Raw genomic sequence first — 55,903 nt, 5'->3', positions numbered from 1 at the left:
CGGGCGTTCAGGCCAGCTTCTGGACCGCATGCTGTCGGCCATCGGGCTCGACCGCAGCAGCGCCTATATTTCCAACGTCATCCCGTGGCGCCCGCCGGGCAACAGGGCGCCGACCCCGCAGGAAACCGAGATCTGCCGCCCCTTCATCGAACGGCACATCGAACTGGTCAAACCGAAAGTTCTCGTACATCTGGGTGGCGCTTCGGCCAAGACCCTTCTGAACACCACGGAAGGGATCCTGCGATTGCGCGGAAACTGGCGCATCTACAGCGGGGCCGCAGGACTGGAAATTCCGGCCATGCCGACATTGCATCCGGCCTATCTGCTGCGCACGCCGGCGCACAAGCGGCTGGCCTGGCGCGATTTTCTGGAAGTCAAGATGAAGCTGCGCGCGCTTTCATAGGCGCACGCCACCCATGCTTTGCCGCAGATTCAGCCCTGCGCAGGCGTGACCTTGACCGCCCTTGCCCGCTCCAGACCCAGCCGGCGCTCGCGGAAGATGATAAACAGCCCGGCGGCGACCACGATTGCGCCGCCGACCAGCATGTAGATGCCCGGCAGATCACCGAACATCACGTAACCGATGATGATAGCGAGGATGATCGAGGTGTATTCGAAGGGCGCGACCACCGAAATCTCGGCATGGCGATAGGCCGCGGTCATGAAGATCTGAGCCACGCCGCCGCAAATGCCACTCGCAATCAGCAGCATGGCCTGATGAGGCGTGATCGCTTCCCAGCCGAACGGCAGGGTGCCAAGCGAGATGATGCTTGCCATCAGCGAGAACCACAGCACGATGGTGGCGGTGCGCTCGCTGCCGACAAGATTACGCACAAGGATCGCCGCCAAAGCGGAGGTCGCCGCTCCCGCCAGCGCCGCGACCACTCCCATCACCTGCTGATCTTCCATCGCCCCGCCGGAGCGCAGCATGGTCAGTTCGGGCCACGAAATGATGATTACACCGACGAGCCCGATGGCGACGGCTCCCCATCTGTACATGCGGATCGGTTCGCCCAGAAACAGGGAACTGAACACGACGACCATCAAGGGCTGCGCATAATTCAGGGTGATCGCATCCGCCAGCGGCAGCCGTGCCAGTGCAAAGAAAATCAGTCCCATCGAACAAACGCCGACAAAGCCACGCGCCATATGCCCAAGGGGCCGTTCCGTTGCGAAAGCGGTTCTCAGCCTTCCCTTCAGGCCGAGGAAAAGAAGGATCGGAAACATCGCGAAGAAGGACCGGAAGAACACCACCTGCCCGGCCGGCAAGGCACCGGCTGCCTTGATGAACGAGGACATGCCAACGAAAATCACCACCGAAATGATTTTCAGACTAATGGCGGTCAGGGGCCGGCTGTTTTCAGGCGTGAGATTACTCAATTTGGTCCCGCATTCTTCGTCTGTGGACACTCCCCACCTGACGCAGGCTTCCCGACGCAGGCCCTCATCATGTAAAGAACACCAACCGGATTGTCTTGAGCCAAAAGGTGAAGGCGGGCTGCCACGACTGCATCGGGCGGGGAAGGAAAGAGAGCATATGCGTACAGATACAGGTCAGGTTTTCAGGCTCGAGGATTACCGGCCAAGCGACTACCTGATCCCCCGGACGCATCTGACCTTCCGGCTTGACCCGACCCGGACGATCGTGATTGCGCATCTGACCGTCGAAAGGCGCGTCGGCGTTGATCCATCCGCTCCGCTGATCCTTGATGGCGACGACCTCAATCTTAAGCGCCTCGAACTGGACGGCATCGCACACACGGCCCATGAAGCGACGCCCGAGCGCCTCGTGCTGAAGGATCTGCCCGAAACGGCACAGTTCCGGCTGACGATAGAAACCGAGCTGGAGCCTGACCGCAACAAGGCCCTGATGGGGCTCTATCGCTCCAATGGCGTTTACTGCACCCAGTGCGAACCGGAAGGCTTCCGCCGCATCAGCTATTTTCTGGACCGGCCGGATATCCTGTCGGTCTATCATGTTCGCATCGAAGCACCGCGCGCTGAGGCCCCGCTTCTGCTCTCGAACGGAAATCCCGTCGACAGCGGTGAACTCGACAATGGCCGGCATTTCGCCGAATGGCACGATCCCCACCCCAAGCCGTCCTACCTGTTCGCGCTGGTGGCAGGCGATCTCGGCTGCCTGCGCGACAGCTTCACCACCATGGGCGGCAGGAAGGTCGACCTCGGCATTTATGTCGAGCACGGCAAGGAGAGGCTTTCCGCCTATGCCATGGATGCCCTGAAACGGTCGATGAAATGGGACGAAGATGTCTTCGGGCGCGAATACGACCTTGATGTTTTCAACATCGTCGCCGTTTCCGATTTCAACATGGGCGCGATGGAGAACAAGGGCCTCAACATCTTCAACGACAAATATGTGCTGGCCGACGAAGCAACCGCGACCGACACCGATTTCGCCAATATCGAGGCGATCATCGCGCATGAATATTTCCACAATTGGACAGGCAACAGAATCACTTGCCGCGACTGGTTCCAGCTCTGCCTGAAGGAAGGCCTCACCGTTTTCCGCGACCATGAGTTCTCCGCCGACCAGCGCTCGCGCGGCGTGAAGCGCATCGCCGAGGTACGTACGCTGAAGGCGTTGCAGTTTCCCGAGGATCAGGGACCGCTGGCCCATCCGGTGCGGCCGCGCCGCTATCGCGAGATCAACAATTTCTACACGGCGACCGTCTACGAAAAGGGCTCCGAGGTGGTGCGCATGCTCGCCACCATTCTGGGCCGGGAAACGTTCCGGGCCGGCATGGACCTCTATTTCGAGCGCCATGATGGCGAGGCCTGCACGATCGAGGATTTCCTCAAAGTGTTCGAGGATGTCTCGGGCCAGGACCTTTCCCAGTTTGCCCTCTGGTACAACCAGTCGGGCACCCCCAACCTGACCATCAAACCGAGCTACGAGGCAGGCACGCTGACACTCGAAATCGAGCAGTCGGTGCCGCCCACTCCGTCCGAAAGCCGCAAGCGGCTCATGCACATTCCGCTGGCCTTCGGCCTCATAGGCAGCGACGGCAGGGAATTGCGGTGGAGCTCGGCGGAAGGCGGCACGGTGGACGGCGGCGTCATTCATGTGCGCAAGCGCAGCCAAAAGCTTCAGTTCCACGGCGTTGCCGAACGGCCGGTCCTGTCGCTCAACCGCGGCTTTTCAGCGCCCGTCACGCTCGCGGTCGAGCAGAAGCCGGAGGATCTGATCTTCCTCGCCCGCCATGACAGCGATCCCTTCGGGCGCTGGCAGGCGTTCAACACGCTGCTTACCGAGGCACTCATCGCGGCCTACAGATGCGTTCTCGGCGGCAAGGCAACGGTTTTCGAAGACAGCATCGCCCGGCTGGCCGGCTCCATAGCGGCCGATGACGATCTGGAACCAGCCTATCGCGCCCTTGCCATCACATTGCCGTCGGAAGCCGACGTTGCCCGCGATATCGGCAAGGATATCGATCCAGATGCCGTGCTTGTGGCCCGCAAGGCGCTGGTGGGCTCCATAGCAGGCGCCAACCGCGGCGGCTTCCATGCGCTTTACCAGCAGCTCCATGATACCGGACCTTTCAGTCCCGATGCCGCGGCTGCAGGACGGCGCGCCTTGCGCAACGTCCTGCTGGGTTACCTCGCCCGCAGCGATGACGGGGCCGACATCGCCGCAAGTCACTTCACGCACGCGACCAACATGACCGACCTGATCGCCGGCATGGGCACGCTTGCGCATGAGCATCCGGGATCGCCGCAGGCCCGGGCCGCCCTCGCCGATTTCGAGCGGCGCCATGCCGATATGCCTCTCGCCATGGACAAATGGTTCCAGATCCAGGCCACCGTGCCCGGCGAGCACGCGCTGGAGACGGTGCGCACCCTGATGCGGCATCCCTCCTTCTCCATCGACAACCCGAATCGGGTGCGGTCGCTGATGGGAAGCTTCTCCGCAGGCAACCAAAGCGGGTTTCACCGGGCGGATGGAGCGGCCTATCTGTTCTTCGCAGAGGCGCTGATGGATATCGACAAGCGCAACCCGCAACTCTCCGCCCGCCTTGCCACGGCGTTCCGGTCCTGGCGTTCGCTTGAGCCGATACGTCAGGAAAAAGCGCGGCAGGCACTGGTTTCCATGGTGAAAATGCCCGGCATATCAGTTGATCTCGGGGACATTGCCGAACGCTCTCTGGCGTAGTCATTCACCTGTCGCAACGATCTTTTTACGCCGTGCCTCTGGACAAGGCGAATCAGCTTTGATTCCTTAGGGACGATTCGGATGTTCGGTGTAGCCGGATCTTCAAACGGGACATAGTTGGGGAGTGCCATTTCATGGCGAAGGCGGACGCGTTCAGCGCGCCCGGTGGGATGTCTGTTGATCGGAAGGGCAAAGGCCTCGCCGGCAATGCACAGCTCATCGCCCAGCCGGCTTATCAGAAGCTGGTTGCTGCGGAGCCGTTCCTGCGCCGTCTCATTCCCGTGCTCATCGTCATTTTCCTGATTGTGGTGGCCGGCCTGCATTTCATTTCGCTGATGAACTGGCGCGACGACGTCGAGAACAGCGCCCGATCCGCACTCGCGCTCGCCTCCGGCCAGCTCATTACAGCTGATTTCAACAGCATGAGTCCGCAGGAACGGCTTGAGCAGGTCAGCCGCACCGCTTCGCTCTCCGAGGGCCATGTGCTGGCCTTCACGAATGAGAAGTTCACCGTTTCGGCCGTAACGCCGCGCTCCACGCGCTGGTATGGCCGCGCACTGGACGAGATTGTAAGCGACGGCCAGCCGCTTTTCCTGTTCGGCGAGCGGGCCGGTGTCATCCCCGTCAAAATCGACGGCACCGACTGGTTCGCGGCTGTGGCCATCGACACCACTGAAAAGCGGGCTGCGGCCGCGCTGATTCCGCAGGATGCGGTTTTCGCACAATGGCGCCGGACCGTGTCACTGAACGTTTCCCTGTTCGTGCTGACGGCAAGCGTGCTGATCGTCATCCTCTACGCCTATTTCAGCCAGGCGGCCCGGGCGCAGGCTGCCGACCGCGTCTATCTGGAAGGGCAGCAGCGCATAGACATGGCGCTGGTGCGCGGCCGCTGCGGCCTGTGGGACTGGGACATGGTGCGCGGCAAGATGTACTGGTCGCCCTCCATGTACGACATGCTGGGTTACGAGCCCTGCGACGCCATGCTTTCCTTCGGCGAGGTCGACCGCATCATCCATCCAGACGACGGCAATCTGTTCGAGATCGCCAATCGTGTCATGGCCCGCGAGATCGATCAGATCGACCGGGTGTTCCGCATGCGCCACGCCAATGGCCAGTGGGTGTGGATGCGGGTACGCGCGCAGGTCGTCGACCCGGATGCGTCCGAAATCCAGCTCATCGGTATCTCGATGGACGTGAGCGAGCAGCGCCATCTCGCCCTGCGCTCGGAAGCGGCCGACCTGCGGTTGCGCACCGCGATCGAGAACATCACCGAATCCTTCGTGCTATGGGACCCAGCCGACCGGCTGGTGATGTGCAACTCAAAATTCCAGCAGGACAACGGCCTCTCCGACCATGACGTGGTGCCGGGTGCGCATCGCGTGGCACTGGAGGAACGGATGCAGGCCTTCGCCTCCGAGCGCAGGCTTGCCAATGTCAACGGCCCACGCGGCGGCACCACCTATGAGCGCCAGCTTGCGGATGGCCGCTGGCTGCAGGTCAACGAACTGAAGACGCGCGACGGCGGCACAGTGGCGGTCGGCTCCGACATCACTCAGATTCGCCAGCATCAGGACAAGCTGCTCGACAGCGAACGCCGGCTGATGGCAACGATCCACGACCTCAGCCTCGCGCGCCGCGCCGAAGAGGAAAAGGCACGCGAACTGGCCGAGCTGAACCGCAAATACATCAAGGAAAAGGACCGCGCCGAGGCTGCGAACCAGGCCAAGTCCGAATTCCTCGCCAACATGTCGCATGAGCTGCGAACCCCGCTCAACGCCATCATCGGCTTCTCTGAACTGATGGCGCAGAAGCTGTTCGGCCCGCTGGGATCCGACCGCTATGAGGAATATGCGACCGACATCAATTCCAGCGGCAAATATCTGCTCGGGGTGATTAACGACATTCTCGACATGTCGAAGATCGAGGCCGGCCAGTTCTCGATGGACCGCGAGGAGATCGACCTGTGCCCGCTCATCCGCGAGACTGTGCGGGTGGTGTCCCTGCAGGCAGCGGAAAAGAAGATCACGGTCGAAACCAAGATCGCCGAAACCCTCAAGCTCTACGCCGACCGCCGCGCCATCAAGCAGATCGCGCTCAACCTGTTGTCGAACGCGGTCAAGTTCACCGGCGAAGGCGGACGCATTTCCGTTCGCGCACGCCATGCGTCGGGTGCGCTGATCCTGTCGATCGAGGACAATGGCTGCGGTATTCCCAGGCATGCGCTGAAGAAGCTGGGCCGCCCCTTCGAGCAGGTGCAGAATCAGTTCTCAAAGAACCACACCGGATCCGGCCTCGGCCTCGCTATCTCGCGCTCGCTGGCGGAACTGCATGGCGGCGCGCTCAAGATCCGCTCCACCGAAGGCACGGGCACCATCGTTTCCGTGAGGATCCCGGCCACGTCAAAGAAGAAGCCCGCCGGTCAACCCTTGAAAGCTGCGGCCTGACTACCCGGCCTTGCCGCCGATGATCCGATCGAAATCGTCTCGTACCGTTTCCGACATATCCCTGAGCTGGGCCTCCATGACGGAGAAATCCGGCATCGCGGTAACCGCCATTAGCAGATCGGCAAGCCCGGGCGGAACATCTTCCTTGTCGAAATGTCCGGTCAGGCACAGACGGATGATCTGCGTCAGTGACAGATAGAAGGCGAAAGCCTGCATCAGATTTTCGCGCATGCCGGCATCGGCATAGTCGGGTGCCAGATTAGCGAGAACATCGACCGTTGCTGTTGTTCCGGGCTTTCCGGTGAATTTTCCGGTCAGAACCGCCACCTGCGCGATGAATTCCAGGTCGATCAGTCCTCCCGGGATGAGCTTGATATCCCACAGATCGTGCGGCGGCTTTTCCTCGTCGATCATGCGGCGCATCTTCAAAGCCTCGTCGCGCACTTTCGCCGCGTCGCGGGGCTGGGCAAGGATGTCGGCGACCTCCGCCGCTATGTCGGCACAAAGCTGGCCGTCGCCGGCCACCGGACGTGCCCGGGTCAGCGCCATCTGCTCCCAGACCCAGGCTTCCTGCCGCTGATATTTGCGGAACGCATCCATATGGGTCGCCACCGGCCCCTTGTTGCCGGAAGGGCGCAGGCGCAGGTCGAGCTCGTAAAGAACCCCCTCGGCAGTCGGGGCCGAGACCGCCGCGATCAGTCGCTGCGTAAGTCGGGTGTAATAGTGGGCGGGCGCGAGCGGCTTGTCGCCGTCCGATTCCTCCGCCTCCGGATCGTGATCGTAGAGAAGGATCAGGTCCACGTCCGAACCGGCGGTGAGCTCCTGACTGCCGAGCTTGCCCATGCCGAGCAATGCCACCCGGCCCTGTGCAATGCGGCCATGACGCCTCTCGAATTCCGCCGAGACGGCATCGAGCGCCGCACCAAGGGTGAGATCGGCAAGGTCCGAGAAAGCCCGCCCCGCCTTGCGCGCATTGATGGAGCCGGCGAGAAGCCGCACGCCGATGAGGAATTTCTGTTCGGCCGCAAAGATGCGCAGCCGGTCGAGCAGTTCCTCGTAAGGCCGGTCGCCGTCCAGAAAGGCGGTGAGCCGTGCGGCCAGATAGGCCCGGTCGGGCAATTCGCTGAGCAGTGCCGGATCGAGCAGCCCGTCAAACACATGCGGGCGCCGGGTGATGATGGCAGCCAGACGCGGAGCTGCCCCCATGATCGTCGCCATGAGGCGCAGCAGCGCCGGATTGGATTGCAGCAGCGAAAAGAGCTGCAACCCGGCCGGCAGGCCGGACAGGAACTCATCGAAGCGCATCAGCGCCTCGTCGGCGCGCCGCGTTTTGCCGAAGGCTTCCAGCAAGGCCGGTGTCAGCTCCGTCAGCCGCTCGCGCGCCTCGGCGGAGCGCGTGACGCGATAGCGGCCGAAATGCCAGGCGCGGATGACGCGGCAGATGTCGCTGGGGCGCTGGAAGCCCAGCGTGTGCAGCGTCTGCAAGGTGTCGGGGTCGTCGACATCGCCGGTGAAGACGAGATTGCCGACACCGGACGAAAGCTCGGGCGCCGCCTCGAAGAGCGCGGCGTAGTGGCCCTCGACCTCTATCAGAGAAGCGCGAAACGCCTGCGAGAACGCATCGGCGCTGCCGAAGCTCATCATGTGGGCAATTCGCTCCAGCCCCTCGTCATCCTCCGGCAGCATATGGGTCTGCTCGTCGGCGACCATCTGGATTGCATGCTCGACACGCCGCAGGAACCAGTACTGGCGGGTGAGCGCATCGCGCGCGTCCTCCGTGATCCAGCCATTGCCTGCGAGCTGAGCGAGCATGGGCACGGTCTCGCGGCCCCGCAGCTCGGGAAAGCGCCCGCCCGCTATGAGCTGCTGGGTCTGGACGAAGAACTCGATCTCGCGGATGCCGCCGCGCCCGAGCTTGACATTGTGGCCTTTCACGGCGATTTCGCCGTGCCCCTTATGGGCATGGATCTGGCGCTTTATGGAGTGAACGTCAGCGATCGCAGCGTAGTCCATATATTTGCGCCAGACATAGGGGCGCAACTCTTTCAGGAAGGCTTCGCCGGCGGCAATGTCGCCGGCCACCGGCCGCGCCTTGATCATGGCCGCACGCTCCCAGTTCTGGCCGCGCCCTTCATAGTAATTGAGGGCCGCGCCCACCGGAATGGCGAGCGGGGTGGAGCCGGGATCGGGGCGCAGCCTCAGGTCGGTGCGGAACACATAGCCGTGCTCGGTGCGGTCCTGCATGATGCGCACCAGACGCCGCGCAAGCCGCGAGAAAACATCCGTCGCCTCCATCGGGTCGCCGACCACCGCCTTGTGATCGAAGAACAGAATGAGGTCGATATCGGAGGAAAAGTTGAGCTCGTGCGCGCCGAGCTTGCCCATGCCGAGCACGATAAGGCCGCTGTCGCGCGCGGGCTCCTTCGGGTCCGGCAGCTTCACCTTTCCCTGCCGGTCGAGATCGGCCAGCAGGAAAGCGCATGCGGCGCGAACACAGCCTTCGGCCAGCACGCTGAGGCGAAAGACGGTCGTCCGGGTGTCGGCCTCCCCGGCAAGGTCGGCCAGAGCGATCAGGAAATGTGCCTCGGTCTTGAGGAGGCGAAGCCGTTTCATGAGTTCGGCTTCCGAAATCCCCTCGCCTTGCCACGAAGCATCTATGTCGGCGGCGATCGCCTCCAGCCGTTCAGCAACCGTCTGCTCGAAAAGAGCGTCGAGCATGCGGGGTCTGCGCCGCGCCAGATCACGCAGGAAAGGCGACAGATCGAAAACCGCAGCCAGAAAGCGGCGGGCATCGCTGTCATGGGCCAGGAATTCCGCAAGGCGGGGCAGATCGCTTTCCGCGGCACTGGCGGCGATATCGCCGAGCACGGCTCCGGCATGGCTTTCATCGAGCGGCCTGAGTTGCAGCGAGGGGTTCAGCAGCAGCACGGATGCGGCGCGGTCGGCCACGGATGTGGAAGCCATAGGGGGTCAGGACCTGTCCTTGTCGGGAAACACCATGACCACGGATAATCCGGGATCAGCAGGCAAAAGATCAAGCCTGCCGCCATGAAATTTCATCACAGCGCCCGCGAGACTGAGGCCAAGCCCTGATCCCGGCTGCGAGCGGCTTTTTTCCAGCCGCACGAAACGCTCCGTCGCGCGCACGCGATCCTCGGCGTCCGGGATGCCGTGGCCGTTGTCCGTCACCGAAAGCCGGATCTCGCCATCGGCGCGTTCGAGCCTGACGCTCACACGCGGGCCTGTATCGGCATCCGCCGAATACTTGATGGCGTTGTCGACGATGTTGGACAGCGCCTGAGCGATCAGTTCGCGGTTGCCGCTGATGGTCGTCGCCTCCATCGGTCCGGCTTCCAGCGCAACGCCGCTGTCCTCGGCAAGAGGCTCGTAAAGCTCGACGACATCGCGGACGGCTTCCGCGAGGTCCACACCGGTCATGCTCTCGGCCGAATAGCCTGCCTCCAGCCGGGAGATCATCAGGATTGCGTTGAACGTCTTGATGAGCTGATCCGATTCGGCAATCGTGGCTTCAAGTGCCGCGCGGTAGTCGGCGGGCTTCTGCTTGCCGGCCAGAGTTGCCTCGGCCCGGTTGCGAATTCGCGTCAGCGGCGTCTTCAGGTCGTGGGCGATGTTGTCGGAAACCTGCTTCAGCCCCTCGTTGAGGGTGTCGATACGCGTCAGCATGGCGTTGAGATTTTCCGACAGTCGGTCGAACTCGTCGCCGGCCCCGGTCGTCGGCAAGCGACCGCTGAGATCGCCCCCCATGATGCGGCGGCTGGCGGCAGAAATGCCGTCGATGCGCTTGAGGGCGGCGCGGCCCACGAAGAACCAGATGACAATGCCGCCGATGCCCATCATGCCCAGCGCCAGCATCAGCGAATGGTTGACCACCTCGCGGAAGCGCTGCGGCTCGCCCAGATCGCGGCCAACCAGCAGGATCATCTGGTTTGGAAGGCGCAGCACCAGCGCCAGCGCATCATGCCCGCGCACCTGCGCGCGCTGCGTCTCGTTCTGGCCGTTTTCGGCCCGTTGACGTTCCGCCTCGGTCTCGCCGTACCGGCGATAATAGAAGGATCTCGTCGTCCAGCCCTCCGTTTCCAGAACGCCGGGTTCGAGGCTTTCAACGTTGCCTGTGAGAATCTGGCCATTGGCGTCGGCCAGAAGGTAAAGATTGGCGCCCGGCTGGCGGGCCCGCTGCTCGACCACCCGCACCAATGTCGGCAGGCCGCCGCGCTGATAGGCACGGCCAAGGCTCAGAACTTCTTCATTGATGGTTTCCTGCGTCTGCGTGGTCAGCATGCGCACCGACAGCGAGGTCATGTAGAAAACCAGCAGGATGGCGCAGAGGGCAAAAAGAAGCAGGAAAAGCGCTGAAAGCCGCGCCGCCGTTGTTTTCATGATGGCTGGCATCGGCAGCGCCATGGCCCTCAGCCGTGCTTCAGCATGTAGCCGGCACCACGCACGGTGTGCAGGATCGGCTTGTCGAATCCCTTCTCGATTTTGCCACGCAAGCGGGAAACATGCACGTCGATGACGTTGGTCTGCGGATCGAAATGATAATCCCAGACATTCTCCAGCAGCATGGTGCGCGTGACCACCTGCCCGGCATGGCGCATCAGATATTCCAGCAGCCGGAATTCGCGCGGCTGGAGGGTGATTTCCTGCCCTGCCCGCCTGACGGAATGGGACAGGCGATCAAGCTCGAGATCGCCGACGCGGTAAACGGTTTCGCTCTCGCGGCTGCCGGCGCGCCGGTTCAGAACCTCGACGCGAGCCAGCAATTCGGTAAAGGCATAGGGCTTGGTGAGATAGTCGTCTCCGCCGGCGCGAAGGCCGGTCACCCGGTCATCTACTTCGCCCAGCGCCGACAGGATAAGTACAGGCGTCGTATTCCCCCGCGAACGCAGGCCAGCAATGACGGACAGGCCGTCGCGCCGCGGCAGCATGCGGTCGACCACCATCACGTCATAGTCGCCGGCATCGGCCAGCGCAAAGCCGGTTTCACCGTCGCCGGCGACATGGGCGGTGTGGCCGGCTTCCGAAAAAGCCTTCTCAAGATAGTCCGCCGCTTCGCGGTCGTCTTCAATGACGAGAATCTTCATCGCATCACTATAGGTGATTCCGGCATTCATGGTGGAGGGTTGCCCGTTCCGGGGTTAGCTCGGAAGAATTGCCGGCCGCTGCACCATTGTGCAGCGGCCGGGAGCGGGGTCAGCCCTGATTGATGGGCAGCGCCACGAAGCGGTTGGCGGAGTCGCGGCTGATCTGCACCAGCACGGATTTGCGGCCCGCCTTGGCGGCCGTGTCCATGGCGTCGGTAACGTCCTTGACGCTGGTGACGTCTTCGGAATTCACCGCCGTGATGACATCACCGGTACGGATACCGCGATCGGCAGCATCGCTGTCGGGATCGACATCGGTAACGACAAGGCCCTTCCCGTCATCCGCGGTCGTCACGGTGAGACCAAGATCGGCCAGTGTATCGGAGGAAGAGGCCGATGGCGCGGAATTGTCAGCCGATGCCTGCTTGTCCGCGCCCGGAAGCGCCCCAAGCTCGACCTTCACTGTTTCCGCCTTGCCATTACGCCACACGTTCATGTCAACGGTGGTCCCCGGCGCATAGCCGGCAATCACCCGGGCCAGATCGCGGGAGGACGATACATCCTTGCCGTTCACCTGCGTGATGACATCACCGGAGACAATGCCGGCCTTCTTCGCGGGGCTGTCGTCCTGCGCATTCGCGACGATTGCACCCTTGTCGGACTGCAGCCCGAGCGATTCGGCGATTTCCTTGGTGACCGGCTGGATTTCTACGCCGAGCCAGCCACGGGAAACCGACCCGTCCTTGATCAGGCCTTCGACAACCTGCTTCGCGGTGGAGGCAGGGATTGCGAAGGCGATGCCGACATTGCCGCCCGAGGGCGAGAAGATGGCGGTATTGATGCCGACAACCTGACCACTGAGGTTGAAAGCGGGACCGCCGGAATTGCCGCGGTTCACGGCAGCGTCGATCTGGATGAAGTCATCATAGGGACCGGCGCCGATGTCACGGCCACGCGCTGAGACAATGCCGGCCGTCACCGTGCCGCCAAGGCCGAACGGATTGCCGACAGCGACCACCCAGTCACCGACGCGCACGTTGGAGTCGTCGGCAAAGTCGACATAGGTGAATTTGGTATCGCTATCGACCTTGAGCACGGCCAGATCGGTGCGCTCATCCTTGCCGACCAGCTTGGCGTCGAGTTCCTTGCCGTCATTGGTGACGATGGTGAACTCCGTTCCGTTGTCGACAACATGGTTGTTGGTGACAAGATACCCGTCCTCGGAGATGAAGAAGCCGGAGCCCTGCGCCACAGGACGCGGCTTGGCCGGACCGCGGCGTTCTGCGCGCGGATGGGAATCACGATCACCGAAACCGCGGAATTCGCGGAAGAAGCGACGCATGGGATGATCGGGGGGCAAGTTGCCGAAGCCTTCTTCGGGGAAGCCGAAGCTCTGGCCGCGATCGGAGGTCTGCTCGACCTTGGCCTTGACGCGGACGCTGACGACTGCCGGCGTCACATTGGACACGACGTCGGCGAAACTGGGAACCTGAGGCGCTTCGACGCGAACGGCCTCGGCGAGCACAGGGGCGGTGCCGGCAGTTACGGCGGTAAAGCCAACGGCGCCGGCAATGGCGAGGGAAGCAGCGGCAGCAGCAAGGCTCCTGCTCCTGCGGGAAACCACATGTGAGATGCTGGTCATCAATCTCGATCCTTCTTGCACTGGATGCTTATGAAGCATCATTGCAGGCAGAGATAGGACACGGGACCTTACGGCGCCATTTCCGCTTGATGAAACTTTGTTAATGTTGCGAAGGAGGATCGCGGCGCAGCACTTCTTCAAGCGCAGCGCGTTCATCGTCACTGAGGCCTGCCTCTGCCACCGGACGCCTGCGCCGCGAGGCAAGCAGCACGAACGCGCCACCCGCAACGAGAAGGGCAAAGGGTGCGATCCACAAAAGCATGGTCTGCGTATTGAAGCGCGGCCTGAGCAGCACGAACTCGCCATAGCGGGAAACGACGAAATCGACCACCTGCTTATCCGAGTCACCGGCTTCAAGCCTCTCGCGCACAAGCACGCGCAGATCGCGGGCCAGATCGGCATCCGAATCGTCGATAGACTGGTTCTGGCAGACCAGACAGCGCAGGCCGGCGGAGATATCGCGCGCCCGCTGCTCAAGCGCGGGGTCAGCGAGAATCTCGTCTGGCGTCACCGCCCGCGCCGCCGGCGAAAGCAGTACGGCAGCACAGACTATGGCAAAGGCCGTGCGACGCATCATGTCAGGCCGCTCCCGCAACAGGGGCCGCTGCACTCTTCCTGCCGCGACGCGCGGGCGCGCCGACACGCAGGCGTCTGTCCAGCAACGACATCGTGCCGCCAGCCATCATGACGAGGCCACCGCCCCAGATCAGGATGACGAAAGGCTTCCACCAGATACGCACGACCATGCCGTTGCTGGTGTCCTCGCCAATGGAAATGTAGAGCTGGCTGAAACCCAGCGTGGCGATGCCGGCCTCCGTCGTGTTCATCCGGCGCACCGGATAAAAGCGCCGCGACGACCAGATTTCGCGGCGCACTTCACCAGCAGGGCCAAGCAATGAGAAATGCGCCCGCTCATCATTGTAGTTGGGGCCGCGAACCTCGACCACATTGTCGAAACGCACCCTTTTGCCGGACAGCTCCGTAATCTCGCCCGGCTTCATGGTGAGCACGCTTTCGGTGCCGAAGCAGATGGCGCCGACCAGCCCGAGCACCGTCAGGCCGAGCCCGAGATGGGCGAGAGCGGTTCCGAAAACGGAACGCGGCAGACCGATGAACCGTCTCACCGCAACGGAAGGGCTTACATTGCCGATACCGGCCTTGATGGCCAGATCCGTCAGCGCTCCCAGCACCAGCCAGACCGCCAGCCCCACGCCGAAGGCGGCAATGGCGGAAGAACCGTCGATCAGGAACGCGGTGACCAGTGCTGCGATCAGGGCAGCGCCAAAGGCGAACATCAGCCTCTGTGCTGCGGCCATCACATCGCCGCGCTTCCACGCCAGCAGCGGACCGAACGGCACCAGAAGAAGCAGCGGCACCATCAGGGGAATGAAGGTGAGATTGAAGAAAGGCGGCCCGACGGAGATCTTGTCGCCGGAAATGGCTTCGACCAGTAACGGATAAAGCGTGCCGATGAACACCGTTGCCGTCGCGGTGGTCAGGAACAGATTGTTCAGCACGAGCGCGCCTTCGCGGGAGATCGGCTGGAACAGCCCGCCCTGCGTCAGCGACGGAGCCCGCCATGCGAACAGCGCCAGCGAGCCGCCGATGAACAGCATCAATATGCACAGGATGAACACCCCGCGCGAGGGATCGGTAGCGAATGCGTGAACGGAAGTCAGCACGCCCGAACGGACAAGGAAGGTGCCGAGCAGCGACAGCGAAAAGGTAAGGATCGCCAGCAGCAGCGTCCAGATCTTGAGTGCCGAACGCTTTTCCATGACGATGGCTGAATGCAGCAGCGCTGTTCCGGCCAGCCATGGCATGAAGGAGGCGTTCTCGACCGGGTCCCAGAACCAGAAGCCGCCCCAGCCCAGTTCGTAATAGGCCCAGTAGGAGCCCATCGCGATGCCGCCTGTCAGGAACACCCACGCAACCAGTGTCCAAGGGCGCACCCAGCGCGCCCAGGCTGCGTCGATGCGCCCCTCGATCAATGCTGCAACCGAAAAGGCAAAGCAGATCGAGAATCCGACATAGCCGAGATAGAGAAGCGGCGGGTGAATGGCGAGGCCGATATCCTGAAGGATCGGGTTGAGATCCCGCCCCTCTATCGGCGCTGGAGACATGCGGGTGAAGGGGTTCGACGTAATGAGAATGAACAGGAAGAAAGCAACCCCGACAGCTCCCTGCACGGCCAGAACGGTGGCCTTGAGGGATGCGGGCAGATTGTTGCCGAACAGGGCAACAAGCGCGCCGAAGAAAGTCAGGATCAGCACCCACAGGAGCATTGAGCCTTCATGATTTCCCCACACGCCGGTGATCTTGTAAAGCATCGGCTTCGCCGAATGAGAGTTCTCCCATACCGTTTGCAGGGAAAAATCCGACTGGGCATAGGCGACCGTCAGGACGACGAAGGACAACGCCGTGAAGGCGAAACCCGCAAGCGTCACGGGTATGGCCGCCGCCATCATGCGCTCGTCGCCGGCGCGCGCGCCGATCAGCGGAACAGTCATCTGCACAAGGCCCAGCGCCAGTGCCAGAATAAGCGCGAAGTGACCGATCTCAACCATGACGCCGCCTACTCATTGTGTTGCCACAAGCCCTTTTCCTTCAGGCTGTCGGCAACTTCCTTGGGCATGTAGTTTTCGTCATGCTTGGCCAGAACGGTGTCTGCGACAAACCCGCCATCGGCCCCGAAGGCGCCCTCGGTGATGACGCCCTGCTCCTCGCGGAACAGGTCGGGGAGAATGCCCTTGTATGTGACCTTAACCGTCTCGGCGATGTCGGTGACGGCAAAGGTCACGGACGCATCCTCGCCACGAACAATGGAGCCCTTCTCCACGATGCCGCCAAGGCGGATACGCTGACCGGGCTGCAATCCGGCGGCGGCAAGATCGCCCGGCGTGTAGAAATAGGATGCCTTCTGCCCAAGCGCCACGAAGGTCAGCGCCGTGGCAGCGCCGAGAAAAGCCAATCCTCCGATAATGACAGCTAGCCGTTTCTGCTTGCGGGTCATAAACCTTATTCCGTCATTTTCAGGCCATTTGCCGAGGCGAAGGCGACAAGCATGCGTGCCTCTTCGCTTTGAGGTCCGAAAGCCGCGGACGCACGGGCCAGCGCGTCTCTGGCTTTTTCTTCGTCACCGAGCACCAGATGCGAGCGGATGAGCTGCTTCCAGCCCTCGGCATCCTTGGGATTCTCACGCAGGCGTTCGTCCAGCCGCTCCACCATTCCGGCGATCATATCAGCACGGTCGCCAGCCGACATCCCCGCGGCGGCCTCGACCTCGTCCTGACCGGGGCCTCGCGCAACCGGCGCCTGCCCTGCCTGCACAAGGGCCTGCTCGGCCGCATTGCGCCAGGGCGAACCTTCCGGCAGGTCATCTCGCATCCGGGTCCAGCCTGCGACCGCCTCATCCATATGTCCATCCTGTGCGGAGGCCATCGCCACGAAGAAGCGTGCTTTCGGATTGGCGGCATCGTGCTTCAGCGCCATGGCGAAAGCGGCGCGCGCGTCGTCGGCTATCCTGCCACCTGCCATATTGATCCTCGCCTCGCCCAGGCCGGCCTGCCGGTCGGCGCTCGAACCAAGAAGCTTGATGGCGTTTTCATAGGCCAGCGAGGCTTCGGCAAAACGCTGTGTACGCATGTAGATGGGCGCCAGCACGTCCCAGCCTTTGCCATCGGAAGGATTGGACGCCAGATGCGCCTCGGCGCGGGCCACGAGTTCCTCAACCGTGCTCTCGGCAGGATTTCTGGTCAGCCGCTCGCTCAGCGGCTGCGACGGCAGATCGGGCGAGCCCAGATTGGCATAGATAGTCCAGCTGATCAGCGGAACAGCCAGCACCGCCCCGGCCGAAACCAGACGAAGCCCTGTGCCGCCGCGGGAAACAGAAGCCGGTGCAGAAGACGTATCGCCGAGGCGCAGGATACGACGCCCGATTTCAGCGCGTGCCTGCTCCGCTTCCGAAGCGAGGATCAGGCCCCGCGCCAGATCGCGGTCCAGTTCCGCAAGCTGGTCCCGATAAACCTCGAGATCGTGCCCGGTACCTGACTTGTCGGATTCGGATCGTGCTGCGAGAGGCAGCAAAACCGCCAGACTCGCGCCCAAAGTCAAGACAGCGGAAAGGACCCAGAACAACATTCCGACTAAATAGCCTCAGCGCTCCGGACTGCCAACATCACGGGCCTGCGACCCTTTGACGAATCTGCGGGAGCGCCGGCTGGGAACTACCCATCGTTCAGGTCAGCGGTGTCCAGCTCCCGTCTGAATTCCGGCAGGCTGTGCCGCGCGCGGTGGCTCCGGCGCCCCCGGTGTAAACCGTGTGCGTGTATTGCCGGCAATCCTGCGAACCAACGCGATAGGGCTGCGCGGCCACCACTTCGCCGTAACGGTTGGGCTGGCTGCCTTTCCATGTTACGGGCTGGCCGCTTGCGGTGTATTCAAGAGCCTTATACTCGGCTTCCAGCCCATTACGTCGCTCGGCGCCGCTCAGCCCGGAACCTATCGCGCCGCTGACGAGACCGCCACCCATTGCCGAAATTACCGTGGAAGACAGTTGCCCGCCGGGCTGTGCCGTCCCGCCGCTACGGCCTATCCCTGTCGTGCTGCAGCCGGCCAGCATGAGGGAGCCTGCAACCAGAACCAGACGAACGCTCATTTTATCCCCTGCCCGCTAACACTATATTTTCCGGACGTGATACGCATTAATATCCCACTTTGGCTGAAATTGGGTTCGCCACAAGGTCAAGCATCACTCAATTTTCCGTAGTTGAATCGCAACCTTGAGCCCACCCAGGCCTGCGCGCTCCAGATAAAGCTTTCCACCATATTCATTGACAAGGTCTGTCACGATCGACAGGCCAAGGCCGGTTCCGGGCTTGCTTTCATCCAGACGACGTCCCCGTTTCAGGGCCTCACGCGCCTTGTCTTCCGGGATTCCCGGCCCATCATCTTCGATGACAATCTCGAGCAGATCGGGCTGGTCTTCCACCTCAGGCAGGGATTTTACGGATATCGAAACCTTGCTTCGCGCCCACTTCATCGCATTCTCAAGCAGGTTTCCAAGCATCTCTTCGAGATCTTCGCGCTCCCCGGCGAAGACAAGCTCTTCGTCCGGAAGGGAAACGGAAATGGCCATGTTCGGGTTTAGCTTGCCCATGACCCTCGCAAGACGCTCGATGATCGGCCTGACCGGCGTGCGATAAACCACGCTGTCGCGCTGCGCGGCCACGCGGGCGCGTTGCAGATAATGTTCTACCTGCTGCTGCATCGAGGCGGCCTGCTCCGAAAACAGCCGGCCTTTTTCACCACCCAGCGCCCGCCCTTCATTGAGCATCACCGCCAGCGGCGTCTTCAGCGAATGGGCCAGATTGCCGACCTGCGTTCGCGAGCGCTCGACGATGCGGCGGTTGTTCTCGATCAGCGCATTGGTTTCGTTGGCGAGCGGTTCGATTTCCGCCGGGAAGCGGCCATCCAGCCTCTGTGCCGTTCCCTCGCGAACCATGGCGAGTGCATCGCGAACCTTGCGCAGCGGTTTCAGGCCATACAGAATGGCGATTGCGTTTATGGCGATCATGCCAAGACCGAATATGGAGAGATAAACCAGCAGACGACGCTGGAATGCCGCGATTTCCTGTTCCAGCTCGCTTTCGTTGCCCATCACACGAAAACGGGCGATCTGGTTACCAGTGTCCAGAACGAATTCGCTCTCGAAAACAGCGAGGCGCTCGCCGGCAAGACCGTCGGCCATATAGCTGCGCTGAAATTCGACATTGAAGGGCACTTCCGAAGTGCTTGGCGAGGGGATGGCTCCCGTCATGGACGACGAGCGCAGGCCACCCGTGATCCCGTTCGATGCCGGCTCCACCGACCAGTACCAGCCGGATCGCGGCTCGGAAAAGCGCAGGTCGCCAAGATCAGGCGCGCCCGTCAGGGCACCGCTCTCCGAGACGCCGACCGATCCGATCAGGTTGAACAGATGGGCGGAGAGAAGGCTGTCAAACCCCCGTTCGCTGGCCTGCCGGTAGAGGGTGGTGATGAGGGTGAACACGACGATCTGCGCCAGAACCGCCCAGATAGTCGAGAAAGCTATGACCCGGAAGGTCAGAGAGCGCGGCCAGAAGCGCATCCGCCCAAAAACGCCGGAACGTTTGCCTGTGCGCATCCGTGGACTGGCAGGCTGACCGGTCGACTTCAAGCCTCAGGCTCTCGAATGCGGTAGCCCATGCCGCGCACGGTTTCGATCAGGTCAACGCCCAGCTTCTTGCGCAATCGGCCCACGAACACCTCGATCGTATTGGAATCGCGATCGAAATCCTGATCGTAGAGATGCTCGACCAGTTCGGTTCGCGAAACCACCTCGCCCATATGGTGCATCAGATAGGCCAGCAGGCGGAACTCCAGCGACGTAAGTTTCAGAGGAACACCGTCGACATCCGCCTTGGACGACTTTGTGTCGAGCCGCAGGGGACCGCAGACGAGTTCAGATGAGGCATGGCCGGCGGCTCGCCTTATCAGCGCGCGGAGCCGGGCCAGAACCTCTTCGATGTGAAAGGGCTTTGCGACATAATCGTCGGCGCCGGCATCGATACCGGCAACCTTGTCGCTCCACCGGTCACGGGCGGTAAGCATGAGAACCGGCATCTTGCGGCCATCGCGGCGCCACCGCTCCACCACGCTGATCCCATCCATCTGCGGCAGGCCGATGTCCAGCACGACAGCGTCGTAAGGCTCGGTATCACCAAGAAAATGGCCTTCCTCGCCGTCAAAGGCCTTGTCCACGACATAGCCGGCATCAAGCAGCGCGTCGGCAATCTGCCTGTTCAGATCCACATCATCTTCGACGACGAGCACACGCATTGAAAACGATCCTGCCTGTAACGGCCAGTCGGCCAGGGTCCTGCCAGCTATAGAGCGATTCCGGAATCATTGAAATGAAACGCGAATCATCCTTTCGGGACAACGATCTCGGTTCGGCGGGGCCGCTCGCCGTCCTTACCGGGCACCAGCACCACAATGACGCAGACCGCCTGCCCGCCCTTGTTGGCTTCGGAAGCCTTGGCCAGCGTGCCGCCGTTCTGGGCCGCCACCTGCTGGCCGATCGAATAGCAATCGGCAGCGGCGGCGGGCGGCGCCAGCATGGCGCCGGCGCAAATCGCCAGCATCGTTGCCCGGATCATGTTTCTGAACTTTTCCATACTCAACGTTCTAACCCGCCATGGCTGAACGCGAAATGAATACCGAACCCACTGCGCATCTCCCCCCAACCAGGCATTTGCACAAAAAAGGCCTCAGGCGAGGCAATGTTTCATGATCCTAACCTATCCTGTCCTTTGCAGACAACCTGCCGATGATTGCAATAAGTCCGGCAACTGCACTCACCCCCTGCAAAAGCGTGTCGGTGATCAGGGTGCCGTCGGCAGCATCGAAGGGCGATCCGGCAGCACCTGCCACACCCGTCAGAACCGCCACAGCCGATGCCCAGATGGTGCGCGAAAGATACCAGGGTTTGGTCTCAGTCATTGACTGTTCCTTTCTCAAACCGTTTTTTCAGATGATTTTCAGATGGGAAGAGCTGGGGATTCCCCAGCCGGTCGGCCCGCCTGCCTGACGAACCGTCACTTCCAGCGCTCCGGGGCGAACACCGAAATCCGCTGCGATCAGGGCTTCGGGATAAAGCCAGTTCGGCTGTGGGGTGGAGAGCGTCCGCACTGTCTCGCCGCCCGGACCTGCGATCTCGATCCTGTATTCTTCCTTTTCCTCGCCAAGCGGAATGTCGGGAAGATCCCAGCCGTCGGCATCGAGGCGTCCGCGACGTTTCCAGGAAAGCATGACATCCGCTCCGGCAAGACGCGCGCGGACATGAACCGGCGCCAGTGGAATCCGGGCCCGCAGGCCTCCGATCTGGCGGCTGGTTGCAAAATGCAGATCGGAGATGTCAGTTGCCGCCGGCCCGATCTTCCAGTTCAGCTCCAAACCGATTTCAGATGGTCCCAGACCGGCCGGCACGACCGCATCGTCGAGGATCACGAAATCGGAACCTGAAGCAGCCCCTGCAAGCATCGCATCCGTGGTTCCCAGCTGGCCGCGCAACAATTCCGAAAGCATCCAGATATTATCGGCCACCTGTTCGGCACGCCTGAACTGGATCACCTCCCATGTGCCGGCTGCCGAACGCACCGCGGCGGCATTGGCGCCATTGAGCATCTGTTGCAGGCTGACACTTGCCGCATCCGCATCGAACAGTTCGACCCTGATATAGGAATTGCGCAAAACCCGGCCTTCCACGCCCCGTTCAAGGTCCTCGACCAGTTGCCCCAGCGAGGCCGGGCGCGTCAGCAACTGTCGCGAAGCAAAGCCGTCATCTTCGGGGGATGCGAAAACGATCTGGCTTCTCCACGGTTTTTGCCAGACGGCCACACGGAACTGCTCCGTCGGCTCCGTCCCGCCAGCACCGGCCGGAAGGTCGAGAAACAGGACATGCGGCTTGCCCGCCACCAGCAGCGGCGGCTGCAATGCAGGCAAAACCGTCTCGCGCCAGGGTGCGGGCGCGGCGCGGATGATCTGTCGTGCCTCCACCTTGCGCGTCATCCCGTCATCAATGCCAGTGATGAGGAAATCGGAGTTGGTGGCGGATGCAGGCAGCGTCACCAGTGCGCCGGGGCTGAAATCAGCATTGGGCTGTGGCACCGCGAAGGAAACGGTTTCCCGCTGATACCAGACACGTTTCAGCCAGTCGTCCAGCAGAGCACCTGCCTGCCCCGGTTCCAGAACGCCCGGGAAATGGATCATGTGCTGGCGCGCGCCGGGCACGCCGGTGCGGGTACGTCGGACTGTCGCCGCCTGATAATCCTGCGACGGATTGACGAAGCTGATCAAAGCCTCTGCAGGCAGTTCGTGATCGGGAATGCGAACCGTTTCCAGCACGGTCTCCACATCGCCCACGACCAGATCACCGACCTCGATCACCGCACCGGCACCCGCCCCCGAGCTTTCGACAACCAGCCTGCCGTTTTCCTCGCGCAGGCTCAGATCGAACAGCTCGCAAAGCGGCTCGATCGACGCGCGTGCGGTGGCGGGGTCGGCGACCACATAGCCCTGAACCGATCCTCCCACCTCACCGATGATGGCATCGTCATACCCATGATCCGCCAGAATGGCACCGACAAGCGCGCCGACATCGGGATTGGAGAGCCGTCCGTTCAGCCAGTGGCCCCGGCTCCAGTGGGGCCCGTCCGACCAAAGGTCGGCGCGCTGGGGAAATGCCGGGAACGGGCGCGTGTCCCAGGCCCACAGATAGGTCCTCTCGAAATCGACCATCCGGCCGCCATAGACGGGCGAAAGCGGATTGTACGCCTCCTCGAACCCTTCCGTGGCGGGGTCCCAATGCTTCATATGCGCTTCGAGGAAACGAAGCTGCGCCAGATCGGAGCGGCCACCCGACGAGAAATAGGGCGTGAAGCTCTCGGCCGATTTCGGGTCCGGGAACACATTCGGCTGGTTTGGGCCCTTGTCGACGGCAGGGCAGCCCAGTTCCGTGAACCAGATCGGTTTTTTCCTGGGAATCCAGTCGGTTGGCGATGTTTTCTCGGTGCCGGCGATCCGGTCGAAATGCTGGCTGGACCACCAGCTGACGATGTCCTTGTAGCGGAAAACCCATGGCTTGCCGTGCACTCCGTCGGATATGGCCACGCGCATGCGCGCCTCACGCGCCGCCCCGTCCGGATAGTACCAGTCGAAGCCTTCGCCTGCGGCGATGGATGCACCAAGCCCCTGCAAGTCATAGGGACCGGAAAATCCGTCGGGATTGCCGCCGCCGTAATCCCCGTCACGCCAGTCGGAAAGCGGCATGTAATTGTCAATGCCGACCGCATCAATTACCGGATTTGCCCACAAGGGGTCCAGATGAAAGAAGACGTCGCCCGAGCCGTCAGGCGGATGATAGCCGAAATACTCGCTCCAGTCGGCGCCGTAGCTCAGGCGCGTCTGCGGTCCCAGCACCGCGCGTACATCCTCCGCCAGCAGGCCCAGCTGCTCCACGAAGGGAAAAGCGTTGGACTGGTCACGCAGGGTCGTCAGCCCGCGCAATTCGCTGCCGATCAGGAACGCGTCGACGCCACCCGCCCTTGCGGCGAGATGCGCATAGTGAAGAATGAAGCGCCGGTATCCCCAGTCCGTTCCCCCGGTGAACGAGATCGTCTCGCCTGAGTTGGCGAATTGCGCTCTCAGCGCGGTTCCGCAAAAGGCCGTCACCTGCGTTCTCGCCACCGGCGTCCGATCCGCCGATCCCGGCTGCATTGGGCCGGGATAGCAGCTTATGCGCCCGCGCCACGGATAGGCCGGCTGCGCCGATCCGCCGTGGGGATTTGGCAAGCTGTTGCCGTGCGCCACATCCATCATGATGAACGGATAGAGCGTTACGCCAAGGCCCCGCGCCCTGATTTCCGAAATCGCTTCCATGACGCTTTTGTCGGAAGGGGTGCCGCCATAGGCGGAGCCGCCGTCATGCAGGGAAACGACCGGAGCATCCTGCCGTGAAAGACCGGACACTCGCCATTGCTGCGAAAAGCCAGCATCAATGGCCGTTGTCGTCATCGGGCGGACCTTGCACTGGCCGGCCCGCAGGTCGTCGCCGAACCACGAAACGACCAGCGCCACATGCTTCAGATTGGGACAGGTCTGCTGCAACTCGTCGAGCGAGGCCTGAATGTCGGTCGCGCCGAAGAGCACGTTGCGGTTTACATATGTCTCGTCGCCGGGGCGCCTGCGGCTCGTCACCGGTGTCGTCGAAAGCCCGTATTCGGTGGCGCCGGGCAACAACGTCACCGCCCTCACATCCTTGTGCAGCCGGCCGACCGGCCGGATCACCTCGAATTGCAGTTGCGGGATACGATTGCCGAAGCCGCCAATATCCAGACGCTCGAGGACGACATAGGCCACGCCGCGATAGGCGGGCGCGTTACCGGCACCCTGCCTTGCCTCGATCAGCGGATCGGGCTGCTGCTCCTCGCTGCCAGTGTAGACCCGCAGTTCCACCGCCTCGCGGTCGATCTCACGCCCGTCGGCCCATATACGCCTGATGCCCGCGATCTCACCCTCGCACAGGAGAAAGGCTGCGTTGGCATAATAGGAATATTCCGTAACCTTGGGGCCCATCTTGCCCTGACGCCGGGTCGAACGGCTTTCCTCGAACCGCGTCGCCCAGATCAGGGTGCCACCCAGCCGCGCCGTGCCGTAGAGACGGGGGATCGACGCCCCCTCCTCGGCGCTGAAAGGCCTTGCGCTGGCCAGTCGCGGACCTTCGATGCGCTGCGTGCCGTTGATCAGCGCCCGGTCGAGCGCATATCCGGCCATGGCGCCCACGGCAGAGCCGATCGCGCCGCCGAAAGTGCCAAGGAAGCCGCCGATATAGGCACCGGCAGCCTGCAACAGGATGGTGGCCATGAAAAGCTCCGGCGCTGTTCAGTTGTCTGGAAAAGCGAAGACGCCGGCGATACGCCGACGCCATTGCGGAACGAGAGCGGATTTCACCACCGCCCGTCCGCCCTCATAGGCATGCACGAAACTGTCTTCGGCAACGGCGATGCCGGCATGTCGCGCGGGCAGATGCGGCCGCCAGCGAAAGATCAGAATCCGGCCGCGCAACGGCTCGCCCGGCCCGCATTCGCCGAGAAGCCGGCGCGCTCCCGTCAGCATCGCCTCATTGGCATCGCCGCAGGACCAGTCCGGCGCGTAGTCCGCAGGCATATCGGGCGGGTGTCCGTAGAGCGCCACCCACACGCCTCTCACCAGACCGATGCAGTCGCAACCTATGCCCTTTGTTCCGGCCTGATGCCGGTAGGGCGTGCCGACCCATGACAGGGTTTCTGCAATGACGCGCTCCGCATCCATCACGGCACCACCGGGCCACCGTCGAAGACGCCGTCGTCGGAGACGTAGGAATAGGCCACATCGTTGCCCGGCAGATGCGGAAAGCCGCGGAAATTCCGTGCATTGGCGAATTTCGTCTTGCAGCTTGCAAAGGAATGGTCGCAACCGGCAACCACCGTGAAGCCATCGCCGGCACCGAATGGCGGCCCGTTGCTTGCCTGCAGCGTCAGAACCGCCAGCGACCCGTCATTCCTGTGGTCGATAATCCGCTCTGTTCTGCCCTTCCGTGCGCCGCTCGTCCAGGTCAGCGTGCCGAAGGAAAACCAGCCCGCATCGATGCCATCCAGGCCCGAAACCCGTACCATGTCGGCTCCATCCAGGCTTTCCACCGCCCCCATCGCATTGAAAGCCGGCTGGCTCAGGCTGGCCCGGCAGCGACCATCACCCAGTTCGGCATCGCATTTGCGCGTTACATAGCGGCCGTTGGGCTGGTCCAGCCTGTGCATGAGGCTTTGCAGTTCCGCCACGAAGCGACCGTCCGCACGGGTGATCTTGCCAATGGTCGCTTTCCTGATCAGCGCGAACTTGGTCGGACTGCGCCAGTTGACGAGATAGGTGTCAACCGTCGCTCCGTCATAAAGACCGGCGGCTATGTCCTCGTCACGGATACGATCCGAAGCCAGCGCGCCTTCCACGTCGACCGTATCGACGGAAAGCCCGAGAGACTCGCGCGCCTCGCTGGCGCTCAGGCCGGTCTCCGGCTCGAAAACGCCACTGTCGACAACCAGTCGTCGATCATGATCGGTGAAGCCCAGGACGGTTCCATCCTTTCGGATCAGTTTCCAGCAGTGGCAAACGCTGGTTACGTCCTGCGCAAAATGATCGAGCAGAGCCTGCGGGTAAGCACTCATGGCTGCACCTCGATGAGTGGAATGGAGGGGATTTGCCCGGCCTTGAAAGCCCTCAGGCTGATGGACAGACGATCCGTATCGAAGCGGACGGGAACGTCGAACTCATAACCGGCCGTCACTGCCTGCCCGCCTGCGGGCGCCTTGCCGACGGAAAAAACGACCTCTCCGGTTTCGGCATCGAAACCGAAGTTTCCGGCCGCATCCGTTCCTCCCACCGCCACGCGCAGGGAACCGGCCGCCGGTTTGAAGATCGGACGCTGATAGGCATCGGGGCCTGACCCATAGGTCTTCACCAGCGCGAAACGGCGCGTCGAACCGTCGCCGGTTCCGAGCATCTGGTCGTGCGGACCTGGAGTTGCCCCCGGCGCACTGGATTTCATGTCGAACGGATCCCGGAAGCGAAATGCATGCAGCGAACCGCGCCTGGCCTCGAAGAAGGCCAGCACCTCATGCAGGTCCTCCAGCGATCGCAGGCCGGTTCCGGCATCGTAGTGGTGACGCGAATGAGCAAAGCGCGCATTGCGCTTTTCGCGACCCGATGTCAGCGTCACGATTTCGTTGCGGCGTTCGGGCCCGCCGGTCGCCCCGAAGGAAACGGCGAGCGGAAAGAGAACGTCATGAAAGCTTGCCAGTTCGGACACGCGCCACCTCAGAAAGTTCGGGTTCCGCGCGACACCGCACGCGCCAGCATGCCGGTGATCTGCGCTTCGGATTTGCGGAAGGAGGCCGCATCCTGCGCGGTCACGTTGAAAACGACATTGACCGGCGCGCTGGTCCCGCCGGCCGCAACGCCGAGACTGCCATCAGCACCGCGTCGCAGCGGCAGGATCGCCTCGCTGCCCGCTTCGCCCATCAGGCCAACCTGTCCACCCATCGGGAAATAGGTCGGCGACGACACCACGCCGCCGGATGCGAAAGGCACCACGCCTCCCTTCGCGAAGGGAAGCGCACCACCCAGCCCGCCGAGCAAGCCCGAAAACAGGGACCCGGCCAGCGACTGCAGCGGCTTCAGCCCTTGCGAAAGTGCCATGCCCGCAAGGTTCAGCGCCAGCTTGCGCAGCACGTCGTCAAGCTCGCGTCCGCCAACCACCGCCTGCTTCATCGCGCCGGCCAGATTGGTGCCAAAGCTGTCGGACAGTTTTTCCAGACTGGCGAGCGCGGTCTGGAACGGTGCGATATCGGCCCTGATGGCCACCGTCACGTCATCGGCCATGGTCAACCTCCTGCATATTGATCGGGAAACGCGTGCATCAGTTTCGCCAGTTCAGCCCGCGCGGGGGCAGCCAGCCGGCGCTGCGAAAACGGTCGCGACGCACGCTCGAATTCAATGGGCGTCATCGCCCAGAACTCTTTAGGGGAAAGCCGCAGCAGGCCGAGGCCCATGGCCATCACCTCATCCCATGGAAAGGCGGTGACGCCCGCTGCGGCATTCAGGGGCGCGACGGCGTGGTGTCCTCCGCGGCCCCTCCGAAGGTGGTGGTCAGAAGGTCGCTCACGATCGCCGCATAGCCGGCGGCCCCGCCGGTCGCCGCCATTTTGCCGACATCCTCGTCGCTGACCGCTTCGCCTGCCCCGCGCAGGCCAGCGCCTATGATGCGGATCATGTCGAGCGCCGAAAGCTTCCCGCTGCTGAAACGTTCGACGAGCCTGCCGATATCCTCAGTAGCGAATGCCGCCTCCAGCTCGGCCAGCGCTCCCAGCGTCAGGCACAGCCTGAATTCTTTCCCGTCCAGCTCGGCGGCAATCTCGCCTCGCCTGCGGTTCGCGCTCATGGCGTCACCGTGAAGCTGACCGGCCCGGCAGATTCCAGCGCCATCTCGAAAGTGACCTCGCCGTCATGCGCGCCGGTATATTCGAGCGATGTGATCTGGAATGGCCCGGAAATCACACCGAAATCCGGAACGGCGAGCTGCCATGCAACGATGTTCCCGGCGAAAAAATGCTGCCGCATCAATGCGTCGGACTGGGCATCCTTGAAGATGCCGGACCCGCTAACCGCCGCGCGCTGCACGCCGCTGCCGGCGAGAAGCTCGCGCCAGCGGCCGGTCGAATCCGCATCGGTCACGTCCACCGTCTCGCTGTTGAAAGCAATACGCTTGGTGCGCAGCCCGGCCACGGTGACGAAAGCGCCAAGCCCCGTCGAATCGATCTTGAGGAGAAGGTCCTTGCCCTTCTGTGCGACCATCTCGGTCTCCCTGATTGTGATGAAACGAAAGTTCAGACGGCGCTTTCGGTCACGGCGCGCAACCGCAGCAGGCCGTGATGGACGGAAATGTCGTCATCGAAGGTCACTTCCGCGAATTCGAAGCGGAAACTCACCAGATGCTGGCCATCCAGCGAAAGCGGAACGCCAAGCGCCGTGCGCACGGCATCCAGAATGGCGAAAGCCTCTTTCCTTCCCTTCGCCTTCGACCAGACATGCAGCGTGACCAGATGCTCAAGCCCATCCTCGGTTGACGTGCTCCAGTCGAACACGCTGGTGCGGCCGAAGGTGACAAAGGGGAAAGCGGCATCGGTGGGCGCACGGTCGAAGAAGCGCGCGCCACCCATCAGGGCTACCAACGCCGCATTTGCCGTCAGCGCCGCAAACATGGCCTTCTGCAGGTCAGCGCTGGCTGCGGTCATTGCGCTCCTCCTTTGCCCGATCGGCATCACGGGATTCCGGCCTTTGAAGCTCGACTTCATCGGCCAGTTCATGAGCCTTCCAGCGCAGCGCGCGCACCAGCCCGTCGAGCGTCAGGGCGATATTCACATTCATGGTTCGCCCTCCCGCACCCGGCAGACCAGATAGCGGCCGGTCTCGTCCGGATCGTGCACGGTGACGACCCGGAAGATGCGTCCGCTGCGCGTGAAGCGCATGCCGCCGACGATGCCCTCCCGCTTGCGCAGGGTGATCCGGTGCGTCACCGATTCCAGCGTCTTGTCGGCCCCGAAACGGCTATCGGCAGACAGAGGCTCGATATGCGCGAACACCGTCGCCACCTCGCTCCAGTGTTCGGCGAAGCCGCCCATGCCGTCGGGCACGCTGGCAGCCTTCTCCAGCGCCAGCTCGGTACGCATGGCGCCCGGATTGAGAAAGGAAGCCAGCATCTAGAGCCTCCTTGCCCGGAAAGGCGCAATGAGCCGGTCGTAACCGGCCGGATAGCCGACAGGCTGGTCTTTCGGACCAAAGGCGGTGCGAAACTCGTACCAGTGCGCCACCAGAAGCAGCATCGCCCGTCGCAGCAGATCCGGCACATCCGTCCCTGCCTCGCCGAACCCCGCCGTGAAGTCGATTTCGATGCCGTTCATCGTCCGCAAGGCCGGCGGCGCTTCGCGAAAGCCGATGCGTGCCGGACGCGAAACCGTATCCGCCTGATAGGAGGAGGGATTGACCAGCGAAACCTCGCCCTCCGGCCCGTAAGCCGTCACGGAAAGGATGTCGCGAACGGGGTGTATCGGGACCGCCACCGTTCCGTTGCGCGGCCATCTGTCGAGCACCAGCCGCCAGCTCTGCTCGATAAGCGCCAGCCCGGCTGCCCGCTCCACCTCTTCGCGTGCAGCCCGGATGAGCCCGGACAGCAATTCGTCTTCGCTGGAATGGTCGAGGCGCAGATGCGCTTTCGCCTCTGCCAGCGACACCGGCTCGGCCGATGGCTCCACGGTTCTGATCAGCGTCATATATTCGCTCTGCATTGGGAGAAAGAAAAACGGCCCCGGCGGAGGAAACCGGGGCCGTATCGGCAGGCTTATGCAGCGAGCGCTACACTCATGCCGTGCCGAACTTGATCAGCTTGATCGCATCAAAATCCTGCACCCCGCCGCCGACGCGCTTGGTGGTGTAGAACAGCACATAGGGCTTGGCGGAATAGGGATCACGCAGAACCCGCACGCCGGTGCGGTCGACCACCAGATAGCCACGCCCGAAATCGCCGAAGGCAATCGGGGTCGCGTCAGTGCCGATATCGGGCATGTCCTCGGCCTCGACCAGCGGGAAGCCCATCAGCATGGCGTTCTGGCCGGGGCCGGCCGGCGGCTGCCACATATAGTTGCCGTCACCGTCTTTCAGCTTGCGGATCGCGGCCTGCGTCTTGCGGTTCATCACCCAGTGCGCGTTCTGGCGATAGCCCGCCTTCAGCGCATAAACGGTATCGATGAGGATGTCGGACTCGTCGTTCGCCGGGAAATCGCCGGCCACGCCCGTCACCGTATAGCCGATCGAGCCCCAGGCCCAGCTTGCCTCGGCCACCCTGGCATAATCGAGGAAACCCTTCGGCTTGTTGACGCCGTCGCCCGCCACGAAGGCGGCCCCCTCCTGCTCGGCGAAGGCGGCTTCGACCTCGGAGGAAATCCACTGGTCGAGATCGACCACCGAATCCTCCAGCAGGGTGGCGGTGGCGGCGGGCATCGCATAGAGCTCCATGGTCGGGAACTGAAGCTCGGCCAGCGTCGCCGTATTGGTCTGTGGGCGTGCAGCCGTCTCGGCCACCCAGCCGACTGCCGGGCCGTTCACCGCGAAAGGCTTCTTCAGCACCGCCGAAGACACCTGCCGCACCGAGGCGATGGCGCGGATCGGCGACATGGCCGCAAGCCGCTTGCCGATTTCGGCTTCCGTTTCCGGCGGCACCAGATAGCCGCCGTCCTGGCCCGAACCGTAGGACATGGCCTTGGCATCGAGCCCGCGCAGATGTCGGTCGTCGCCGCTGCGCATATAGGCTTCGAAGGCCTGCTTGTGTTCGGAAGGCAGAGTTACCTGTTCACGATCCGAAATCTGGCCGAGCACCGGCCGCGCCCGCTTCAGCGACAGATTGTCGATGGCCCGCTTCTGTTCGTCGAGGGCGCGCGAGATGCGATCCACCTTCTCCGTGGTCAGCACATCGGCACCAAGCCGCCTGTCCATCTCGGCCAGCTTCTGGTCATTGCTTTCCTTGAAAGCTTCGAAAGTGGACATGAAATCGCCGAAGGCGTCCTTCAGATCCAGATAGTCGCCGCTCATCGACTTGGTCTCGAGCGGCTGGGCAGGCTGCGATGCATTCATAGAGAACGTCCTTTCGGGTTGATGATGCTGATTGCGTGGCGGATTGCCCTTGTGAGCTGATGCGCTCCGCTTTCGTCGGTGGTTGCGGTCTTCGGGCGTCTGGCCTTGACGGTTTCGACCCGCGCCGCCGGCTGCATAGGAAAGGTGACGACGGAGATTTCCCACAGATCCGCCTCGACGATGCGGCGGATGCCGTTTGCCGGATCGCGCCGTGTCCGCGCCGCCCGGAAGCCGATGGAGAGGCCGTCCAGCGCGCCGCTGCGCAGCAGCGCCAGCACTTCCTGCGCGCGCCGCACCCCGGGCGTCAGCCGTCCACGCACGAATAGGCCGCGCCTGTCCTCGCGGATTTCGGTCCACACGCCGATGGGCTGAGCCGGATCATGCTGGTAGAGCATGCGGATACCGCCGACCTTGCGCTTTTGCAGGGATCTGGCGAAAGCGCCCGGCTCAACCACGTCCTTGCCGAGATCGACGGCGCCGAACACGCTGGCATAGCCGGAGAAAGTGCCGTCGGCTTCCACCTCATCCACCACAAGATCGACATGCTTGCGCTCGAAGCGGCGTTGGATGCGATCAGCTTTCATTGCCGCCCACCCCAGTTTCATTGCGATCCGGACCAGCGGGCCGGTATTGGCCAAGCAGTCTCAGCACGAAGCCGAGCGCCCACCAGGCGCACAGGCTGGCCAGCGCCGATCCCATCAGCACCATTTCGGAGGAGCCAATCTGCTCCTCGATGCCGAGATCGGTCGCGACCTTCAGGCCGGCCGTGCCGCCAAACACCACGCCGCACATCACGCCCACGATGAAGCGCGAGGCCGCCTCGCGGCGTCCCTGCGGCAGGATGTAGACCAGCGATGCGGCCGATCCGGCGATCGCCCCGGCGCCCTTGGCCGCCCACAGCCAGCTTCCTTGCGACATGTCCGTCATGACAGGTCTCCTTGCCCTGCGTGGCGCGGCCGATAGCCGACAGCCTCGCGTTTTTCGTCCTCGGTCAGGAAGGAAGCCGCCTCCAGCCGCGCCCACAGCGCATCACGGTCGCTGGTCAGGCCGTCGACGCGGTCGGCGTCGTACCAGAGCCGCAGGCCCTGCCCGAACGCCGGCCCCATCCAGGCTGAAAGGTCCTTTGCCGTGCGCGCCACCAAAGGCAGCACCGTCAGCCGGTAGAAGGCCCGGTTGGCTTCCTGATAATTCGCATAGGTGTTGTCGCCCGGAATGCCGAGCAGCATCGGCGGCACGCCGAAGGCCAGCGCTATGTCGCGGCTGGCCGAATGCTTGGCCTCGACGAAATCCATGTCGCGGGGCGTCAGCCCCATGGCTTTCCAGTCGAGCCCACCTTCCAGCAGCAGCGGCCGCCCGGCGCGCGTGGCGCCGGTATAACCCTGCTCCAGCTCGGTCTTGAGCCGGTCGAACTGCTCGTCGGTCAGGTTACCGCCCTCCTTCGGAGCATAGACCAGAGCCCCCGACGGCCGGGCGGAATTGTCGAGCAGCGCCTTGTTCCAGCGCCCGGAGGCATTGTGCGTATCGAGCGCCATCAGCGCCGCCTCCAGCGGCGGGAAACCGTAATGGTCCTCCAGAGGATGGAACAGCGTCAGATGCACAGCACTGCCCGCATCCAGCATCACCCTCCGCCGCGCTGCACCTTCCCGGTGATCCAGCGCCACCGGCCAGCCGGAGGCATCCGTCACCACCGTCACACGGTCGGGGCGTAAGAGATGCAGCTCGCGCGCCTCGCCCCCCGCGTCGACCAGTTCCACATAGGCGTTGCCGGCCAGCAGAAGATGTCCGTAGAGCGCTTCCAGAAAAGTCGCGCCGGCCTGTCGCTGGTTCGGCCGTTCGAGCAGGTCGAGCAGCGGGTGCGTCTCGATCTCGCGAACGCCCTCATAGAGCAGCCATGGAATGCTTGCCGCCGACTCCGCGATGAGCCGGACCGCGCGGTGCACGATCGGGTTGCGCATAAAACCTTCGCGGGCCAGCGTCGCATAGTCGCGACGAGTCCAGTTCGCCTCGCCCTGCGCATGGAAGGCTATGAAGCCGGTTCCCCCGGCCTCCTTGGTTTCGAGACGTGCACCATCGTTCCCCGCGCTTCGGGGCCAGGGCCATTTCCAAGCCATTGCAGATCCTGTCGGTTAAAGAATATCGCGGATGCGCGGGGCCGAGCCCCGACCGGACGTCAGTTCGGTAATCGCCCAGACCAGCGCGTCCATGCGGTCCGGCGAGCGGCCGCCGGGCAGACCGTCCGGGCCGAAGTCGCACATTTCATCTTCCAGTTCGGGAAAGCGTCCGGCATGGCGCACCCTGCCCTGCTGGTAGAGTGCTGCCACCGGTTCGGCTCGCAGCCACTTGCCCCGGCTCGCCCGCACCGGCTTGACCGGCACCGCCGGATCGACCGTGTGCAAGACGGCCGTCGCCATCTCACCGCCCTGATTGACCTCGACCACCAGGCAATCCGCCTGAAGCCGGTGAAACAGGGCGATGGCCTTCTTCGCCCATTGCTGCGGCTTTGCTTCACGCACCGTCTCGTCGGCCAGCACCACGGCAAAACCCTCGGCGTTCAGTCCGGCCGCCACGATGCCGCAGGCGTCCGATGTCCGGCGCGAGCTTGCAGGCGGATCCACGGCTACCACGATGCGCTGCAATTCCATCGAGGAAGCGCCGGTAATCGCCTGCTCCAGCATGGAGCGCGACCACAAAGCATCCTCGCGATCCTCGATCAGTTCGCCCCCGAGTTCCTGCCGCCCGAGCCGCGTTCCCGCATAGCGCCTTTCGATCGCCTCGATAAAACCCGGCGCCAGATTGGCGCGATTCTCATGCGTGCCGAGCCGCGTCAGCATCATAGCCGGATCGGCCAGCAGCCGCTTGATCAGCGGTGTCGGTCGCGGCGTGGTGGTGATGAGCTGGCGCGGCCGTTCGCCCAGCCTCAGGCCGAACTGCAGCATGTCGTAGGTCGCCTCGGCGTTCTTCCATTTGGCGAGCTCGTCGCACCAGGCGGCCGCGAATTGCGGCCCGCGCAGGCTTTCGGGGTCTTCGGAGGAAAACACCTGCGCCACCGCACCGCTCGGCCAAAGGAGCCGCCGCCGCGAAGCCTCGTAGCGGGGCCGGTCGCCCCGCGCCACGCTGGCGATGCCGGAAGGACCGTCGATCATCACCTCGCGCACATCGCCAAGCGTTTCGCCCACCAGCGCGATCAGGCCATGACGGGCACCGGGCCGCGCGAAAGGTGGCAGTCCCCGCGCCAGCGCGATCACCCATTCGGCGCCCAGCCGGGTCTTGCCCGAACCGCGCCCGCCCATCACCAGCCAACCGGCGGGGTCATGCCCGAGCTGGATCTGGTTGGCGCGCCCACGGATCAGCCATTCACGCGCCGCCCTCAGTGCCTCCTGCGGTTCCAGATTGTTCCTCAACCAGTCGAGCTGCGAATTCACGTGCAAGCTCGACGATGCGCTCCTCGATCCGTCGCAACGTTTCGGCAAGGTCCTCATTATCCCTGATATGGTTTTCCCTGGCGGCTTCTTCCGGCCGCATGATTTCGCCGATCTTTTCCAGGCCACGGATCATCGCGATCAACCCGTCTATGGCGCCCTTGTCGATGTTGCCGCCACCTTCAGCGGCCCTGCCCAGCTCCTCCACCTTGCACAGGACCATGCCGGCCGCCTTGCGGATGCGCGCCGAGACATCCAGCGGGCCGGCCTGCGCCAGCTTCCAGCCTTCTTCTCGGGCCAGACGCCGAAGCGCCGTGGTCGACCGGCCGCTGGCCAGCGCCAGCCGCTCGATCGTCGCATGCCCGCCCTCGGCCAGAACCCGCAGCGCATGCAAACGGGCCTGCAGTCCGGCCTTTGGCTCCGGCATGGTCCCTGCCTCATCAGAAATGTGTTGAATGGGTAAATGTGTTGATTGGATCGCAAATCGACCGACCCGGCCGGTTCCTGTGGGAGCCACCAGCGCCAGTCACACTTTTTTGACGATAACCAGACACTATCAGAGCAGCGTTACGGTGTCAAGAATTAATTCCTAGGATTTTTATCTTAAACATACCGTGCACGCTTTGATTGAGAATCCCTCTTGCCGCCCTCTGGCGGATGGGGGAAAAGGAATGTGTGGGCGGTTTCTGACGGAGTGTTTCCGGCGCCCTTTTGCAGCCGGGCAGCTTGTAGATGGTCAGTCCCTTGGAGCCGAAGAAGAAACGTGGCCGTGTCGCCGCCTTCCTGCTGGCGACAGACGCCTGGCTTGACACCACCCTTTATGAAGTCGGCTTCAGGTTCCGCGAATTCTGGGAAGCCGCGACCATTTTCTTCCGCCGCTTCCGCGTCAAGGGCTGGCGGCGCGGCGTCATCGAAATTTTGAGCGAGGGTTTCACGCTGGGCGCGGGCGGTGCAGTCGTCATGCTGGCCCTTGCCATCCCGGCCTTTCAGGAAACGGGAGGCGACTGGCGCGCGCAGGACGATTTCGCCGTCACCTTCCTTGATCGCTATGGCAACGAGATCGGCCAGCGCGGCCTTATCCAGCGCGATTCGGTCCCCGTGGACCAGATGCCCGATCACGTCATCAAGGCGGTTCTCGCAACCGAGGATCGCCGCTTCTTCGAGCATTACGGCATCGACTTTCTCGGCCTCATGCGTGCGATGACCGAGAATGTCCGCGCCAACTCCGTGGTTCAGGGCGGTTCCAGCCTGACCCAGCAATTGGCCAAGAACCTGTTCCTGTCCAACGAGCGCACACTGGAACGCAAGGTCAAGGAAGCCTTCCTGGCTCTCTGGCTGGAGGCGAACCTGTCGAAGAAGGAAATCCTCCAGCTCTACCTCGATCGCTCCTATATGGGCGGCGGCACCTTCGGCATCGAGGCGGCTGCCGATTTCTATTTCGGCAAGAGCGTGCGCGACCTGACGCTGGCGGAAGCCGCCATGATGGCCGGCCTTTTCAAGGCGCCCAGCAAATACGCGCCGCACGTCAACCTGCCTGCCGCCCGGGCCCGCGCCAATGTGGTTCTGTCAAACCTCGTCGACAGCGGCTTCATGACAGAGGGACAGGTTCTGCAGGCGCGCCGGCATCCCGCCGATGTCGTGGACCGCGGTGATCGCAAGAGCCCGGACTATTATCTCGACTGGGCGTTCGAGGAAGTCCGCAAGCTGGCCGCGAAATCGCGCCAGCATTCGCTGGTCGCGCACACGGCCTTCGATCCGAATATCCAGCAGGCTGCCGAAGAGTCCCTCGAGTTTCACCTGCGCCAGTATGGCAAGGATTACAACGCGACCCAGGGCGCCATCGTCGTCATCGAAACCAATGGGGCGGTGCGCGCCATCGTCGGCGGGCGCGATTATGGCGCCAGCCAGTTCAACCGCGCCACCAAGGCGCTGCGCCAGCCCGGTTCCTCCTTCAAGGCCTATGTCTATGCCGCGGCCGTGGAGCACGGCTTCACGCCGGACACTATCGTCTCCGGTGCCCCCATCAGTTGGGGCAACTGGCACCCCGGCAACTACAATGGCGCGTCAGCCGGCCGCATGACGCTGACCACCGCCTTCGTCAAATCGATCAACACCGTTCCGGTCCGGCTCGCCAAGGACAGTCTCGGCATCAAGCCGATCAAGGAACTGGCTGAAGCGATGGGCGTGGAATCGACGCTGGAGTCGCACAAGACCATGGTGCTCGGCACCTCCGGCATGACGGTCATGGATCAGGCAACCGGCTACAGCGTCTTCCCGCAGGACGGCATGGCCGGCACCCGGCATGGCGTCACCCAGCTCGTCACCCATTCCGGCGATGTCATCTATGATTTCGGCAAGGACGCACCGCCCTCTCGCCGTGTCCTGTCGGAGCAGGCCGTATCCTACATGAACACCATGCTGGTGCAGGTGCCCGTCATCGGTACGGCGCGGCGGGCCGCCCTTCCCGGTATCGTCTCCGGCGGCAAGACCGGCACCAGTCAGGCCTACCGCGATGCGTGGTATGTCGGCTTTACCGGCAATTACACGGCTGCCGTGTGGATCGGCAACGACGACTACAGCCCGACGCGCAACATGACCGGCGGCTCGATGCCGGCCATGGTCTGGCAGCGTCTCATGGCCTATGCGCATCAGAACATCGATCTGCGGCCGATCCCCGGCATCGCGCAGCCCTTCGTCGATGCGGCCACCGCCGCAAAGGCGCAGGAGGCCGCCAGGGCAAGCGCGCTGGCCGAGGCCGACCGCGCCGCTGCCGAGCGCCCTCCGGTCCTGTCCAGCCGCACGACACAGTTGCTGCGCCAGATCAACCGGCAGTTCCTGTCCGCTCCGGCCCTGCGCCCCGAGCTGGATCCGGAGACGGTTTCGGCGCTGTGACGGTGCCAGCCACTTGCCAGAAGCCCTTCCCCCGCGATACCAGCTCCCAAAAGATCGATCGGGCCGATAAATGCTCAAGAAAGCCTTGCTGACGCTGATTGCGCTCGTCATTGCCATCGGCGGTGGCGCGGCCAGTGTCTGGTATGCCCTGCATGTCCAGAAGGGCGCAGGCGCCATCACCATCGGTGCATGGACCGCCTTCCCTGACATCGGCACCCCGGAGGCCGATCCCTACACCAATGCCCGTGTTGCCCGCGAGGGCGTTCTGGCGCTTGGCCGCGCCGAAGGTCTCGCCTTCGTTGCCGCGCACGATTCCGCCGGCCAGCCGCTGCTGCGCGAATGCGCCTATCGGATAGAAGGAAACCTTCCGGCCACCCGTTTCTGGACGCTCTACGCAGCCGACCAGTCGCTCGATTTCATCCGCACCGGAAAGCTGCGTCCGGCTGCGTTGCAATCCTATCAGGTGCTGCGCCGGCCGGACAATTCGGTACTCGTCGACGCCTCCGGCAGCCCCGCTCCCGGCAACTGGCTGATCACCGCGGGCGAAGGGCCCATGTATTTCGTGCTCACCTTCTACGACACCCCCATTGCCAGCAGCACCGGCCTGTCCGGCATCGAACTGCCGCGCATCGTGCGCAGGGGGTGCAATGCGTAAGCTGCTCTACGCGGTTCTGCTCGGTCTGGTGGGAGCCGGCATCGTCCACATCCTCGTCCTGATGATGGTGCCGGAATTGTCCGAGCGCGATGCCTGGTCACGGCTGTCGATGGCCTCCGACCTCTACCGCATGACCCCGCTCGAAGCGGAGAGCGGCGGCCAGCCGGTGGTGAAATCGGTCGACCCTCTGTTTCTGGCTGCCGCCTGCCGCTTCGATCTGAACGATGGCATCGTCCACGTTCAGGCCGCAGGCAAAGTGCCGTTCTGGTCGGTTTCGGTCTATGACCGCAACGGCCACAACATCTACAGTTTCAACGACCACAGCGCAGCCAGCGGCACGCTGGACACGGTTGTGCTCACTCCGGCCCAGATGCTGGAAGTGCGCCGGCAACTGCCGGACGATCTCGACGGCTCCATCTTCGTGGAAACGCCGATTGGCGAAGGCATTGTCGTCCTTCGCGCCTTTGTGCCGGATGAGAGCTGGCGCCCTGCCGTCTCCCGGTTCCTCGAACAAAGCGCCTGTACACTTAAGGAGCTGTAGTTCGGCCTCAGTGCTTCGGTAAGGATGCGGCACCGTCCGCTGGCAATGCCGTGCATTGGCCTTCCCGTGCCGGCGCAGTCTCATCCGCACGTTGGTAGCGGACGCCGGGGAAAATCACCACGGCGGCCGCCATGCCACAGAGTCCCGAAGGTTTCTTCATGCCCGCCTTTTGCGGCGTGAAAGACAATACGATGCCCATTTCGTGCATTCCTCTCGGTTGAACCGGAGCACAACGCAACGCCTCCTCCGTAAATAAGGCGCTCCGAGGGTTAACGGAGCGCTAACGGATCAGAGCTAATTTGAAACGAGTTCTGTCGGGCATGCCGCTAGTGGCCTGCCGGCTTCATCGCGTATTCTCAAGGCGTATCTTCGTGTCATCCTCGGATTTCCGGCAAATCGCGATCAGGACTGAAGCCGGCAAGGCTGAAAGGCTGTTTCGCGCCGCCATTTCCGCTTTCTGCGCGCTGACCCGCCCCTCGCGCCGGGAAATCGCCCAGCTTGACGACCTGACCCTGCCGCTGTTCGACGACGTCTCGACCGAAGCCCGGCGCTTTGCAGCCGCCGCCCTGTCCGAATGCGAAAGCGCACCGCCGGGGCTGGTCAAACGCCTGGCCAACGAGCCCGTGGAGATCTCGGCTCCGCTGCTGGTTCGCTCACGCGCCCTCGGCAGCGTCGAGCTCATCGCGCTGATCGGTCGTCATGGCTTGCCGCATGCACGCGCCATCGCCCGCAGAAAAGACCTCCACCCGACCATCGCAAGTCTTGTTCGCGCCCTGAACCGTCCCGCAGCGAAGACGACGGACGAGAACCCGTCCCCTTCCCGTCAGGCGGCCGACCGTACCCGCGAGCAGCTGCGAACGATCATGGTCGACAACGGGGGCCCCTCGCTCTCCATCGCGCCCGCAACGGCCGGAACCTTCAGGCTGTTGCTCGATGGCGCGCTCAGCGCCAATGCAGCCTTTTTTCAAACCGCGCTGGCCGATGCCCTCGGGGTGGAATTCGGCAGCGCCGTCAGGCTTGTCTCGCCTTCCGATCACTTTTCGCTTCTCGTTTCGCTGCGGGCGCTGGATTTGAGGGAAGCCGAAGCCTTCCTGATCGTAAGTGCTGCCTGCCCCGGTTCCTTCCCGGATGTGCCGAGCGTGCGCCTGTTCGTGGAACGCTACCGGGGCATGGAACGGCAAGCCGCCGTGGCAAAGGTTGCGGCATGGACGAAGACCGGCAGCTCACAGGCCGGTGATGCGGCAAAGACCCTGAAGGCCAGCTAGATCAGGTCATCGATTCACGGAATCGATGACCTGATCTAGCTGGCTGTTTTTTCTGCATCTATGCGACGCCGAATGTTTCCATTCGGCTGCAAAATACTCTGATTTCAGTCCCTGATCGAAACCAGTTCCTCTATCGGCACCGATCCAACCTCGATTTCCACGACCCATATGTCGGGGTCGAAGCGCTTCTCGCGCTCGATCCGCGCATCCAGTTGCTCCGCGGTCTCATCCGGCGCGATGCGAACGAACAGCCTCTCGTCGGGCCGGGCTGAATCATAGCTGGTCTGCGGCGCCGGGCCGAGCAGCGCCACGCTTCCGAACCTGTCCCTGACGAGGAGGAAGGCCACTCCCGCCTCGCCCGCGCCACGTTTCAGCACGGCAGCGAAGCCGCCGGCGCCGAAGACGCGCCGCACCAGCGCCGAGGCCCAAAGATCAGTCGTCACGCGCATATCAGTTAACCAGTCCGATTGTCGGGCGATCTCTGGCTTGAAACCGTTCCCGCCGGATCGCTTCGCACGTTTTCCGAAGTTGCTAGAGCATCGGACCGAAAAGTGGAATCCGGTTTTCGGTGATTCCGATGCTCCATCAATAATTTAGATCGTCCTTTATGCGTCCGAATGGACGCACGGCGATCTAGTCGGTCAGGCCGACTTCACGCATCTTGATGTAAACCGCCGCGTCCGGCTCTCCGCTTACGGCGAGACCGAAGATCGACTGGAACTCGCGGATTGCCGCCTTGGTGCGCGCTCCGGCTATGCCGTCCATCTGGATATCGGTGTTGCCGAACGCCCTGAGGCCGGCCTGAATCTTCACGATCTGGCTGCTGGCGGAGGCTGGTCCCGGATCAAGCCTCACTGATCCCGTCAGGTCGTCGCGGCTTGCCGGAACCGGCACCGCGGCGGCCTGCCCCGCCCCCAGTTGATTGAGCAGGGCGTCGTCGATGGAGCCGGTCGGGGCGAGCCCCACCTTGCCCTGATAGGCGGCTATCGCATCGCGCGTATTGGGTCCGGTGAGTCCGTCGGGTTCGGCCGAATAGAAGCCCAGATCGCGAAGGATCGACTGGACCTGCCGTACGACGGGATCACCGCGCGGCCTCTCCGGTGCCGGCGCTGCGCCAGTGTCGGGGTTGGGATCGGGACGCACGATGTTGATCGTCGTTTCCGGCTCGGTCTGCTCGACAACCGGAAAATCCTGCTGGCTCCTGGTCGCGAAGAAGGCGCTCGAATGCGGGAATGGCTGATACCAAAGCGCATTGGCGGAGACGTAGAACAACGTCACCAGAAACGCCGTGGAGCCGCCGACGAGAACCGGATTGCGCGAGACGAGTTCGCCTGCCGCAACCGCGCCCCGCTGAACTATGCCCGGGCGATTGGCTTTCTTCCTGACCTTGCTGCCCTTAGCCCGTTTTGCGGAGCGAGCCATTCCAATCCCCGTTCTTCCTGCCTGCCGGCGTTGCATCCGCCAGCATCACCAGTCTGTCGCTGTCTCCCTTCGGGCCATCCACCGGAATGCTCACCGAAACCGTCGTTCCTTCGCCGGGCGCGCTGTCGATGGACATCGTGCCGTCGTGCAGGCTCACAAGCCCCTTCACCAGAGACAGGCCGAGCCCAGCCCCCTCGAAGCCGCGCGTATAGTCGTTCTGCACCTGTACGAAAGGCTGGCCGATGATTGCCAGATCTTCCTCGGCGATGCCGATGCCTGTGTCGCTCACCCAGAAATGCAGGCGCGAGCCGACGCGCCGCGCGCCAAGCGCCACCTCGCCCCCTTCGGGCGTGAACTTGATGGCATTGGAAGCAAGATTGATCAGGATCTGCTGGATGGCGCGCCGGTCGGCGTTCACCTCACCGGCATCGGCCGCCACGCGCAGTTCCAGCCGAATCTTTTTGGCATCGGCCTGCAATTGCATCATCGAACGGCACATCTGCGCCGCCTCAACGAAGCGGAACGGCTCCGGATGCGTGCGATAGGCCCCGGCCTCGATACGCGACACGTCGAGGATCGACGTCACGACCTCCAGCAGATGCTGGCCGGAATCGCGCACCAGTTCGACATACTCCTTCTGCCGCGGGTCGTGGAACGGGCCGAGCATCTCATGCAGCAGCATGTCGGAGAAGCCGATGATGGCATTGAGCGGCGTGCGCAGCTCATGGCTGACGGCGGCCAGAAAACGGCCCTTGGTCACGTCGGCGCTGGCTGCGGCTTCCTCGGCGCGCTCCAGATGCTCACGCAGTTCGACAAGCTCGGAATTGTCGCGCAGCAGCGCTAGGAACGCATTGCCCGCTTCTTCGGCCTTGGCCAGTTCGAACAGGAACGGCCGGTAATTCCCCGAAGAGTGGCCATCCGCCTTCGGCACGCGGACGCGCAGTTCCATGCGGGCAGAAGCCGCCCCCTCGCGCATGTCGGCAAGCGCGTTCAGATAAGCGATGCGATCGGCGACAAGGATACGCTCGAACAGCGAATTGCCCAGCAGCAGATCGGGGGCCAGACCAAGCACCTGTGTGGTGCGCTCGCCCGCATCGAGAACCTCGCCCTGCCTGTTGAGGCGCAGCATCACCGCACCCATCAGACCTTCGACATTGAGGTCAGGCGCGGTTTCGGCACCTGCATCCGCATTGCCACGAAGAGCGGCCAGACGCGGCACAAGGGTAGCGCCCCACGCAAGCGGCAACAGCCAGTGCCACGGCTGCGGCTGCGTATAGGCGGCCAGCCACACATCTGCGGGGAGGAATTGCATGGTGCAGGCCAGCGCCGCCGCTGCCACACCGGCCAGCACCCAGCGCCTCGAACGGCTCACCCAGAATGCTTCGATCGGCAGGGCAGCCACAAGCAATGCCACCGGCGATGCAAGGCCGCCGGCGGAAGCCACCAGCGCACCCATGGCGACAGCGGATGCCGCAAGCACGACCGCTCCCGCTCCGGCCAAACGGCCGCTTGCCGAAACGCCGAGCGCGGCGAGCCAGCACAGCCCGAATATGCCGAGTATCGCGGCCAAAGTCGCCGAGGCGCCGAGGCCGGCGGTCACCAGCATCACCGCGCTTGCGGCAGACAGGAAGGGTGCTGCGAGCATCAGTCCGATGAAACGGGCATGACGGGCACGCGCTTCCGGCTCAGCCACGCGGCTGTGCACGAGACGCTCGCAGCCCGACGCAATCGCGTCAGGCATTCCAACGTATCTTGCCGCAATCGAACTCAACTCAACGCCTCGTACGGACCCGCTTCGCAGATCATTTCTGATTAGAGCCGAAAGTCGCATCCAGCCTTTAAGGAATGGATAAAGCTGGAGCATGAGCAGCGGATTCGGAGTCGTTTTTCTGCAAAAACAGCGTTTACGGGAATGCAATTCAGCCCATGGTAAACACGCGGTTAGCTGTCACGGACAGCGACACGTCTTTCAAGACCACCACAGAGAACGCGGCTTTCCACAGCGAATCAAACGGATAGGGCACGACCCGCAACGAAAGGCGTGGGCTTCATGCCCCGTTCAGGTCGGCGGGTGTAAATGAAAGCGGGAAGTCCATTGCTTCAAATTTTAATAAAGTTGTCCTCTTGCTTGCAATCGCTCATTTGGCCGGCCCGGCTAAACTGGTTTTGTTGAAGACAGGTGCTCTGGAAAGAAGACGGATATGGGTTTCCTGATCAGGTTTGCGTTCTGGTTTTCGCTCGTTCTGCTGGCTCTTCCCTTTGATGTCGGGCCAGACGGGGAGGGTCGCGAAAACGTCAATCCCATCCAGGCGCTTCTGGCGGCAAAGGATGCTGTCGGCGACATCGCCGGCATGTGCGAACGCCAGCCGGACGTGTGCGAGACCGGCGCTTCTGCGCTCCACACGGTGACGGAGCGCGCCAAACTGGCAGCACGCATGGCGGTGAGCATAATCGAGGATGCGCCTTCGCAACCGGCTACCGCGCCAAAAGAGCCTGTCACGACCGGCTCCATCAGGCCCGCCAACTGATCTGCTTCGGACGCTCCTGAAGAGCGTCTTCCGCGTTCTCGCCTTTTTTCCGTGACGCCCGGCTGCCACCGAACTATATCGTTCGGCATGAGTACGACGATCCAGAGCATCACCGAAGACTTCGCCCTCCTCGACGACTGGGAGGAGCGCTACCGCTATGTCATCGAACTCGGCGAAGCCCTGCCCGAGTTCCCCGACAGCGAGCGCACACCCTCCAACAAGGTTCCCGGCTGTGTCAGTCAGGTGTGGCTGACCACCCGCTATGGAACGGGGCCTGATCCGGTCGTCACTTTTGCGGGTGATTCCGACGCCCATATCGTGCGGGGTCTGGTGGCGATCCTTCTCGCCCTTTACTCCGGCCGCAAGGCCAGCGAAATTCTGACGACCGATGCCGAAGGCACATTGCGCACGCTGGGCCTTGACGAGCATCTGACCCCACAGCGCTCGAACGGACTGCGCTCCATGGTCAACCGCATCCGAACCGATGCGCAAAAGGCAGGTGAGAACGCCTGAGCCGAGCCTCAGACGCTCCGCTTCCAGTCTTTTTTCTAGCGCGCGTGCAGGTTCGGCCTGTAATCCTGTGCGCCCCAATGCAGCATCTGGGCTGGCTTGCCGCCTTGCTGAGCCGCACCCGGCCAATAGTGGCGGGCCAGTGCCGCCAGAGCCGTCTTGAGCACCACCTTTCCCGAGCGTACCGGCCATGCGCGTTCAGCCTCGACGGTTTCCATGCCCTTGAGAAAACAGCACACATCGATCAGCACGCCTGACAATTCGGGTCCAACTGCCGCAATGGCTTTCTCTACCCGCATCCGCGCGCCAAGAGCGACATCTGTAAGTTCTGCAGCACCACCTCCGCCCGAGCGCTTGCCGGAAGCGACACTTGCAATCCAGTTGGCACCCAGCCGGGGCATGAGCTGGCCCCGGGTGTAATCGGCCCGCAGCCGCTCGCCCGCCTCGAACTCTCGCGCTGTCAGAAAGGCAGCGCCGGCCTTCGTTCGCAAGCGCGCCAGTTGTGCAAGCGGCGATTCCGCCAGATTTATCTGGGTCAGCCGCGGGCCCTCGCCCGCATCGACGCAGATGGTTTCGATATCTCTCGGCGAAGTGTCGGAAGCACGTGCTGCATCCATTTCACGCATCATCCGCTCTCCCTTAGGCGTCACGGAGACACAATTGCCGTTCAGCATCAGCATCTGTTCCGCGACCAGGCAATCGAAAGGCACTCGTCCGACACTGACGGTACCGCGCTCACCGGCTTCAATCAGGACCTTGTTTGTCTGCGCCGCCGGGCTGATCTGACCCGGTCCCTTCTGCAGGAATTTCAGGACGCGCAACGGCACCTCGCGGGAAGAAGCATGCATGCTCATATCCCCAGCCGGTTGCGGAAAGCTGCCGAGGCAATCTGCTCGAACATATGCACCACCCGGTCGAACTCGGGATCGTCACGAAGATCTTCAATGGTCTGGCATGCGTGAACCACCGTCGTGCGATCGCGCCCGAAACCGCGTCCCACATCACCCATCGACAACCGCAGAACGACATGCGCCACATACATGGCGATCTGCCTCACCCGTGCCACCGGCTGCGACGTGCGTCCGGGTTTGCGCAGCTCCTTCGATGAAAGCGAAAACAGCGCCGAAGCTATGTCGATCAGGCATTCGCAGACGTCCAGCGTGATCTCGTCACGCCGTTTGGGAAAGGCATGTTCAGGCTCTCCATCCGGAGCAGGTTTGACTATCGGATGAATGGGATCATCTGGAATAGCGGTCATGTTGGCGTGCACGAAATTTCCTCCACCATAGGAATAGATTCCTTATAGAGGGTGTTCGCCGACATGTGAACAAACAAAGAACTACGTACAGCTTTTCATGGGGATAACATATTGATTTCATTTGAAATTGCAGAATTACTGCTTCCGGCCGCAATGCATTTACTCCCCACCGCGGTTCCCCCGGCCGATAGTAAGCCCCGATTTCACAGGAGGTGGCACATGCGATCGCTGAAGGAGCAGGCGCAAGCTTTCGGCCAACAGAAACGGCTGCATGCCAGGCACGCCGGACAACTGGCAGCGTTGCAAATTTTATGCGGGATCGATGTGGGAGAAGCGTCTGTCAGTGAGGGAGCGGCAAGAACGAAGCTGCTTGACCGCATAGAACGCCTTCTGGAGCGCGAACGTCTGCGAGGCTTGCGCCGGCATTGGAACTACGATCTGAACCGTCACATAGCTCTCAAGCAGGCGCGCGATCAGCTCAGGGACAATGGCAAGCCGACTTCTCCGTCGCATGCGCTTATTGTGTGATGACAGTCGAAACTGAAAAGCCCCCTGATATCTGCAGGGGGCTTTTTCGATTGGGTGAGGCCGCAGGAAGGCCACCTCTTCGAACTTTAAGGCTTCTTCAGAACCAGGAGCGGGTGGCGCGGCCGAGCAATGTGGAATCTTCCGGCACCCCGGCATCGACCGGCGTGCCACTCGGATCGTAGCTGGCGACCCGGGCGCCAAGCCCGTTGGTGACGACGATCGGCGTCTTGCCGGGAACGCGGCTGTGGAGATCGATGATGTCCTGATTCATCAGGCGCACACAGCCCGATGAAATGGACTTGCCGATCGAGTGCCATTCCGGAGAACCATGGATACGATAGAGCGTATCCTCGTTGTTCTGGAAAATGTAGAGCGCGCGCGCGCCCAGCGGGTTCATCAGCCCCGGAGGCATGCCGCCATTGCGGACGCTGTATTTTTCGAGTTCAGGCTGGCGGGCGATCATCTCGTCCGGCGGGGTCCACTTGGGCCATTCGCGCTTGTACTGAACCACCGCGCGCCCCGCCCATTCGAAACCGGCACGGCCAAGGCCAACACCATAACGGATGGCCTGTCCGCCCTCGCGCACCAGATAAAGGTAGTGCTGCGACGTATCGACGACAATTGTACCGGGGCGTTCGCCTGTCGGATCGGGAACGATCTGGCGCAGGAACTTTGAATCGATCTTGCGATAGGGAACGGCCGGAATTTCATAGCCGCCATCGAAAACGGGCCCGTACATGATGTCGTAGCTGCCGAGTTCGGGATGGGGTTGCGGTTCCGCAGGTTTCAGGGGCACCGGGGGAGCCGTGGTGGTGCAGGCCGAAACGGTGGCTGCGGCGGCTCCCATTGCCGTCAGGTTGAGAAAACGGCGTCTGGTCAGCAGGACGGGAGGTGAATCTGTTGCCATGAATTGTGGTCTCGATCTTTCTCTACTGTTCACATGGGCGAAGCCGTTGCCGGCATCGCCGCTCCCGACAGGGGCGATAGGTAGCGCCAAATCTGGCCGCAGGTAGGACAAATAAAGGCGAACATGTGACTAAGGTTCCACTGTTGCCGATCGGCAACGGGTTGTGTGAACCCTATATGGGGCGGCTGAAAGGAAGGTAAACAGATTATCCCTCCGCTCACCGGCCAACCGATATGACGTCTTTGTGATCGCCATCCCGGCAATGCGGCTCTCCGGATCAGGAGCAGTTTGTTCGCTTCGGAAGCGGGCATTTAGCATCTGGACCAATGGTCAAGATGCCGCGAGCCCTCTATTGAGAGAAGCGCATTCGACTCCCCCTCAGCGAATGGCTGAACGGGGAGTGATGCATGCCCGCGGGGTGTTGTTCCCGGGGCTTACAGACCTATGTTAGTCCGGCAACCCCCCGGATTTATTTGAGGAGTAAGACGAATGGCTTTCGAACTTCCCGAACTTCCCTATGACTATGAGGCGCTTCAGCCCTTCATGTCGAAGGAAACGCTCGAATATCACCATGACAAGCACCACAAAGCCTATGTCGACAACGGCAACAAGCTGGCCGCCGAAGCCGGGCTGGGCGACCTGAGCGTCGAAGAAGTGGTGAAACAGTCCTTCGGCAAGAATCAGGGCCTCTTCAACAACGCGGCCCAGCACTACAACCACATCCATTTCTGGAAGTGGATGAAGAAGAACGGCGGCGGCAACAAGCTGCCGGGCGCCCTGCAGAAGGCCGTCGACAGCGATCTGGGCGGCTATGACAAGTTCAAGGCCGATTTCATCAACGCCGGCACCACGCAGTTCGGCTCCGGCTGGGCATGGCTTTCGGTCAAGGATGGAAAGCTGGAGATCTCCAAGACCCCCAATGGCGAGAACCCGCTGGTTCACGGCGCTTCGCCGATCCTCGGCGTCGACGTCTGGGAACACTCCTACTACATCGACTACCGCAACGCGCGTCCGAAGTATCTGGAGGCTTTCGTCGACAGCCTGATCAACTGGGATTATGTCCTTGAGCTGTACGAAAAGGCGAACGCCTGATCGTTTCAGCGTGAAACCCCGGGGAAAACCCCGGGGTTTCGTTCTTCAGGTCTTCACCAAAGCTTCACGCAAGCGTGAAGCGAAATCATCCAGATTTTGAGACAGTTTAGCACCATCTCCGATTCTGTCGGAGCAGCCACGTTTCTTCATCAGATTCGGAGCCAGACATGAAAAAGCTTCTACTCGCCATTTCCATCTTCGCCCTTGCCGGCTCTGCCGCATTTGCCGACACTCTGGCCGACCGCAAGGCCCTGATGAAAGAGCGGGGCAAGCTGACTGGCGAGCTTTCCAAAGTGGTGAAGGGCGAGACCCCCTTTGACGCGGCTGCCGTTCTCAAGACCCTGCAGGACATGCAGGCTAACGCCGAAAAGTTCGATGTCGAGGCGCTTTATCCGGCTGGTTCGGATACGGGCGATACGACCGCCGCGCCGAAAATCTGGGAAGATCCGGACGGCTTCAAGGCTGCCGAAGGCAAGTTCGAGGCCGCCGTCAACGCGGCCGTGACCGATGCGCCGGCTGACGTCGATGCACTCAAGGCGAATTTCGGCGCCATCGGCGCAAGCTGCGGCGCCTGCCACGAGACGTTCCGCGTCCGCAAGGGCTGACCGGCCCCAATGTCCAGACGCGGAAAAATCGCCGTCACTCTTGGCGTTGTGGTTGGACTGGGCGCAGTTGCGGGATGGGTCGCCTCCGCCCCTCAGCGCCTGGATTCCCAAATCATGGCCTCTGCCGCGCCGGGAGACGCTGAACGCGGAGCGCGTATGTTCCATGCCGGCGGCTGTGCTTCCTGCCATGCCGCCAAGGGCGCAGAAGGCGATGCGCGCTTCACGCTTGCCGGCGGTGTGGAGCTTGCCACACCGTTCGGCACCTTCGTCGCGCCGAATATCTCGCAAGACAAAAATGACGGCATAGGGAACTGGACGCTCGACGATTTTGCCGCCGCAATGCTGAAAGGCGTTTCCCCGGACGGGCGCCACTACTACCCGGCGTTTCCGTATGCGTCATATGCCCGTATGAAACCGCAGGACATAGCCGATCTGTTCGCCTTCATGCAGACGCTGCCTGCGGTAGCCGGGCATACAGCTCCGCATGATCTGGCCTTCCCCTACAACATCCGCCGCGGGATCGGGCTGTGGAAGCTTCTCTATCTTGACGATCGGCCGGTGGTGGAATTCGCCGAAGGCGCGCCGGACAAGGTTCTGGCCGGGCGCTATCTGGTCGAGGGCCCGGGCCACTGCGGCGAATGCCATACACCGCGCGATTTCGCCGGTGGAAGCGACAGGAACCAGTGGCTCGCCGGCGCGGTTGCGGCAGAAGGCGAAGGTGTTGTGCCCAACATCACCGCCGGTGAAGGTGGCATCGGCGACTGGTCGGAATCCGACATTGCCGGCTATCTCGAAACGGGCTTTACGCCAGACTTCGATTCCGTCGGCGGATCGATGGTGGAAGTGCAGAAGAACATGGCGGAACTCACCAGCGAAGACCGCGAAGCGATCGCGGCCTACCTGAAAGCCATACCGGCACGCCAGAACGGTTATCCGGCGCGCCAGTAGCGACCGCTGTCAGGTGGCGGGCTTCACGTCCGCCTTGCCGGTAGCCTTCAGGGCAAAGGAATAGGTGTAAGCTATCTCCTCCAGCCGCGAGAAGCGGCCTGATGCGCCTGCATGGCCCGAATCCATGTTGATCTTGAACAGTACGGGATTGTCGCCGCTTTTGGTGTCACGCAGGCGTGCTACCCATTTCGCCGGTTCCCAGTAGGTCACGCGCGGATCGGTGAGCCCGGCCAGCGCCAGGATCGGCGGATAGTCGAAAGCGCCGACATTGTCGTATGGGGAATAGGCGGCAATCGTCCTGTAATCCTCTTCCGAGGCAATGGGATTCCCCCACTCCGGCCATTCCGGCGGCGTGAGCGGCAGCGACGCGTCGAGCATTGTGTTGAGCACATCCACGAAGGGCACTTCCGCGACGATGGCGCCGAAGGCTTCCGGCGCCATGTTGGCGATCGCGCCCATCAGCATGCCGCCCGCCGAGCCACCCTGCGCCACGATGCGGTCATGCGACGTGTAGCCTTCATTGACGAGATATTTTGCGACGGCGATGAAGTCGCGGAAGGTGTTTTGCTTGTGCGCCTTTTTTCCGTCGTCGTACCAAGAATAGCCCTTGTCCTTGCCGCCCCTCACATGGGCGATCGCGTAGACGAAGCCGCGATCCACCAGCGACAGGCAGTTGGTGTTGAAGGATGCGGGAATGGTGATGCCATAGGAGCCATACCCATAGAGCAGACACGGAGCTGTACCATCCAGCGGCGTATCACGCCGGTAAAGCAGGGAGACAGGCACGGCCTCGCCATCCGGTGCGGTGGCCATCAGGCGGCGGGTGACGTAGGCGTCGGCATCGTGACCAGAGGGAACCTCCTGCGTCTTGAGCAGGGTGCGCTGGTGCGTGCGCATATCGTAGTCAAACACCTGCGCCGGCGTGGTCATCGACGAATAGGAGAAGCGCAGAACGTCCGTGTCATATTCATATGATCCTGCCATGCCGAGGGAGTAGGCTTCCTCGTCGAAGGCAATGGCATGTTCCTCGCCGGTGGCGCGTTCGTGAACGACGATGCGCGGCAGACCATCGAGCCGTTCGAGCCGGACGAGGTAATCGCGAAACCCCGTGATGGACAGGATCAGGCGACCCGGCTGATGCGGAACCAGCTCGGTCCAGTTGGCACGAACCGGGTCTGCAACCGGAGCGGTCATGATCTTGAAGTCTCTCGCTCCGCCTTCGTTGGTGAGCACGAAGAATATGTCCCCACCTTCCTCCAGATCATACTGAATGCCCGCCTCGCGCGCGGCGACCAGCAGCGGCGTGCCAAGAGGGTCGGCTGCGTTGAGGATGCGATATTCCGAAGTCTCATGGTCGCTGATGCTGATCATGATCCAGTCGTTGCGGCGTGTGCCTCCGACGCTCATGAAGAAACCGGGATCCGTCTCCTCGTAGATCAGACGGTCATTGGCAGTATCATCGCCGATCTGGTGGAAGAATACTTTCGACGGCCTGTGGTTATCGTCCAGCAGCGTGTAGAAAAAGCCGTTATTATCGGATGCCCATGTGCCGCCACCGCCCGTGCTTTCGATACTGTCTGCAAGCTCGGCGCCCGTGGCAAGATCACGTACACGCAGCGTGTAGAATTCGGAACCCTTGTCGTCATAGGCCCACAACAGGCGCTTGTGGTCGGACGAATGGTCGATGCCTCCGAGCTGGAAATAGGGCTTTCCCTCAGCTTCATGGTCGCCATCCAGCAATATCTCCTCATCTCCGCCCTGGGCCGGCTTGCGGAAATAACGCGGCTGCTGGCCACCCATGCGGTAAGACGAACCGTAAGCAAAGGGTCCATCTTTCATAGGCACCGACGAATCGTCTTCCTTGATGCGTCCTTTCATCTCGGAAAAAAGCGTCTCGCGCAGCCCGGCCGTGTCAGACATCAACTGCGCCTGATATGCATTCTCTTCTTCAAGATGAGCGCGGATATCGGCGGCGAGCCGTGCAGGCTCGCGGAAGACTTCCTGCCAGTTGTCGGCCCGCATCCAGGCATATTCATCCGTGCGGGTTATACCGTGCCGCGTGTCCTCGACGGGGACTTTCACAGGGCGGGGAGCCTGCGCGGAACCGAAGGGTGCCTTTGTCGTCATCTTAAGCTTTCCATTTATTTCACAGTTCAAAGAACATGCTGCTCACCAGCGTTCAAGTCCCGTCTGCCATGGGAGATACATATTGTAATACTCTTTGCTTTGTCAGGCAGATGAACGACAGCTCGTATTGAGGCAGTATGTAGTTGTGTATTGATAATTGAACTAGGCGGTCAAAAAAAATCATTGAGCATTATGCCACCAAAGAACATATGCGATTGACTTGACAGTCATCTGGGATCATGAAGTTGACGCTGAGCGAATCGCTGACGCTCCCGCCATTAAATTCCGCAGATGCCATGCACTGATCATCGGCATCGTTATCATGTCTCTCGTTGGGATTTCACGAACATGGACACTGCCGACACGTTCCCGAAAAATATCGATACGCTTATCGAACTTACTGCTGATGTCGTCGCAGCCTATGTGAGCAACAACCCCGTTCCGGCATCCGAACTCTCCAATCTGATCGCCGATGTCCATGCAGCTCTTGGCCGCGTCGCCGGCAGCGCGTCACCCGAGCCCCTGCCCGTCGACAAGCAGAAGCCGGCAGTCAATCCCAAGAGATCGGTCCATGACGACTACATCATCTGCCTTGAAGACGGCAAGAAGTTCAAATCGCTCAAGCGCCATCTCATGACACACTACAATCTGACGCCTGAGCAGTACCGCGAGAAGTGGGGCCTGGACGCCAATTATCCGATGGTTGCTCCCAGCTATGCAGCCGCTCGTTCGGAACTTGCCAAGCAGATGGGCCTCGGCCGCAAGCGCAAGGCGCGCTGATACAGATTACTTTACGAATGAAGAAACGGCGCCTTGTGGCGCCGTTTTCTTTTTGGACGTTCAATGTTCGGGGCTGTTCTGAGCAGAGTTCCGTTTAAGCGCCGCTGGCGCAAATCAGCGCTTGCGGGTCAGGCTCCCCAGAATGCCGCGCACCAGCGCGCGCCCGATCGAAGACCCCACTGAACGCACAACCGACTTCACAGCCGCTTCCGTAACGGTCTGCCGGTTCGATGCGCGCGGCGCCGGCGCTCTGCGCGTGCGGCTGGTCGGTGCGGGTGTGTTGCCAAAATCCGGCAAGGTCCACCCGCCCCCTCCTCCGCCACCCGCCTGGCTCCGGGTCTGCTGCTGTGGCTGCTGCGCTGTCTGAGCCTCGGCAGCGCGCTTCTGCAGCATTTCAAAAGCGGATTCGCGATCGATCGGCTGATCATACTGGCCGGCGACAGGGCTGACGCTGAGAATATCCCGCCGTTCCTGCGGTGTGATTGGCCCAAGCCTTGAGGAGGGCGGACGGATCAATGTGCGTTGCACCATCGAAGGCACGCCCTTGTCCTCCAGCGTGGAAACCAGCGCCTCGCCGGTGCCGAGCTGGGTGATTGCCGTGGCGCAATTGAAATCCGGATTGGGGCGAAACGTGTCGGCTGCGGTTTTCACCGCCTTCTGCTCACGCGGCGTATAGGCGCGCAGGGCATGCTGTACACGATTACCCAGTTGCGCGAGCACGGTTTCCGGCACGTCGAGCGGATTCTGGGTCACGAAATAAACGCCAACCCCCTTCGAGCGAATAAGCCGCACCACCTGCTCCACCCGGTCGACCAGCGCCTTGGGCGCATCGTCGAACAGCAGATGCGCCTCGTCGAAGAAGAAGACCAGCTTCGGCTTGTCGGGATCGCCGACTTCGGGCAGCACCTCGAACAGTTCCGACATCAGCCACAGCAGGAAAGTCGCATAAAGGCGCGGGCTCATCATCAGCTTGTCGGCGGCAAGCACGTTGATGGCGCCGCGTCCGTCCCGCGTGGTACGCATCAGATCATCAATGCGCAGCGCCGGCTCGCCGAAGAAATGGTTGCCGCCCTGCTGCTCAAGAATCAGCAACGAGCGCTGAATGGCACCGACCGACTGCTTTGTGACGTTGCCGTAGCGCGCTCCGATTTCCGGGGCCCGCTCGGCCAGATTTGCCAGAAGCGCCTGCAGATCCTTCATGTCGAGGAGCAGAAGGCCCTCCTCGTCGGCGATACGGAAGGCAATGTTCATCACCCCTTCCTGCGCGTCTGTAAGGTTCATCAGCCGCGACAGCAGTAACGGCCCCATTTCGGAAATGGTGGCGCGAACGGGGTGTCCCTGCTCGCCGAACAGATCCCAGAAGATGACCGGAAATTCCTGAAACTCATAGGGATCGAGGCGGACTTCTGCGGCCCGCTTCTGCAAAAAATCTTTCGCCTCGCCCATCATGGCGATACCTGAAAGGTCACCCTTTATGTCGGCGCAGAACACCGGCACGCCCGCATTGGAAAAGCCCTCCGCCAGAACCTGCAAGGTCACGGTTTTACCCGTACCCGTTGCGCCGGTAACCAGGCCGTGGCGATTGCCATAACGCAGCAGCAATTCTTCCGGCCGCTGATAGCTGTCATCAGGTTTCCGGCTGGCACCCATGAAAATGCTGTCTTCAGCCGCCATCATGAATTCTCCGCGATCGAGTGGCCGGCAGGAAACCGGCCAGTTTCGCAGGTATAGTAAGGCGAAAGCCAAATTCAAAGGCGCAAGTTCCGTCCTGCCTCATCTGCTGCATTGCCGTACGTGAACAGGGACCTTACAGTGCACCACATCCGGGCCGGCGCGGCGCTCTCCCCGGGTAGCAGTAAAGGACCATATTCTTGACCGACACAGCAGCAGATCGCCACGGCCAGGACAACCGTTGGAAAGCTATTGCCGAACAGGCGCTTGGCGACGGTGCTATCACAGCCGCTTCCGGCAAACCGCGCTGGGCGATCTGTCAGCGCATTGACGACCCCGATGTGGAGCGCGCGCGTGCCCAGATCGCAGACGATCTCGCACAAGGCGCGACCGGGCTTTCACTGGTCTTCGATGGCGCTCCCAATGCATTTGGGTATGGTCTGCCGGGGACGCCCCAGGCGCTCGGACGGATTCTTGAAGATGTGCCGCTCGAGAGGATCTACCTGCGGCTTGACGTTCACCCGGCCAGCCGCGCCATGGCCGACTGGCTGGTTGGAAGCCTTGGCAAGGGAAATATCGATCCTTCACGTCTCAACCTGTCCTTCGGCATAGATCCGGCCGCGACATTTGCCGGCACGGGCCGTCTGCGCATGACCATCGAGGCATTGCAGGCCTCGATGCCGCAATCTCTGGCCTATTTCTTCGCCATGGATGTGCCCGGCATTCTGCTCGAAGCGGACGGCCGCGTTCTGCACAATGCCGGCGCCACCGAAGCGCAGGAGCTTGGTGCCATGCTGGCTTCCGCCGCAGCGCATCTGCGCCTGTTTCAGGAAGCCAGGCAAGCTCTGGTCTATGCCGCCCCGCATATCGGGTTTGCCGTTGGCGTTGATGACGATGCTCTGGCATCTGCCGCCAAGATCAAGGCTCTGCGCCTACTCTGGGCGCGCCTTCAGGAAAGCTTTTCAATTTCACCGACGCCCACCGAAATCCACGCAGAAACCTCCATGCGCATCGTCGGGCGACAGGATCTTTCCGGCAATGTCGCCCGTAATGCCGCTGCGGTTTTCGGCGCTGCCGCAGGAGGCGCTGATTCGATCGCGGTCCTGCCACACACGATCGCTCACGGCCTTCCGGAAGGAAATGCCCGCCGCATCGCCCGCAATCTGCAGATGCTCGTCGCGCAGGAACAGGCAGACCTTCCCGGCGTCGATGAACTGGTCGAAGATTTTTGCCAGCAGGGCTGGGCGGAATTTCAGCGGATCGAGCAGGAAGGCGGGATTCTGCCGAGCCTGAAAGCCGGTCACATCCAGAACCGGGTAAAGACCGCGTCCAGTCAGCGCCGGACCGTATCAGCAACTCAACAGAACGCTGATGCTGCGGCCTCAGTGGCGACCCTCGCCGCAGAGCGCCATCCGGCGCCGACGGATGGCGTGGTCTTCTGCGAGGCTCTGCATCCCCTGTTCTTCGACGGAAGCGTGGAAACGGTCGCGCAGGAATAAAGCACCCGCCGTCGCCCGGAGCCTTCGGTTAGTCGCCTTTCCGAACCGGAAAAGTGTTTCCACTTTTCCTGAAAACGCTCTGGGCAGCCAGTCGTCTTCAA

General features: G+C 62.4%; 57 protein-coding genes (2 of these 57 cut by a window edge). 15 read left to right on the top strand and 42 right to left on the bottom strand.

Going from position 1 to position 55,903, the window contains the following annotated elements; all coding sequences use genetic code 11:
• Positions 1-403, top strand: the 3' end of a protein-coding gene (locus AC5XE7_RS16415) for a uracil-DNA glycosylase (RefSeq protein ID WP_495366852.1). The gene continues 458 nt to the left of window position 1, outside the view; only the last 403 of its 861 coding nucleotides appear in the window; its start codon lies beyond the left edge, outside the window; its stop codon occupies positions 401-403.
• A gap of 29 nt (positions 404-432) precedes the next feature.
• Here AC5XE7_RS16415 and AC5XE7_RS16410 read toward each other — a convergent pair whose 3' ends face one another.
• Positions 433-1,380, bottom strand: a complete 948-nt coding sequence (locus AC5XE7_RS16410; RefSeq protein WP_495366851.1) for a DMT family transporter — start codon at positions 1,378-1,380, stop codon at positions 433-435.
• A gap of 157 nt (positions 1,381-1,537) precedes the next feature.
• Between AC5XE7_RS16410 and pepN the strand changes: the two genes are divergently transcribed.
• Both pepN and AC5XE7_RS16400 read left to right on the top strand, forming a co-directional pair.
• On the top strand, positions 1,538-4,171 hold the full coding sequence (gene pepN / locus AC5XE7_RS16405; protein ID WP_495366850.1) for an aminopeptidase N: 2,634 nt from the start codon (positions 1,538-1,540) through the stop codon (positions 4,169-4,171).
• A gap of 134 nt (positions 4,172-4,305) precedes the next feature.
• Positions 4,306-6,615 carry a PAS domain-containing sensor histidine kinase gene (locus tag AC5XE7_RS16400; RefSeq protein WP_495366849.1) on the top strand — a complete coding sequence of 770 codons (2,310 nt, stop codon included), beginning with the start codon at positions 4,306-4,308 and terminating at the stop codon, positions 6,613-6,615.
• Here the strand turns inward: AC5XE7_RS16400 and AC5XE7_RS16395 are convergent, their stop codons facing one another.
• The 31 genes from AC5XE7_RS16395 to AC5XE7_RS16245 all read right to left on the bottom strand — a co-directional run bounded on the left by AC5XE7_RS16395 (position 6,616) and on the right by AC5XE7_RS16245 (position 35,001).
• Positions 6,616-9,579: a bifunctional [glutamine synthetase] adenylyltransferase/[glutamine synthetase]-adenylyl-L-tyrosine phosphorylase gene (locus AC5XE7_RS16395; RefSeq protein WP_495366848.1), complete on the bottom strand. Its 2,964-nt coding sequence runs from the start codon at positions 9,577-9,579 to the stop codon at positions 6,616-6,618. It lies immediately after the preceding gene.
• A gap of 6 nt (positions 9,580-9,585) precedes the next feature.
• Positions 9,586-11,037: a sensor histidine kinase gene (locus tag AC5XE7_RS16390; protein ID WP_495366847.1), complete on the bottom strand. Its 1,452-nt coding sequence runs from the start codon at positions 11,035-11,037 to the stop codon at positions 9,586-9,588.
• A 5-nt stretch (positions 11,038-11,042) separates the two neighbouring features.
• The gene (locus AC5XE7_RS16385; RefSeq protein ID WP_183831454.1) at positions 11,043-11,717 is read right to left on the bottom strand and encodes a response regulator transcription factor; all 675 of its coding nucleotides are present in this window, start codon (positions 11,715-11,717) and stop codon (positions 11,043-11,045) included.
• A 109-nt stretch (positions 11,718-11,826) separates the two neighbouring features.
• The gene (locus tag AC5XE7_RS16380) at positions 11,827-13,359 is read right to left on the bottom strand and encodes a DegQ family serine endoprotease (protein ID WP_495366846.1); all 1,533 of its coding nucleotides are present in this window, start codon (positions 13,357-13,359) and stop codon (positions 11,827-11,829) included.
• Between the two features lie 100 nt (positions 13,360-13,459).
• Positions 13,460-13,933: a cytochrome c-type biogenesis protein gene (locus AC5XE7_RS16375; protein ID WP_495366872.1), complete on the bottom strand. Its 474-nt coding sequence runs from the start codon at positions 13,931-13,933 to the stop codon at positions 13,460-13,462.
• A gap of 4 nt (positions 13,934-13,937) precedes the next feature.
• On the bottom strand, positions 13,938-15,926 hold the full coding sequence (locus tag AC5XE7_RS16370; protein WP_495366845.1) for a heme lyase CcmF/NrfE family subunit: 1,989 nt from the start codon (positions 15,924-15,926) through the stop codon (positions 13,938-13,940).
• Between the two features lie 8 nt (positions 15,927-15,934).
• Positions 15,935-16,372: a cytochrome c maturation protein CcmE gene (gene ccmE, locus AC5XE7_RS16365; RefSeq protein ID WP_495366844.1), complete on the bottom strand. Its 438-nt coding sequence runs from the start codon at positions 16,370-16,372 to the stop codon at positions 15,935-15,937.
• 5 nt (positions 16,373-16,377) lie between these two features.
• Positions 16,378-17,499, bottom strand: a complete 1,122-nt coding sequence (gene ccmI, locus AC5XE7_RS16360) for a c-type cytochrome biogenesis protein CcmI (protein ID WP_495366843.1) — start codon at positions 17,497-17,499, stop codon at positions 16,378-16,380.
• Between the two features lie 97 nt (positions 17,500-17,596).
• Entirely contained in the window at positions 17,597-18,016 is a 420-nt protein-coding gene (locus AC5XE7_RS16355) for an RT0821/Lpp0805 family surface protein (RefSeq protein ID WP_495366842.1), read from the bottom strand.
• A gap of 93 nt (positions 18,017-18,109) precedes the next feature.
• The gene (locus AC5XE7_RS16350) at positions 18,110-19,486 is read right to left on the bottom strand and encodes an ATP-binding protein (protein WP_495366841.1); all 1,377 of its coding nucleotides are present in this window, start codon (positions 19,484-19,486) and stop codon (positions 18,110-18,112) included.
• Between the two features lie 65 nt (positions 19,487-19,551).
• Positions 19,552-20,217: a response regulator transcription factor gene (locus AC5XE7_RS16345; protein ID WP_183828552.1), complete on the bottom strand. Its 666-nt coding sequence runs from the start codon at positions 20,215-20,217 to the stop codon at positions 19,552-19,554.
• A gap of 86 nt (positions 20,218-20,303) precedes the next feature.
• Positions 20,304-20,555 (bottom strand): hypothetical protein, encoded by a 252-nt coding sequence (locus tag AC5XE7_RS16340; protein WP_495366840.1) that lies wholly within the window; start codon positions 20,553-20,555, stop codon positions 20,304-20,306.
• A gap of 118 nt (positions 20,556-20,673) precedes the next feature.
• The gene (locus tag AC5XE7_RS16335; protein ID WP_239800974.1) at positions 20,674-20,880 is read right to left on the bottom strand and encodes a hypothetical protein; all 207 of its coding nucleotides are present in this window, start codon (positions 20,878-20,880) and stop codon (positions 20,674-20,676) included.
• Positions 20,881-20,907: 27 nt separating this feature from the next.
• Positions 20,908-24,801, bottom strand: a complete 3,894-nt coding sequence (locus tag AC5XE7_RS16330; protein ID WP_495366839.1) for a baseplate multidomain protein megatron — start codon at positions 24,799-24,801, stop codon at positions 20,908-20,910.
• Positions 24,802-24,819: 18 nt separating this feature from the next.
• Positions 24,820-25,251, bottom strand: a complete 432-nt coding sequence (locus AC5XE7_RS16325) for a C40 family peptidase (protein ID WP_495366838.1) — start codon at positions 25,249-25,251, stop codon at positions 24,820-24,822.
• Positions 25,248-26,138: a phage/gene transfer agent baseplate hub protein gene (locus AC5XE7_RS16320; protein WP_495366837.1), complete on the bottom strand. Its 891-nt coding sequence runs from the start codon at positions 26,136-26,138 to the stop codon at positions 25,248-25,250. The genes AC5XE7_RS16325 and AC5XE7_RS16320 overlap by 4 nt, the downstream gene beginning before the upstream one ends.
• Complete coding sequence (locus tag AC5XE7_RS16315) at positions 26,135-26,770, bottom strand: phage distal tail protein, Rcc01695 family (RefSeq protein WP_495366871.1); 636 nt, start codon at positions 26,768-26,770, stop codon at positions 26,135-26,137. The genes AC5XE7_RS16320 and AC5XE7_RS16315 overlap by 4 nt, the downstream gene beginning before the upstream one ends.
• A gap of 17 nt (positions 26,771-26,787) precedes the next feature.
• Positions 26,788-27,351 (bottom strand): phage tail tape measure protein, encoded by a 564-nt coding sequence (locus AC5XE7_RS16310; protein ID WP_495366836.1) that lies wholly within the window; start codon positions 27,349-27,351, stop codon positions 26,788-26,790.
• 2 nt (positions 27,352-27,353) lie between these two features.
• A complete protein-coding gene (locus AC5XE7_RS16305; RefSeq protein WP_495366870.1) occupies positions 27,354-27,572 on the bottom strand; it encodes a phage tail assembly chaperone in 219 nt (72 codons plus the stop codon).
• Positions 27,569-27,910, bottom strand: a complete 342-nt coding sequence (locus AC5XE7_RS16300; protein ID WP_495366835.1) for a gene transfer agent family protein — start codon at positions 27,908-27,910, stop codon at positions 27,569-27,571. Before AC5XE7_RS16300 ends, AC5XE7_RS16305 begins: the two co-directional genes overlap by 4 nt.
• On the bottom strand, positions 27,907-28,323 hold the full coding sequence (locus tag AC5XE7_RS16295; RefSeq protein ID WP_495366834.1) for a phage major tail protein, TP901-1 family: 417 nt from the start codon (positions 28,321-28,323) through the stop codon (positions 27,907-27,909). Before AC5XE7_RS16295 ends, AC5XE7_RS16300 begins: the two co-directional genes overlap by 4 nt.
• 32 nt (positions 28,324-28,355) lie before the next feature.
• The gene (locus tag AC5XE7_RS16290; RefSeq protein WP_495366833.1) at positions 28,356-28,763 is read right to left on the bottom strand and encodes a DUF3168 domain-containing protein; all 408 of its coding nucleotides are present in this window, start codon (positions 28,761-28,763) and stop codon (positions 28,356-28,358) included.
• Complete coding sequence (locus tag AC5XE7_RS16285) at positions 28,744-28,896, bottom strand: hypothetical protein (protein ID WP_495366832.1); 153 nt, start codon at positions 28,894-28,896, stop codon at positions 28,744-28,746. The genes AC5XE7_RS16290 and AC5XE7_RS16285 overlap by 20 nt, the downstream gene beginning before the upstream one ends.
• Positions 28,893-29,228 (bottom strand): phage head closure protein, encoded by a 336-nt coding sequence (locus tag AC5XE7_RS16280; RefSeq protein ID WP_495366831.1) that lies wholly within the window; start codon positions 29,226-29,228, stop codon positions 28,893-28,895. The genes AC5XE7_RS16285 and AC5XE7_RS16280 overlap by 4 nt, the downstream gene beginning before the upstream one ends.
• The gene (locus tag AC5XE7_RS16275; protein ID WP_495366830.1) at positions 29,229-29,798 is read right to left on the bottom strand and encodes a head-tail connector protein; all 570 of its coding nucleotides are present in this window, start codon (positions 29,796-29,798) and stop codon (positions 29,229-29,231) included.
• An 88-nt stretch (positions 29,799-29,886) separates the two neighbouring features.
• Positions 29,887-31,155: a phage major capsid protein gene (locus AC5XE7_RS16270; RefSeq protein WP_495366829.1), complete on the bottom strand. Its 1,269-nt coding sequence runs from the start codon at positions 31,153-31,155 to the stop codon at positions 29,887-29,889.
• Complete coding sequence (locus tag AC5XE7_RS16265; RefSeq protein ID WP_495366828.1) at positions 31,152-31,739, bottom strand: HK97 family phage prohead protease; 588 nt, start codon at positions 31,737-31,739, stop codon at positions 31,152-31,154. The genes AC5XE7_RS16270 and AC5XE7_RS16265 overlap by 4 nt, the downstream gene beginning before the upstream one ends.
• Complete coding sequence (locus AC5XE7_RS16260) at positions 31,729-32,082, bottom strand: DUF6107 family protein (protein ID WP_495366827.1); 354 nt, start codon at positions 32,080-32,082, stop codon at positions 31,729-31,731. Before AC5XE7_RS16260 ends, AC5XE7_RS16265 begins: the two co-directional genes overlap by 11 nt.
• A complete protein-coding gene (locus AC5XE7_RS16255; protein WP_495366826.1) occupies positions 32,079-33,266 on the bottom strand; it encodes a phage portal protein in 1,188 nt (395 codons plus the stop codon). Before AC5XE7_RS16255 ends, AC5XE7_RS16260 begins: the two co-directional genes overlap by 4 nt.
• A 15-nt stretch (positions 33,267-33,281) precedes the next feature.
• Complete coding sequence (locus AC5XE7_RS16250; RefSeq protein WP_495366825.1) at positions 33,282-34,577, bottom strand: DNA-packaging protein; 1,296 nt, start codon at positions 34,575-34,577, stop codon at positions 33,282-33,284.
• Positions 34,510-35,001, bottom strand: a complete 492-nt coding sequence (locus tag AC5XE7_RS16245; RefSeq protein WP_495366824.1) for a hypothetical protein — start codon at positions 34,999-35,001, stop codon at positions 34,510-34,512. Before AC5XE7_RS16245 ends, AC5XE7_RS16250 begins: the two co-directional genes overlap by 68 nt.
• 305 nt (positions 35,002-35,306) lie before the next feature.
• Between AC5XE7_RS16245 and AC5XE7_RS16240 the strand changes: the two genes are divergently transcribed.
• From AC5XE7_RS16240 to AC5XE7_RS16230, 3 genes are all read left to right on the top strand, one after another.
• The gene (locus tag AC5XE7_RS16240; protein WP_495366823.1) at positions 35,307-37,466 is read left to right on the top strand and encodes a transglycosylase domain-containing protein; all 2,160 of its coding nucleotides are present in this window, start codon (positions 35,307-35,309) and stop codon (positions 37,464-37,466) included.
• Between the two features lie 70 nt (positions 37,467-37,536).
• On the top strand, positions 37,537-38,121 hold the full coding sequence (locus tag AC5XE7_RS16235) for a DUF1214 domain-containing protein (protein ID WP_495366822.1): 585 nt from the start codon (positions 37,537-37,539) through the stop codon (positions 38,119-38,121).
• Positions 38,114-38,662, top strand: coding sequence for a DUF1254 domain-containing protein (locus AC5XE7_RS16230; protein ID WP_287947217.1), 549 nt, complete (start codon positions 38,114-38,116; stop codon positions 38,660-38,662). The genes AC5XE7_RS16235 and AC5XE7_RS16230 overlap by 8 nt, the downstream gene beginning before the upstream one ends.
• A 7-nt stretch (positions 38,663-38,669) precedes the next feature.
• Here AC5XE7_RS16230 and AC5XE7_RS16225 read toward each other — a convergent pair whose 3' ends face one another.
• On the bottom strand, positions 38,670-38,861 hold the full coding sequence (locus tag AC5XE7_RS16225; RefSeq protein WP_495366821.1) for a hypothetical protein: 192 nt from the start codon (positions 38,859-38,861) through the stop codon (positions 38,670-38,672).
• A 172-nt stretch (positions 38,862-39,033) separates the two neighbouring features.
• Between AC5XE7_RS16225 and AC5XE7_RS16220 the strand changes: the two genes are divergently transcribed.
• A complete protein-coding gene (locus AC5XE7_RS16220; RefSeq protein ID WP_495366820.1) occupies positions 39,034-39,927 on the top strand; it encodes a hypothetical protein in 894 nt (297 codons plus the stop codon).
• Between the two features lie 104 nt (positions 39,928-40,031).
• Here AC5XE7_RS16220 and AC5XE7_RS16215 read toward each other — a convergent pair whose 3' ends face one another.
• From AC5XE7_RS16215 to AC5XE7_RS16205, 3 genes are all read right to left on the bottom strand, one after another.
• Positions 40,032-40,376, bottom strand: a complete 345-nt coding sequence (locus AC5XE7_RS16215; protein WP_495366819.1) for a DUF1491 family protein — start codon at positions 40,374-40,376, stop codon at positions 40,032-40,034.
• A 184-nt stretch (positions 40,377-40,560) separates the two neighbouring features.
• A complete protein-coding gene (locus AC5XE7_RS16210) occupies positions 40,561-41,349 on the bottom strand; it encodes a peptidoglycan-binding domain-containing protein (RefSeq protein WP_495366818.1) in 789 nt (262 codons plus the stop codon).
• Entirely contained in the window at positions 41,324-43,090 is a 1,767-nt protein-coding gene (locus tag AC5XE7_RS16205; RefSeq protein ID WP_495366817.1) for a PAS domain-containing sensor histidine kinase, read from the bottom strand. Before AC5XE7_RS16205 ends, AC5XE7_RS16210 begins: the two co-directional genes overlap by 26 nt.
• A gap of 460 nt (positions 43,091-43,550) precedes the next feature.
• Here AC5XE7_RS16205 and AC5XE7_RS16200 point away from each other — a divergent pair, with 460 nt between their 5' ends.
• Complete coding sequence (locus AC5XE7_RS16200) at positions 43,551-43,877, top strand: DUF5330 domain-containing protein (RefSeq protein WP_239800963.1); 327 nt, start codon at positions 43,551-43,553, stop codon at positions 43,875-43,877.
• 87 nt (positions 43,878-43,964) lie between these two features.
• On the top strand, positions 43,965-44,390 hold the full coding sequence (locus AC5XE7_RS16195; RefSeq protein WP_280200066.1) for a SufE family protein: 426 nt from the start codon (positions 43,965-43,967) through the stop codon (positions 44,388-44,390).
• Between the two features lie 35 nt (positions 44,391-44,425).
• On the opposite strand, the gene AC5XE7_RS16190 is transcribed toward AC5XE7_RS16195, so the two are convergent.
• Both AC5XE7_RS16190 and AC5XE7_RS16185 read right to left on the bottom strand, forming a co-directional pair.
• The gene (locus AC5XE7_RS16190; protein WP_495366816.1) at positions 44,426-45,235 is read right to left on the bottom strand and encodes a DUF6456 domain-containing protein; all 810 of its coding nucleotides are present in this window, start codon (positions 45,233-45,235) and stop codon (positions 44,426-44,428) included.
• Between the two features lie 2 nt (positions 45,236-45,237).
• Complete coding sequence (locus AC5XE7_RS16185; RefSeq protein ID WP_287945234.1) at positions 45,238-45,657, bottom strand: helix-turn-helix domain-containing protein; 420 nt, start codon at positions 45,655-45,657, stop codon at positions 45,238-45,240.
• Positions 45,658-45,864: 207 nt separating this feature from the next.
• Between AC5XE7_RS16185 and AC5XE7_RS16180 the strand changes: the two genes are divergently transcribed.
• Entirely contained in the window at positions 45,865-46,173 is a 309-nt protein-coding gene (locus AC5XE7_RS16180) for a cytoplasmic protein (RefSeq protein ID WP_495366815.1), read from the top strand.
• Between the two features lie 97 nt (positions 46,174-46,270).
• Here AC5XE7_RS16180 and AC5XE7_RS16175 read toward each other — a convergent pair whose 3' ends face one another.
• A complete protein-coding gene (locus AC5XE7_RS16175) occupies positions 46,271-47,080 on the bottom strand; it encodes a L,D-transpeptidase (RefSeq protein WP_495366814.1) in 810 nt (269 codons plus the stop codon).
• A gap of 489 nt (positions 47,081-47,569) precedes the next feature.
• Between AC5XE7_RS16175 and AC5XE7_RS16170 the strand changes: the two genes are divergently transcribed.
• The 3 genes from AC5XE7_RS16170 to AC5XE7_RS16160 all read left to right on the top strand — a co-directional run bounded on the left by AC5XE7_RS16170 (position 47,570) and on the right by AC5XE7_RS16160 (position 49,725).
• Positions 47,570-48,172: a superoxide dismutase gene (locus AC5XE7_RS16170; RefSeq protein WP_495366813.1), complete on the top strand. Its 603-nt coding sequence runs from the start codon at positions 47,570-47,572 to the stop codon at positions 48,170-48,172.
• Positions 48,173-48,339: 167 nt separating this feature from the next.
• Positions 48,340-48,777 (top strand): c-type cytochrome, encoded by a 438-nt coding sequence (locus tag AC5XE7_RS16165; RefSeq protein WP_495366812.1) that lies wholly within the window; start codon positions 48,340-48,342, stop codon positions 48,775-48,777.
• Between the two features lie 9 nt (positions 48,778-48,786).
• Complete coding sequence (locus AC5XE7_RS16160; RefSeq protein ID WP_495366811.1) at positions 48,787-49,725, top strand: cytochrome c; 939 nt, start codon at positions 48,787-48,789, stop codon at positions 49,723-49,725.
• Between the two features lie 9 nt (positions 49,726-49,734).
• On the opposite strand, the gene AC5XE7_RS16155 is transcribed toward AC5XE7_RS16160, so the two are convergent.
• Positions 49,735-51,852, bottom strand: a complete 2,118-nt coding sequence (locus AC5XE7_RS16155) for a S9 family peptidase (RefSeq protein WP_495366810.1) — start codon at positions 51,850-51,852, stop codon at positions 49,735-49,737.
• A 348-nt stretch (positions 51,853-52,200) separates the two neighbouring features.
• On the opposite strand from AC5XE7_RS16155, the gene AC5XE7_RS16150 reads away from it, so the two are divergent.
• A complete protein-coding gene (locus AC5XE7_RS16150; protein ID WP_183828446.1) occupies positions 52,201-52,632 on the top strand; it encodes a Ros/MucR family transcriptional regulator in 432 nt (143 codons plus the stop codon).
• A 114-nt stretch (positions 52,633-52,746) separates the two neighbouring features.
• Here AC5XE7_RS16150 and AC5XE7_RS16145 read toward each other — a convergent pair whose 3' ends face one another.
• Positions 52,747-54,306: a helicase HerA-like C-terminal domain-containing protein gene (locus AC5XE7_RS16145; RefSeq protein WP_495366869.1), complete on the bottom strand. Its 1,560-nt coding sequence runs from the start codon at positions 54,304-54,306 to the stop codon at positions 52,747-52,749.
• Between the two features lie 197 nt (positions 54,307-54,503).
• Here AC5XE7_RS16145 and AC5XE7_RS16140 point away from each other — a divergent pair, with 197 nt between their 5' ends.
• Positions 54,504-55,802 (top strand): methylmalonyl-CoA mutase family protein, encoded by a 1,299-nt coding sequence (locus tag AC5XE7_RS16140; RefSeq protein WP_495366809.1) that lies wholly within the window; start codon positions 54,504-54,506, stop codon positions 55,800-55,802.
• Between the two features lie 97 nt (positions 55,803-55,899).
• Here AC5XE7_RS16140 and AC5XE7_RS16135 read toward each other — a convergent pair whose 3' ends face one another.
• Positions 55,900-55,903, bottom strand: partial view of a GreA/GreB family elongation factor gene (locus AC5XE7_RS16135; protein WP_495366808.1) — the end only. 473 nt of this gene lie beyond the right edge of the window; only the last 4 of its 477 coding nucleotides appear in the window; its start codon lies beyond the right edge, outside the window — the gene reads right to left on this strand; its stop codon occupies positions 55,900-55,902.

The organism is Aquamicrobium sp. YD-1-mutant5, from assembly GCF_059509755.1.
This window is presented reverse-complemented; position numbering and strand designations above follow the sequence as displayed.

Bases quoted from the DNA above. Each gene is read 5' to 3' on its own strand.
- AC5XE7_RS16390 (WP_495366847.1), bottom strand. From the start codon at position 11,037: ATGGCGCTGCCGATGCCAGCCATCATGAAAACAACGGCGGCGCGGCTT.
- AC5XE7_RS16210 (WP_495366818.1), bottom strand. From the start codon at position 41,349: ATGGCTCGCTCCGCAAAACGGGCTAAGGGCAGCAAGGTCAGGAAGAAA.
- AC5XE7_RS16230 (WP_287947217.1), top strand. From the start codon at position 38,114: ATGCGTAAGCTGCTCTACGCGGTTCTGCTCGGTCTGGTGGGAGCCGGC.
- AC5XE7_RS16355 (WP_495366842.1), bottom strand. From the start codon at position 18,016: ATGAGCGTTCGTCTGGTTCTGGTTGCAGGCTCCCTCATGCTGGCCGGC.
- AC5XE7_RS16245 (WP_495366824.1), bottom strand. From the start codon at position 35,001: ATGCCGGAGCCAAAGGCCGGACTGCAGGCCCGTTTGCATGCGCTGCGG.
- AC5XE7_RS16370 (WP_495366845.1), bottom strand. From the start codon at position 15,926: ATGGTTGAGATCGGTCACTTCGCGCTTATTCTGGCACTGGCGCTGGGC.
- AC5XE7_RS16290 (WP_495366833.1), bottom strand. From the start codon at position 28,763: ATGACCGCAGCCAGCGCTGACCTGCAGAAGGCCATGTTTGCGGCGCTG.
- AC5XE7_RS16180 (WP_495366815.1), top strand. From the start codon at position 45,865: ATGCGATCGCTGAAGGAGCAGGCGCAAGCTTTCGGCCAACAGAAACGG.
- AC5XE7_RS16155 (WP_495366810.1), bottom strand. From the start codon at position 51,852: ATGACGACAAAGGCACCCTTCGGTTCCGCGCAGGCTCCCCGCCCTGTG.
- AC5XE7_RS16395 (WP_495366848.1), bottom strand. From the start codon at position 9,579: ATGGCTTCCACATCCGTGGCCGACCGCGCCGCATCCGTGCTGCTGCTG.
- ccmI (WP_495366843.1), bottom strand. From the start codon at position 17,499: ATGTTGTTCTGGGTCCTTTCCGCTGTCTTGACTTTGGGCGCGAGTCTG.
- AC5XE7_RS16225 (WP_495366821.1), bottom strand. From the start codon at position 38,861: ATGGGCATCGTATTGTCTTTCACGCCGCAAAAGGCGGGCATGAAGAAA.
- AC5XE7_RS16160 (WP_495366811.1), top strand. From the start codon at position 48,787: ATGTCCAGACGCGGAAAAATCGCCGTCACTCTTGGCGTTGTGGTTGGA.
- AC5XE7_RS16285 (WP_495366832.1), bottom strand. From the start codon at position 28,896: ATGAATGTGAATATCGCCCTGACGCTCGACGGGCTGGTGCGCGCGCTG.
- AC5XE7_RS16345 (WP_183828552.1), bottom strand. From the start codon at position 20,217: ATGCGTGTGCTCGTCGTCGAAGATGATGTGGATCTGAACAGGCAGATT.
- AC5XE7_RS16260 (WP_495366827.1), bottom strand. From the start codon at position 32,082: ATGACGGACATGTCGCAAGGAAGCTGGCTGTGGGCGGCCAAGGGCGCC.
- AC5XE7_RS16170 (WP_495366813.1), top strand. From the start codon at position 47,570: ATGGCTTTCGAACTTCCCGAACTTCCCTATGACTATGAGGCGCTTCAG.
- AC5XE7_RS16240 (WP_495366823.1), top strand. From the start codon at position 35,307: ATGGTCAGTCCCTTGGAGCCGAAGAAGAAACGTGGCCGTGTCGCCGCC.
- AC5XE7_RS16235 (WP_495366822.1), top strand. From the start codon at position 37,537: ATGCTCAAGAAAGCCTTGCTGACGCTGATTGCGCTCGTCATTGCCATC.
- AC5XE7_RS16330 (WP_495366839.1), bottom strand. From the start codon at position 24,801: ATGGCCACCATCCTGTTGCAGGCTGCCGGTGCCTATATCGGCGGCTTC.
- AC5XE7_RS16175 (WP_495366814.1), bottom strand. From the start codon at position 47,080: ATGGCAACAGATTCACCTCCCGTCCTGCTGACCAGACGCCGTTTTCTC.
- ccmE (WP_495366844.1), bottom strand. From the start codon at position 16,372: ATGACCCGCAAGCAGAAACGGCTAGCTGTCATTATCGGAGGATTGGCT.
- AC5XE7_RS16385 (WP_183831454.1), bottom strand. From the start codon at position 11,717: ATGAAGATTCTCGTCATTGAAGACGACCGCGAAGCGGCGGACTATCTT.
- AC5XE7_RS16335 (WP_239800974.1), bottom strand. From the start codon at position 20,880: ATGACTGAGACCAAACCCTGGTATCTTTCGCGCACCATCTGGGCATCG.
- AC5XE7_RS16215 (WP_495366819.1), bottom strand. From the start codon at position 40,376: ATGCGCGTGACGACTGATCTTTGGGCCTCGGCGCTGGTGCGGCGCGTC.
- AC5XE7_RS16340 (WP_495366840.1), bottom strand. From the start codon at position 20,555: ATGGAAAAGTTCAGAAACATGATCCGGGCAACGATGCTGGCGATTTGC.
- AC5XE7_RS16265 (WP_495366828.1), bottom strand. From the start codon at position 31,739: ATGAAAGCTGATCGCATCCAACGCCGCTTCGAGCGCAAGCATGTCGAT.
- AC5XE7_RS16190 (WP_495366816.1), bottom strand. From the start codon at position 45,235: ATGCATGCTTCTTCCCGCGAGGTGCCGTTGCGCGTCCTGAAATTCCTG.
- AC5XE7_RS16295 (WP_495366834.1), bottom strand. From the start codon at position 28,323: ATGGTCGCACAGAAGGGCAAGGACCTTCTCCTCAAGATCGATTCGACG.
- AC5XE7_RS16200 (WP_239800963.1), top strand. From the start codon at position 43,551: ATGGGTTTCCTGATCAGGTTTGCGTTCTGGTTTTCGCTCGTTCTGCTG.
- AC5XE7_RS16270 (WP_495366829.1), bottom strand. From the start codon at position 31,155: ATGAATGCATCGCAGCCTGCCCAGCCGCTCGAGACCAAGTCGATGAGC.
- AC5XE7_RS16275 (WP_495366830.1), bottom strand. From the start codon at position 29,798: ATGACGCTGATCAGAACCGTGGAGCCATCGGCCGAGCCGGTGTCGCTG.
- AC5XE7_RS16195 (WP_280200066.1), top strand. From the start codon at position 43,965: ATGAGTACGACGATCCAGAGCATCACCGAAGACTTCGCCCTCCTCGAC.
- AC5XE7_RS16320 (WP_495366837.1), bottom strand. From the start codon at position 26,138: ATGAGTGCTTACCCGCAGGCTCTGCTCGATCATTTTGCGCAGGACGTA.
- AC5XE7_RS16400 (WP_495366849.1), top strand. From the start codon at position 4,306: ATGGCGAAGGCGGACGCGTTCAGCGCGCCCGGTGGGATGTCTGTTGAT.
- AC5XE7_RS16380 (WP_495366846.1), bottom strand. From the start codon at position 13,359: ATGACCAGCATCTCACATGTGGTTTCCCGCAGGAGCAGGAGCCTTGCT.
- AC5XE7_RS16205 (WP_495366817.1), bottom strand. From the start codon at position 43,090: ATGCCTGACGCGATTGCGTCGGGCTGCGAGCGTCTCGTGCACAGCCGC.
- AC5XE7_RS16310 (WP_495366836.1), bottom strand. From the start codon at position 27,351: ATGGCCGATGACGTGACGGTGGCCATCAGGGCCGATATCGCACCGTTC.
- AC5XE7_RS16255 (WP_495366826.1), bottom strand. From the start codon at position 33,266: ATGGCTTGGAAATGGCCCTGGCCCCGAAGCGCGGGGAACGATGGTGCA.
- AC5XE7_RS16165 (WP_495366812.1), top strand. From the start codon at position 48,340: ATGAAAAAGCTTCTACTCGCCATTTCCATCTTCGCCCTTGCCGGCTCT.
- AC5XE7_RS16150 (WP_183828446.1), top strand. From the start codon at position 52,201: ATGGACACTGCCGACACGTTCCCGAAAAATATCGATACGCTTATCGAA.
- AC5XE7_RS16280 (WP_495366831.1), bottom strand. From the start codon at position 29,228: ATGCTGGCTTCCTTTCTCAATCCGGGCGCCATGCGTACCGAGCTGGCG.
- AC5XE7_RS16300 (WP_495366835.1), bottom strand. From the start codon at position 27,910: ATGAGCGCGAACCGCAGGCGAGGCGAGATTGCCGCCGAGCTGGACGGG.
- AC5XE7_RS16145 (WP_495366869.1), bottom strand. From the start codon at position 54,306: ATGGCGGCTGAAGACAGCATTTTCATGGGTGCCAGCCGGAAACCTGAT.
- pepN (WP_495366850.1), top strand. From the start codon at position 1,538: ATGCGTACAGATACAGGTCAGGTTTTCAGGCTCGAGGATTACCGGCCA.
- AC5XE7_RS16350 (WP_495366841.1), bottom strand. From the start codon at position 19,486: ATGCGCTTCTGGCCGCGCTCTCTGACCTTCCGGGTCATAGCTTTCTCG.
- AC5XE7_RS16375 (WP_495366872.1), bottom strand. From the start codon at position 13,933: ATGCGTCGCACGGCCTTTGCCATAGTCTGTGCTGCCGTACTGCTTTCG.